Annotated in this window: 43 protein-coding genes and 1 pseudogene; 13 read left to right on the plus strand and 31 right to left on the minus strand. The window is 65.2% G+C overall.

Features of this window, described 5'->3' with window-relative positions:
* Positions 1-694 precede the first annotated feature (694 nt).
* Positions 695-1,690, minus strand: coding sequence for a helix-turn-helix domain-containing protein (locus AC1DIN_RS27700; protein WP_476812089.1), 996 nt, complete (start codon positions 1,688-1,690; stop codon positions 695-697).
* Between the two features lie 270 nt (positions 1,691-1,960).
* On the opposite strand from AC1DIN_RS27700, the gene AC1DIN_RS27705 reads away from it, so the two are divergent.
* Positions 1,961-2,338 (plus strand): MarR family winged helix-turn-helix transcriptional regulator, encoded by a 378-nt coding sequence (locus tag AC1DIN_RS27705; RefSeq protein ID WP_476812090.1) that lies wholly within the window; start codon positions 1,961-1,963, stop codon positions 2,336-2,338.
* A 401-nt stretch (positions 2,339-2,739) separates the two neighbouring features.
* Positions 2,740-3,930, plus strand: a complete 1,191-nt coding sequence (locus AC1DIN_RS27710; protein ID WP_441473778.1) for an MFS transporter — start codon at positions 2,740-2,742, stop codon at positions 3,928-3,930.
* A gap of 200 nt (positions 3,931-4,130) precedes the next feature.
* Here AC1DIN_RS27710 and AC1DIN_RS27715 read toward each other — a convergent pair whose 3' ends face one another.
* Positions 4,131-5,021, minus strand: coding sequence for a LysR family transcriptional regulator (locus AC1DIN_RS27715; RefSeq protein WP_476812091.1), 891 nt, complete (start codon positions 5,019-5,021; stop codon positions 4,131-4,133).
* Between the two features lie 258 nt (positions 5,022-5,279).
* On the opposite strand from AC1DIN_RS27715, the gene AC1DIN_RS27720 reads away from it, so the two are divergent.
* Positions 5,280-6,389, plus strand: a complete 1,110-nt coding sequence (locus AC1DIN_RS27720) for an alkene reductase (RefSeq protein WP_476812092.1) — start codon at positions 5,280-5,282, stop codon at positions 6,387-6,389.
* 135 nt (positions 6,390-6,524) lie between these two features.
* Here AC1DIN_RS27720 and AC1DIN_RS27725 read toward each other — a convergent pair whose 3' ends face one another.
* From AC1DIN_RS27725 to AC1DIN_RS27770, 10 genes are all read right to left on the minus strand, one after another.
* Entirely contained in the window at positions 6,525-7,496 is a 972-nt protein-coding gene (locus AC1DIN_RS27725; protein ID WP_441473781.1) for a tripartite tricarboxylate transporter substrate binding protein, read from the minus strand.
* Positions 7,497-7,520: 24 nt separating this feature from the next.
* Positions 7,521-9,029 carry an aldehyde dehydrogenase family protein gene (locus AC1DIN_RS27730; protein ID WP_476812093.1) on the minus strand — a complete coding sequence of 503 codons (1,509 nt, stop codon included), beginning with the start codon at positions 9,027-9,029 and terminating at the stop codon, positions 7,521-7,523.
* 187 nt (positions 9,030-9,216) lie between these two features.
* Positions 9,217-10,230 carry a LysR family transcriptional regulator gene (locus AC1DIN_RS27735; protein ID WP_441473783.1) on the minus strand — a complete coding sequence of 338 codons (1,014 nt, stop codon included), beginning with the start codon at positions 10,228-10,230 and terminating at the stop codon, positions 9,217-9,219.
* A 90-nt stretch (positions 10,231-10,320) separates the two neighbouring features.
* Entirely contained in the window at positions 10,321-11,280 is a 960-nt protein-coding gene (locus tag AC1DIN_RS27740; RefSeq protein WP_476812094.1) for a D-2-hydroxyacid dehydrogenase family protein, read from the minus strand.
* Between the two features lie 82 nt (positions 11,281-11,362).
* The gene (locus tag AC1DIN_RS27745) at positions 11,363-12,748 is read right to left on the minus strand and encodes a dicarboxylate/amino acid:cation symporter (protein WP_476767152.1); all 1,386 of its coding nucleotides are present in this window, start codon (positions 12,746-12,748) and stop codon (positions 11,363-11,365) included.
* A gap of 106 nt (positions 12,749-12,854) precedes the next feature.
* Positions 12,855-13,205 carry a cupin domain-containing protein gene (locus AC1DIN_RS27750; protein ID WP_441473786.1) on the minus strand — a complete coding sequence of 117 codons (351 nt, stop codon included), beginning with the start codon at positions 13,203-13,205 and terminating at the stop codon, positions 12,855-12,857.
* A 4-nt stretch (positions 13,206-13,209) separates the two neighbouring features.
* Positions 13,210-14,250, minus strand: a complete 1,041-nt coding sequence (locus AC1DIN_RS27755) for a quinone oxidoreductase family protein (RefSeq protein ID WP_476812095.1) — start codon at positions 14,248-14,250, stop codon at positions 13,210-13,212.
* Positions 14,251-14,275: 25 nt separating this feature from the next.
* On the minus strand, positions 14,276-15,190 hold the full coding sequence (locus AC1DIN_RS27760) for a beta-keto acid cleavage family enzyme (protein ID WP_441473788.1): 915 nt from the start codon (positions 15,188-15,190) through the stop codon (positions 14,276-14,278).
* Positions 15,191-15,200: 10 nt separating this feature from the next.
* Positions 15,201-16,007 (minus strand): SDR family NAD(P)-dependent oxidoreductase, encoded by an 807-nt coding sequence (locus AC1DIN_RS27765; RefSeq protein WP_476812096.1) that lies wholly within the window; start codon positions 16,005-16,007, stop codon positions 15,201-15,203.
* Between the two features lie 39 nt (positions 16,008-16,046).
* Entirely contained in the window at positions 16,047-16,985 is a 939-nt protein-coding gene (locus AC1DIN_RS27770; RefSeq protein WP_441473790.1) for a dioxygenase family protein, read from the minus strand.
* Positions 16,986-17,129: 144 nt separating this feature from the next.
* Here AC1DIN_RS27770 and AC1DIN_RS27775 point away from each other — a divergent pair, with 144 nt between their 5' ends.
* Entirely contained in the window at positions 17,130-18,170 is a 1,041-nt protein-coding gene (locus tag AC1DIN_RS27775) for a LacI family DNA-binding transcriptional regulator (RefSeq protein ID WP_476812097.1), read from the plus strand.
* Between the two features lie 279 nt (positions 18,171-18,449).
* On the opposite strand, the gene AC1DIN_RS27780 is transcribed toward AC1DIN_RS27775, so the two are convergent.
* Positions 18,450-19,412: an LLM class oxidoreductase gene (locus AC1DIN_RS27780; protein ID WP_476812098.1), complete on the minus strand. Its 963-nt coding sequence runs from the start codon at positions 19,410-19,412 to the stop codon at positions 18,450-18,452.
* Between the two features lie 39 nt (positions 19,413-19,451).
* Positions 19,452-20,120 (minus strand): DsbA family oxidoreductase, encoded by a 669-nt coding sequence (locus AC1DIN_RS27785; protein WP_441473793.1) that lies wholly within the window; start codon positions 20,118-20,120, stop codon positions 19,452-19,454.
* Between the two features lie 98 nt (positions 20,121-20,218).
* Here AC1DIN_RS27785 and AC1DIN_RS27790 point away from each other — a divergent pair, with 98 nt between their 5' ends.
* The 8 genes from AC1DIN_RS27790 (at position 20,219) to AC1DIN_RS27825 (ending at position 27,703) form a co-directional block, all read left to right on the plus strand.
* Positions 20,219-21,142 (plus strand): LysR family transcriptional regulator, encoded by a 924-nt coding sequence (locus AC1DIN_RS27790; RefSeq protein ID WP_476812099.1) that lies wholly within the window; start codon positions 20,219-20,221, stop codon positions 21,140-21,142.
* A gap of 98 nt (positions 21,143-21,240) precedes the next feature.
* Positions 21,241-22,422: an FAD binding domain-containing protein gene (locus tag AC1DIN_RS27795; protein WP_476812100.1), complete on the plus strand. Its 1,182-nt coding sequence runs from the start codon at positions 21,241-21,243 to the stop codon at positions 22,420-22,422.
* A 203-nt stretch (positions 22,423-22,625) separates the two neighbouring features.
* A complete protein-coding gene (locus tag AC1DIN_RS27800; protein ID WP_476812101.1) occupies positions 22,626-23,843 on the plus strand; it encodes an ABC transporter substrate-binding protein in 1,218 nt (405 codons plus the stop codon).
* A 34-nt stretch (positions 23,844-23,877) separates the two neighbouring features.
* Entirely contained in the window at positions 23,878-24,768 is an 891-nt protein-coding gene (locus AC1DIN_RS27805; protein WP_476812102.1) for a branched-chain amino acid ABC transporter permease, read from the plus strand.
* 17 nt (positions 24,769-24,785) lie between these two features.
* Positions 24,786-25,763 (plus strand): branched-chain amino acid ABC transporter permease, encoded by a 978-nt coding sequence (locus tag AC1DIN_RS27810; protein WP_476812103.1) that lies wholly within the window; start codon positions 24,786-24,788, stop codon positions 25,761-25,763.
* Positions 25,760-26,512 carry an ABC transporter ATP-binding protein gene (locus AC1DIN_RS27815; RefSeq protein ID WP_476812104.1) on the plus strand — a complete coding sequence of 251 codons (753 nt, stop codon included), beginning with the start codon at positions 25,760-25,762 and terminating at the stop codon, positions 26,510-26,512. The genes AC1DIN_RS27810 and AC1DIN_RS27815 overlap by 4 nt, the downstream gene beginning before the upstream one ends.
* Entirely contained in the window at positions 26,512-27,216 is a 705-nt protein-coding gene (locus AC1DIN_RS27820; protein ID WP_441473800.1) for an ABC transporter ATP-binding protein, read from the plus strand. Before AC1DIN_RS27815 ends, AC1DIN_RS27820 begins: the two co-directional genes overlap by 1 nt.
* Positions 27,217-27,457: 241 nt before the next feature.
* Positions 27,458-27,703: a DUF2188 domain-containing protein gene (locus AC1DIN_RS27825; protein WP_441473819.1), complete on the plus strand. Its 246-nt coding sequence runs from the start codon at positions 27,458-27,460 to the stop codon at positions 27,701-27,703.
* Positions 27,704-27,916: 213 nt separating this feature from the next.
* Here the strand turns inward: AC1DIN_RS27825 and AC1DIN_RS27830 are convergent, their stop codons facing one another.
* From AC1DIN_RS27830 to AC1DIN_RS27875, 10 genes are all read right to left on the minus strand, one after another.
* Entirely contained in the window at positions 27,917-29,005 is a 1,089-nt protein-coding gene (locus tag AC1DIN_RS27830) for an alkene reductase (protein WP_476812105.1), read from the minus strand.
* A gap of 28 nt (positions 29,006-29,033) precedes the next feature.
* A complete protein-coding gene (locus AC1DIN_RS27835) occupies positions 29,034-29,444 on the minus strand; it encodes a cupin domain-containing protein (RefSeq protein WP_476767159.1) in 411 nt (136 codons plus the stop codon).
* A 45-nt stretch (positions 29,445-29,489) separates the two neighbouring features.
* A complete protein-coding gene (locus AC1DIN_RS27840; protein WP_441473803.1) occupies positions 29,490-30,743 on the minus strand; it encodes an FAD binding domain-containing protein in 1,254 nt (417 codons plus the stop codon).
* Between the two features lie 77 nt (positions 30,744-30,820).
* Complete coding sequence (locus AC1DIN_RS27845) at positions 30,821-31,543, minus strand: ABC transporter ATP-binding protein (RefSeq protein ID WP_441473804.1); 723 nt, start codon at positions 31,541-31,543, stop codon at positions 30,821-30,823.
* Positions 31,533-32,270 carry an ABC transporter ATP-binding protein gene (locus AC1DIN_RS27850; protein ID WP_441473805.1) on the minus strand — a complete coding sequence of 246 codons (738 nt, stop codon included), beginning with the start codon at positions 32,268-32,270 and terminating at the stop codon, positions 31,533-31,535. Before AC1DIN_RS27850 ends, AC1DIN_RS27845 begins: the two co-directional genes overlap by 11 nt.
* The gene (locus AC1DIN_RS27855; protein WP_441473806.1) at positions 32,267-33,253 is read right to left on the minus strand and encodes a branched-chain amino acid ABC transporter permease; all 987 of its coding nucleotides are present in this window, start codon (positions 33,251-33,253) and stop codon (positions 32,267-32,269) included. The genes AC1DIN_RS27850 and AC1DIN_RS27855 overlap by 4 nt, the downstream gene beginning before the upstream one ends.
* The gene (locus AC1DIN_RS27860) at positions 33,250-34,101 is read right to left on the minus strand and encodes a branched-chain amino acid ABC transporter permease (RefSeq protein WP_441473807.1); all 852 of its coding nucleotides are present in this window, start codon (positions 34,099-34,101) and stop codon (positions 33,250-33,252) included. The genes AC1DIN_RS27855 and AC1DIN_RS27860 overlap by 4 nt, the downstream gene beginning before the upstream one ends.
* A 47-nt stretch (positions 34,102-34,148) precedes the next feature.
* Positions 34,149-35,690, minus strand: coding sequence for an aldehyde dehydrogenase (locus AC1DIN_RS27865; RefSeq protein ID WP_476812106.1), 1,542 nt, complete (start codon positions 35,688-35,690; stop codon positions 34,149-34,151).
* A 17-nt stretch (positions 35,691-35,707) separates the two neighbouring features.
* Positions 35,708-36,691, minus strand: a complete 984-nt coding sequence (locus tag AC1DIN_RS27870; RefSeq protein ID WP_476812107.1) for an amidohydrolase family protein — start codon at positions 36,689-36,691, stop codon at positions 35,708-35,710.
* Positions 36,692-36,727: 36 nt separating this feature from the next.
* Positions 36,728-37,954, minus strand: a complete 1,227-nt coding sequence (locus tag AC1DIN_RS27875; protein ID WP_476812108.1) for an ABC transporter substrate-binding protein — start codon at positions 37,952-37,954, stop codon at positions 36,728-36,730.
* A 167-nt stretch (positions 37,955-38,121) separates the two neighbouring features.
* Here AC1DIN_RS27875 and AC1DIN_RS27880 point away from each other — a divergent pair, with 167 nt between their 5' ends.
* Positions 38,122-38,820, plus strand: coding sequence for a TetR/AcrR family transcriptional regulator (locus AC1DIN_RS27880; protein WP_441473811.1), 699 nt, complete (start codon positions 38,122-38,124; stop codon positions 38,818-38,820).
* A gap of 153 nt (positions 38,821-38,973) precedes the next feature.
* Here the strand turns inward: AC1DIN_RS27880 and AC1DIN_RS27885 are convergent, their stop codons facing one another.
* The 7 genes and pseudogenes from AC1DIN_RS27885 to AC1DIN_RS27915 form a co-directional block, all read right to left on the minus strand.
* A complete protein-coding gene (locus AC1DIN_RS27885; RefSeq protein ID WP_476767163.1) occupies positions 38,974-39,273 on the minus strand; it encodes a helix-turn-helix domain-containing protein in 300 nt (99 codons plus the stop codon).
* 181 nt (positions 39,274-39,454) lie between these two features.
* Positions 39,455-40,639, minus strand: coding sequence for a trans-sulfuration enzyme family protein (locus AC1DIN_RS27890; protein ID WP_476812109.1), 1,185 nt, complete (start codon positions 40,637-40,639; stop codon positions 39,455-39,457).
* Positions 40,640-40,723: 84 nt separating this feature from the next.
* Positions 40,724-41,884 carry an amidohydrolase gene (locus tag AC1DIN_RS27895; RefSeq protein ID WP_476812110.1) on the minus strand — a complete coding sequence of 387 codons (1,161 nt, stop codon included), beginning with the start codon at positions 41,882-41,884 and terminating at the stop codon, positions 40,724-40,726.
* Positions 41,885-41,904: 20 nt separating this feature from the next.
* The gene (gene ehuD, locus AC1DIN_RS27900) at positions 41,905-42,564 is read right to left on the minus strand and encodes an ectoine/hydroxyectoine ABC transporter permease subunit EhuD (RefSeq protein WP_476812111.1); all 660 of its coding nucleotides are present in this window, start codon (positions 42,562-42,564) and stop codon (positions 41,905-41,907) included.
* A complete protein-coding gene (locus AC1DIN_RS27905) occupies positions 42,554-43,213 on the minus strand; it encodes an amino acid ABC transporter permease (RefSeq protein ID WP_441473816.1) in 660 nt (219 codons plus the stop codon). Before AC1DIN_RS27905 ends, ehuD begins: the two co-directional genes overlap by 11 nt.
* A 17-nt stretch (positions 43,214-43,230) precedes the next feature.
* A complete protein-coding gene (gene ehuB, locus AC1DIN_RS27910; RefSeq protein ID WP_441473817.1) occupies positions 43,231-44,112 on the minus strand; it encodes an ectoine/hydroxyectoine ABC transporter substrate-binding protein EhuB in 882 nt (293 codons plus the stop codon).
* Between the two features lie 32 nt (positions 44,113-44,144).
* Positions 44,145-44,345, minus strand: a pseudogene (locus AC1DIN_RS27915) (amino acid ABC transporter ATP-binding protein); the annotation flags it as partial.

The raw sequence follows: 44,345 nt of genomic DNA on the forward strand, positions 1-44,345 counted from the left end.
CAACGGATTGCCCCTGCGAGACCAACACATCGACCTGGCGTAGCTTCCCGACGATCTCTTCGGGCTTGTGGCGTTTCTTCGGCATCTCGGTCCTCCTGTCTGCCAAAACACATACTTCAGGGTGGACCAATTCAACGGGGGTGGATCAGAAGTCCGCTCCAAGTGTGATCGATGAGTTCGGTCTCTGGCTCTCGGTCAAGAGTCGCATATCATTGCGGTGTCGTTCACGGGATTCGGCATGATTGGACCTGGCACGCCGACATTGGACCAACTGAAAGTGTTCCTGACGATCGTCGACGGTAGCGTCGGCGGAATGAACAAAGCACTGAAATCATCACTCAGATTCTGGTTGGCCATTCATGCTGTCCGTAGGATAAGCCCGGTGCGCACGCCGACCTCCCGACCGATACGGAGGAGCCGTTCTGCTGCCTCGCGGTCGCTCGGCTCTACCGGCATCCGCGCCATGGCGAGCGCTGTAGTAGCCGGCGCCCCCTTCGATCTTGGCGAGATGAATAGTCGTTAAGTCGAGAAGGCCCTGATAGTAGCGATGGCGGGCAAACTATGATGAGATATGCATCGTCGATATAATCCTACCTAAACCAGAGCTGCTGTCGCGTTACTATGACTATCGACGATCAATTGGAATCAAACCGTTTGCGCGTTGACTTTATTGCGTCTTTTCTATGCGCCTGCCTCACGCGCTCTTCCCTCGAAACGCGGGCAATCCTTCGGCAATGGCCGTTGGCGCGGGGATGCATTCTTCGGCGAGTTGAGCGGTCCGCGTCCGCCGCCACGCGCCGGGGCTTTCCCCGGTCATCTGCCCGAAGACGCGTGTAAAGTGGCTCTGGTCGCCGAACCCGCAAACGAGAGCGATATCCGATAGCGGCAAATTTCCTTTCGTCAGGAGCTTTTTTGCCTCTTCGATACGGAGCTGCGTGAGATAGCGCTGCGGCGCGACGCCCATGCTGCGACGGAAAGCTCGGGCGAAATGGCTCGGGCTTAGCCTGCACTCGTCGGCGATCTGCGCGATTTTCAGGTTGGAAGCGAGACGGGCGGCCATCATTTCCGTAGCTCGCCGTCTCTGCCACGGAGCCAATCCAGTTGCATGTTCTTTTTCAGGAGGCTGCAGATTTCCGTAGCTCTCCATAAAATGCGTCAGGAGCGCGATGGCCAGCTGATCGATCAGGAGCTGATTTGAGTTCGGCGCTGCGGCGGCGTGGATGAGGGCGTTGGATAATCCCCAGAGAACGTTGTCAGTAATCCCAGTCTGCCAGCTCAACGAAGTGATCGCTCCTACGCTGCACTGTTTGGCGAATGATGCCAGGCCAGCGACGGAGACATAGAACTGGAGGGCGTGGAACTCGCCGCTGAACTGCCATTGCGGACGATCGCGTAGATCGACGATCTCCACCTCCCTGGCGTGGACAGGGCTAGAGATATCCAGGTGTCCGCGAAGCCAACGCGAGCGGCGTTGTAGATCGCTGAACTGATAGAGGATTGAAAAGGCCGCATCGGAGGCAATCGGCAGGGTTCGTTCCCTTGATTGCCGACAGCAACGCAGGTGGGTTGCGACGAGCGCCGGCTGTCCCTCGACCTTGAAGGAGGCGAGGGCGTTCCCTGTCATACCGAAATGGTCCACGGCACTCTGGCCGTAGAAGCCCCGATGAAGGGTCGACAGCGCTTCGCCCATGACCATCACACCATGACCGTTGCCCGCATCCTGACACGTAGAACCGCGCGATCCAGACGCGGCGGCCTGCCTCACAGAGCAATCCGGAACGTCGCCAGAAACATTTGACGTCGGCACGATTATTTATCCCGCGACATAATTCGGCCGTCAAGTTCCAATTTGATGGGAATGCGCTAGCCTAACGAGAATGAATCGAGTGCCGGCCGGCTGGGACGGAACATGCTATCGCTAGACCAACACATCTGCTTCGCGGTCTACTCGACCGCACACATGTTCAACCGCGTCTATCGTCCATTGCTCGACGAATTGGGGCTGACTTACCCGCAGTATCTGTGCCTTGTCGTGCTCACTGACGAAGGTGCGCAACCCGTTGGCGCGATCGGAGAGCGTCTTAAGCTTGAATCGAGCACGCTCACGCCGATGCTCAAGCGTTTGGAGAAGGCGGGGCTTATCTCTCGCGCTCGGGCCGTGGCTGACGAACGTGTCGTCACGGTGGATTTAACCGCCTCGGGTAGAAAACTTCTCGAAAAGGTCCCTCCGATCAACATTGCGATTGCGGACGCCATCGGCGAGACCGAAGAACAGCGTGAAAAAATTCGGCAAGCCATTCTCGCAATCCGGGATCGGCTGGAGGCGAAGGCCGGATAGGCGCTGCCGCGGTCCGGTAAGTCGAAACCTACCAGGACCGAAGATGCCAGACCCAATGGCAGCCCAGCAATTTGTCGCTGAGAATTTTAGGGACCTCCTGCGCCGCTGGCACGGCTTTGACGCGCATGTCGGTCATTGGTTTCGATCATGATGGCTAAGGAGCCGCGCCGCGAGGCTGACAAGGGTCGCCGCGTCGAACCGACGGCCCAACGCTAAAAAATGGGCTCAGCAACCTTGGGCAGCCGCCGCAAACGCTAGCGGCAGCACGGGCATTTCGCGTCCTTATTCCATCAAAGCTCGATGTATAGGACCATCAATCTGGGTCAGTAAATCGAAGCGTGCAGGGCAGTTAAGTTCCGAAACACAAGGCCAAGATGACATCGGAACGAAAGAGATCCCCCATGGCTAGCATCACTGTCGAGACCCCATCGAGAGGTCTCTCGCCCCTCACGACCTTCGCGATGGCCGGTGCCGCCGGCATCGCGGTCGCCAACATCTATTACAACCAACCCATGCTCGGGCTGATTGAAGCCGACATCCCTGGCTCGCTGACAGCGCTCGTCCCGACCGCGACCCAGTTGGGGTATGCAGCAGGCTTGTTTCTGCTGGTACCTCTCGGCGATGTCGTTGAACGCAGACGCCTGATCGTTCTTCAATTCGGACTGCTCGCGCTTTCCCTGATTTTGGCGGCTATGGCGCCGAACGCGGCGATGCTCGTGCTCTCTTCGGTCGCCGTGGGTCTGACGGCGACCGTCGCCCAACAGATCGTTCCATTTGCCGCGCATTTGGCGTCGCCGGAGCGACGGGGAGCGACGGTTGGAACCGTCCTCGCCGGAATTTTGACCGGTATTCTTCTCAGCCGAACTTTGGCTGGTATCGTCGCAACTCACGGCGGCTGGCGTGAGATGTTCTGGCTGGGCGCTCCCATGGCGCTCCTGGCTGCCGGTCTCGTGATATTGGCCCTGCCTCGCAGTGAGCCCGATTCTCAACTCAGCTACGGGCGGCTGCTCCGCTCGATCGCCGGTCTTTGGCGCGAGTTTCCGCAGCTGCGGCTGGCAGCCACGACGCAGGCCCTGATCTTCGCGGCCTTTACAGCCTTCTGGACCGTGTTGGCGTTCCGTCTTCAGGCGCCTCCCTTTGGCATGGGTGCTGATGTTGCAGGACTGTTTGGGGTTGTGGGCGCAGTCGGCATCTTCGCAGCTCCGCTGGCCGGGCGTTTCGCGGACTCGCATGGGGCGGCGCCGGTGGTTGCGCTGGGAGCCGTGCTCACCGTCATGTCCTGGCTGGTGTTCGGGCTGTGGACCTCCTTGCTGGGTCTGGTCGTCGGCGTGATCCTGCTCGACTTCGCCATGCAGTCGGCGCTCGTCGCGAACCAGCACATCGTCTTCGCCCTGCGGCCCGAGGCCCGTGCACGACTGAACACCATCTTGATGGGCGCGATGTTCCTGGGCGGGGCGGCCGGATCGGCCGCGGGCACTGCGGCCTGGCAGTTCGGAGGCTGGACCGGTGTCGTGGCGCTGGGACTCGTGCTCGGGCTTCTCGCGGCGCTGCTGCAGGTTGTTAGAACCCGTCCGCTTGCACGCAAGCACTGACCGTACGACGCGGCGCCTCGACGAACGCCGAGGCGCCGCCCAAATCTCCAATGCCTACCCGCCCGCAAGTCGAGAATAGCAGTGTTCCGGCCAGGAGGTGCGCTGTTCGGCCCTGCTGGAATGCTGCAATTTAGGGGCGCGAAAAACGCACGGTGAAAACAACTCGCCGCGTCCGACAAAAAGGCAACGAAGCGAGCTGCTCAGTCCAGTGGCCAGAGGTTGTCATCAAGCCTGGCTCGAAGCTGCTCGACGAATAGTCTGACCTTTGACGGCAGAAATTGGCGGCTCGGATAGACTGCGGAGACTGACAGGGTTTCGGCAATTGCATCATGCAACGGCAGGGGAACCAGCGAGCCGTCCTTTATCTCGCTGTGCACGTCCCATTCGGAGAGAAGCGCGATACCGAGGCCTTCGACGCATGCACGGTGCAGTATCTCGATCGAGTTCGCCGTAAACCGCCCGCCGGCAAGCTGTGTAACCTGCTTGCCTCCTTGACGAAACGACCAATGGGTTTGGCCGGCGAGCGACAGGCATTCATGGTTCGCGAGGTCGCTTAGCTGTCCCAGGGGGCCCGCGCGTTCCAGATAGCTGGGGGCGGCGACGAGTATCCGCGTACTGTCGAACAAGCGCCGGGCGATCAGGTCGCTGTTTCGAAGCTGAGCGATTCTGATCGCAAGATCGTAGCCCTCGCCAACGAGATCGACCAAGCGGTCTGTAACCAGAAGGTCGACCTTGATCTTCGGGTGCTGGTTCATGAACGTGGCGATGAAGGGCACGATGACCTTTCGCCCGAATGCGGCCGAGGCGGTCACGCGCAAAAGACCGCTCGCGTCCGTGTTGCCGGCGATGCTCGCAATGGCCGCCGCTTCCGCTTCCAGCATGGCTTGCGCGTGGGGAAGAAATGCCACGCCAGCTGCGGTCGGAGATAGGGACCGGGTGTTGCGCTGGAGGAGACGGACGCCAAGCCGTTGTTCCAGTGAAGCCAAGCTGCGCCCAGCGGCCAACGATCCGAGACCCAAGCGACGCGCCGCGCCGGCAACGCTCCCGGCGGAAACCGCTTCAACGAAAACGGCGAGAGAGACTGAGTCCATTCAGGTTTTCCGTAAAGCAGGGCGCCAAAACTGGCGCTGACGCGCTGTGACGATCGCCCGGCGCAATTGCCCCGTCATCGATCAAGACTTGTCGCCTCAAACGCCCTGACGATACCGGGAGGGAGTTGATGTTCCCGTGGGGCGACTGCCCGGAGCGTCTGCCTTTGCTCGCCACGCAAAAATGAACTCCGGCAACGTTGGATTATCATGCAGGCCCGACGGTTACATCTCTTGGCGACATCCGCCGAGAGATGAAGCATGACCCAGATCTTTGAACCTTTGACACTGCCTTCGCTGCAGCTGCCGCACCGGATTGCAATGGCTCCTCTGACGCGATCGCGCGCTGGCAAGGGGAACGTGCCGACCGCGATGATGGTCGAATATTATAAGCAGCGAGCGAGCGCGGCGCTTATCGTGACCGAAGCGACTCAAGTATCTCAGCAGGGCCAGGGCTATGCCTGGACGCCTGGCATTCATACGCCTGAGCAGGTTGCCGGGTGGAAGGCTGTCAGCGATGCCGTTCACGCCGCGGGCGGGCGGATATTCTTGCAGCTCTGGCATGTGGGGCGCGTGTCGCATCCGAGTTTTCAGCCAGGCGGAGCAGCTCCGGTTGCGCCGACCTCTATGGAAGTCCAGGGCAAGACCTTCATCGTCGATGAAAACGGGCAGGGGGCTTGGACCGATATTCCCGTCCCGCAGGAACTTGCCATCGAAGGTATCGAGGCGATCGTCGAAGACTATGTGTCTGCCGCGCGAAATGCGCTCGCTGCCGGAATGGACGGGGTCGAAATTCACGCCGGAAACGGTTACCTCCTCGATCAGTTCATCAATAGCGCCAGCAATCGCAGGACCGACCGGTATGGCGGGAGCTCGGAAAATCGGGCCCGGCTGCTCATCGAGGTGGTCGATCGGATCAGCCAGGTCGTGGATTCGCGGCGAGTTGGTGTTCGCTTGACGCCGATGGGCCGTTTCATGGGAATGGACGATGAGACGCCTGAGAAAACCTTCGGCTACATCGTGGACGAGCTCGACAAGCGCAACCTCGCCTATCTGCACCTCGTCGAGCCGGAAATCGTCGGGACCGAGAAGGACGCCGTTCTCGATCCGCGCTGGGATGCCATCATTCGCGATCTGCGCCGACGCTTTCATGGCGTCCTGATGCTGGCGGGAGGCTATGACGGTTCCAAGGCGGCAGAGGCGCTTGAGACGGGCAGGGCGGACATCATCGCCTTTGGCCGGCTCTTCATTGCCAATCCGGATTTGCCCGAGCGTCTGAAGCAGGTCGCGGAACTCAATGTGCCGGACAGCGCCACATTCTTCGGAGGCACGTCGCGTGGGTACACGGACTATCCGTTGCTCTCCGCTTAGAGCGCTTTCGCGCGAACTGGACACCGGTTCGCGTGAAAGACAATGCGATAAAACAAAGCCTTGGAGCATTTCCTTGATGCGCGGAAATGCTCCAGGGCACGATCGGATCGGCACAGGCGCGAGGCCGCGCTCCCCTCAGTCCAGCTTCAGCTTGCGCTGGGTGACGAGGCGCGTCCACTTGCCCTGCTCGGTCCGGAGCGTGCTGGCGAACTGGTTCGGCGTGCTTGCCACGCCGGTGAGGCCCTGCTCCTGGAGGCGCGCTGCCAGGGCGGGCTCCGTCACGATCTTGCGGATTTCGGCGTGGAGCCGGTCAATGATCGGCTGCGGCGTGCCGGCCGGAGCGAGCAGGCCGACCCATGAGTTGACGGTGAAATCGGGATAGCCGCTCTCCGCCACGGTCGGCGTATCCGGATAGGCGGGAACCCGTTCCGCTCCCGTCTGTGCCAGTGCGCGCAGGGCGCCCGCCTTGACATGCGGATGCGCGAGCGAAGCCGACAGGAACATCATCTGCACCTGCCCGCCGACCAGGTCCTGCTGGGCCGGGCCGCCGCCGCGATAGGGCACATGGGTGATGGTCGTGCCGGTGGCTTCTTGGAACAGCTCCGCCGTCAGGTGATTGCTGGAGCCCGCGCCGACCGACGCATAGTTGAACTTGTCCGGCTGCGCCTTGAGCAGGGCGACGAACGCCTTCAGGTCGTTAGCCTGGACACGCGGATTGACGACCAGGACCAGCGGATTGCTGGCGATCTGCGTCACAGGCTTCAGATCCTTCAACGAATCGAAGCTCAGCTTCGGAAAGACCAGCGGATAGGTCGCATAGCTGTCAAAGATCATAAGCAGCGTGTGCCCGTCCGGCTCCGAGCGGGCGACCTCGGCCGATCCGATCGTGCCGCCCGCGCCGCCGCGATTGTCGATCACGACAGGCTGCCCGAGCGCTTGTTGCAGGGAGGGCTGCAACTGGCGGGCGACGGTGTCGACGAGGCCTCCGGCGGGGAAGGCGACGATCAGGCGGATCGGCTTGCTCGGCCAGCTTTGCGCCTGCGCGAGTGCGGGCAGCATCAGCAGCAGGGCGCCTGCGGCAGCCAGCTTGAGAGCCTTGCGGATCATGGGGTGGTTTCCTCCCTGGTGTTTTCAGCGCTGGAAATGGGGTGGGATCTCGGCGTCCACGTTCACCCAAACGCTCTTGACCTGCGTATATTCGTGCATCGCGTCGAAGCCCATCTCGCGGCCGTAACCGCTCTTGCCGACGCCACCGAAGGGCGAGCCGGGGTTCACGCGCTTGTAGCTGTTGACCCAGACCATTCCGGCATTGAGATCGCGGGCGACGCGATGCGCGCGGCTCAGATTCTGTGTCCACAGGCCGCTGCCCAGGCCGTAATCGGTGCCGTTGGCGATCTGCAGCGCCTGCTCGTCGGTCGAGAAGGTCAGCACGGTGGCGAAGGGGCCAAACACCTCCTCTTGTGCGACCCGGTCGCGGAAGGACTTCGCCCTGACCACAGTCGGCTCGACATAGCAGCCCCCGGCAAGCGCGCCTGCGGGTGCCTTGCCGCCGGCCAGGATCTCGCCACCCTCCTGCATGGCGGTGTCGACATAGGACAGGACACGTTCGCGATGCTGCATGCTTGTCAGCGGACCCATCTCGGTGGCCTCGTCCAGCGGGTTGCCGAGCCGGATCGAGCGTGTCAGCGGCAGGAACTGGTCGAGGAAGGCGTCGGCGATCTTCTCGTGCAGCAGTAGGCGCGCTCCGGCGATGCAGGCCTGACCCTGATTGTGGAAGATCGCCCAGGCGCTGCCGTTCACGGCAGCTTGCAGCGGCGCATCCTCGAAGATGATGTTGGGGCCTTTGCCGCCGAGTTCGAGCTGGACCTTCTTCAGATTGCCGCTGCTGGCCTGGACGATGCGCCGGCCGGTGGCGGTGCTGCCGGTGAAGGCGATCTTGGCGATGTCGGGATGCTCGGCGATGTATTGTCCTGCGACGCTGCCGAGCCCCGGCAGCATGTTAACGACGCCGTCGGGTAGGCCGGCCTGCGCCATCAGTTCGGCGATCTTGAGCGAGGTCAGCGGCGTGATCTCGGCCGGCTTCAGGACGATGCAATTGCCGGCCGCAAGCGCCGGGGCCATCTTCCAACTCGTAAACATCAGCGGGAAGTTCCAGGGCACGATCTGCCCGACGACGCCGACCGGCTCGCGCAGGGTGTAGTTGAGGAAGCCCGGCTCGACGGGAATGGTCTCGCCCTGGAACTTGTCGGCCATGCCGCCGAAATAGCGGAAGCAGGCAGCGGTGCGGGGAACGTCGAGACGCCGCGAATCCCGCAGCGGATGACCGGTGTCGAGCGTTTCCAGCCGCGCGAGGTCTTCCGCATGCGCCTCGATCAGATCGGCCAGGCGCAGCAGGATGCGCCCGCGTTCGGCCGCCGCCATCCGGTTCCAGGCCGGGAAGGCGCGTTGGGCAGCGACGACGGCGGCGTCCACATCCTCCCGCCCCGCGACCGCGACCTGCGCGATCACGCTGTTGTCGTGCGGATTGAGCGTTGCGAGGGTTTCGCCGGAGATTGCGTCGGTGAAACGGCCGTCAATGAAGAGCTGATGCCGGATGGGCGTCGTCAACCCGAGTTTCGCTTCGAGATCGGCGAAGCTCATGGGGCGACGTCCGATTGCGGGATCGTTGCGCGATTGCCGTATCTCATGACCCCTCTCGCGACATGACAGTGCCTGTCACGGCCGCTCGGGGGCGGTCATGTCCGATCGGTGAAGGTGCCTTCGCCGGGCAGCTGTGTTGTGGTGACCGGCCGACCTTAGGGGAGGCGCGCAGTGTTCGATAGCTGCCTCACGCCGAGCGCATTGTTCGGTGATCCCGACTAATCGCCATGAGGTCCGCAGCGAGTGCGGCGCCGTTTTCATCGTGCGGCGTCGCCGGAAGTAGACCCGCTTCGATCAGGGCCTCGTCCCAGGGCGGCAATCCGCCGAAGGTTGCGCGGATATGGTCGATGAACAGCTTAAGCTTGAAGGTCTGGCGTGACGTCACTGCATAGACCGCGTTCAAGGGGAAGGACGACAGGGAGTATTGCGGCAGCACGAGCTCCAACCGGCCCCTCTGGATCTGTTCGCTGGCGAGCAGCGTCGGCAGGCAGACAATGCCGGCCTGTTCCTGCGCATATTCGCAGAGCAGATGAACGCTGTTGGTCAGCAGCGTCGGGGCAAGGTCGACGATCTCGGCCTGCCCGTCGCGGTGAAACGTCCAGCGGTCGCGCGTCGGATAGCCGGAATAGAGGCCGAGCCGATGATGATGCAGATCGCGCGGGTGCAGCGGCGTGCCATGAGCTGCAAGATATTTGGGCGCCGCGCAGAAGACGCGCCTGACGAAGAACAGAGTTCGGGAGATGAACTCGCCGGATGTCGGCTGGAACATCTGCAGCGCGCAGTCGACGCCTGCCTTGATCGGGTCGACGACGACGTCGCTGACCGTCAATTGCATCTGGAGCTCGGGGTGAGAACTCTGGAAATCCCGGAGCAGCGAGGCGAACCGCCCCAGAACCAGCCCCGTCAGCGCATGGACCTTCAGAGTGCCGGCCGTTCCAGCCGGATCGATGCGCATCTCGCCGAGCAGATCCTTCGCCTGCCGGACAAGCGCGGCGCATTGAGGCAGGAAGGACTGCCCCAGCTCGCTGAGCCGCACCGCACGGGTGCTGCGATGGAGCAGCGGGCCGCCGACGAACTCCTCAAGCTGCTTGATGCGGTCCGTCACGACGGAGCGGGAAACACGCAGCTGTCGCGCCGCCTCGACGAAGCTGCCTGTCTCCGCGACGCGGACGAAGGTTTCGATGCTCTCAAGCCGATCCATGATGCGCAACCCAGGAGAGCAAATTGCCGGAGAAGCGCGAACCGATCATGCGCGCACGGTTCAATTCGGCCACTGCGTCTCTCGCCGCCTTCAGGGCGATGCGCGATCGTCCAACCATTTCAGGATGTTCGCGACGGTATCGCCGTAGAAGCGCTCATACAGGTTCTGCGAGACGTAACCGATATGGGGGGTGGCGAGCAGGTTCGGCAGGTTGCGGAACGGATGGTCCGGGGGGAGAGGCTCCTGATCGAAGACATCGATGGCGGCGCCGGCGATCGTCTTCTTCTCCAGAGCGGCGATCAAATCGGCCTCGACGACGATCGGCCCGCGCGACGTGTTCACGAGCCGGGCGGTAGGCTTCATCAGCGCCAGCTCCGCCGCGCCGACGAGCCCGCGGCTGCGGCCGCTCAGGACCAGATGGACGCTGAGGAAGTCCGCCTGGCGGAACAGATCCTCCTTCGAGACCCAGGTCGCACCCGCTTCCTCGGCCCGTTCCACGGTCAGGTTCTGGCTCCAGGCAATCACGTTCATGCCGAAGGCCTGGCCGATCCGGGCGACGGCGGTGCCGATATTGCCGAGGCCGAGAAGGCCCAGGGTCCGTCCGCTGAGATCGCCGCCGATACGGCGCTGCCAGCCGCCGGCACGAAACGAGGCGTTCTCGTCGACCAGTCCACGTGCGCTTGCCAGGATCAGCGCCCATGTCATTTCGATGGTCGGCGCTGTGGAGTAGCCGGTAAAGGCGACCAGTATACCGCGCTCCTCAGCCGCCTTGGCATCGATCGAGGCGTTGCGCGCGCCGGTCGAGGCGATCAGGCGCAGCCTCGGGAGGCTTTCAATGATCGCGCGCGTCATCGGCGTGCGCTCACGCATGATGCAGACGACATCGAACGGCTGAAGGCGCGCGATGACTTCAACCGGATCGGCGAGATGGTCGTTGAACACGGTGATCCGCGCTCGCCCGTCGAGCGCGGACCAAGCCGCCATCGACAAGGCCACGTTCTGATAGTCGTCTAGCACGGCGACGTTCACGGGGGTGGAGGGGGCTGGCATGCGCTCGTCCTCATGATCTCGGGCAGTGCTTTGGCTCGCGGGACGCTAGCCGCCCCGCAAGCTTGCGACAATCGTTGACGCCTCAGGCTTGCCCCGTGGCGCCGCTCAGCGCCTCGCCCGTGCGGACGGCGAGGCCGTGCGTGCCGGGGGCAATCGCTGGATGCTCCTCTGTCGCCGTATCGGGCAAGGCTTCTCCCGACAGCGCTGCCTCGAGCTTCGCCTGATCGAGCTCGCCCTCCCAGCGGGCCATGACCAGCGTCGCGACCCCGTTGCCGATCATGTTCACCAGGGCGCGGGCCTCGCTCATGAAGCGGTCGATGCCGAGGATCAGCGCCATGCCGGCGACGGGGATCGCGGGCACCACCGAGAGCGTGCCGACCAGCGCGATGAAGGAGGCGCCGGTGACGCCGGAGGCGCCCTTCGAGGTCAGCATCGCCACGGCGAAGATCGCGAGCTGCTGGTGCAGGCTGAGGTCGGTATTGGTCGCCTGCGCCACGAAGAGCGCGGCGAGCGTCATGTAGATCGAGGTGCCGTCGGTGTTGAAGACATAACCCGTCGGCACGACCAGCCCGACGACCGGTTTCGAGCAGCCGGCGCGCTCCAGCTTCGCCATCAGGCTCGGCAGGGCCGAGTCGGAGGAGGAGGTGCCGAGGACGATCAGTATCTCTTCCTTGATGTAGGCTAGGAACTTCAGGATGCTGAAGCCGGCCCAGCGGGCGATGAGGCCGAGGACGCCAAGGACGAAGATCGCGCTGGTCAGGTAGAAGGTCGCAATCAGCAGGAAGAGCGGCCCGAGCGAGCCGACGCCGTAGCGGCCGATCGTGAAGGCCATGGCGCCGAAGGCGCCGATCGGGGCAAGCTTCATGATGACGTTGATCGCGCCGAAGACGAGCTTCGCGCCGGCATCGATGACATCGCGCACCGGCCGCGCCCGCTCGCCGAGATGGGAGAGTACATAGCCGAACAGGATCGAGATCAGCACCACCGGCAGGATGTCGCCCTTGGCGAAGGCGTCGACGACGGTGTTGGGGATGACGTTGAGCAGGAACTCGGTGATCGTCTGCTCGCCGGCCTTGCCAGCATAGGCGGCCACGGCTTTGGCATCGAGCGCCGAGGGGTGCGCGTTGAAGCCCGCGCCCGGCTTGACGACATTGGCGACGACGAGGCCGATGACCAGCGCCAGCGTCGAGACCACCTCGAAATAGATGAGCGCCTTGCCGCCGACGCGGCCGACCTTCTTCATGTCGCTCATGCCGGCGATGCCGGAGACGACGGTACAGAAGATCACCAGCGCGATCACCATCTTGATCAGCTTGATGAAGCCGTCGCCGAGCGGCTTCATCTCGACGCCGATCGACGGCCAGAAATGGCCGAGCACGATGGCGAAGGCGATGGCGATCAAGACCTGGATGTAGAGAATATTGTACCAGCGCTTGGCCGGGCGGGGTGAAGGATGATCTGCAGCCATTTTGGTCCTCCCTGGGCGCACGAGGGCGCCGCCGCGGACGGACGCGCCCGCGCTTGGTTGTGTTTCTTGGCTAGGCGTTTCGCAGTCTCTTCGTGGTCGCGCCGATTCAGGCCGGCGTCGGAGGCTGGAGCGACATGACGAGCAGGATCGAGGCGGGCGCGTTCGTTTCGTTGCTGAGCTGGCGCCCTTCGCCGGGGGCGATCCGGCAGGAATCCCAGCGGCTCAGGCTGACTCTGTCCTGTCCGTTCGAGACGGTGACGGTGCCGTCGAGCACGACATAGAGCTTCTCGACGGCGGAAGCGTCGAGCGTCGTGCCGCCGCCGGGCGCGATGGTCGAGACGCCAAGCCACGCCGTGTCGGCCGGGCCGGCCTCGCGGCCCTGCAGCCGAACCATCTTCATCAGCGCATGGCCGGGGGCGTCATAGGGCGGGGCCTCGCCGAAGCGCACGACATGCATGGCGTCAGGCTCCCGGCACCAGCACGACGCGTTCGCGTGAGGAGCCCATCACCGCCTGATAGGCGGCGTGGGCGTCCTTGAGCGCATAGACCGCGCTGTCCTTGATCGGGAAGGGCTTCAGGAAGTCGACAGCGAAGCCCGGAGCGAGATCGCGCAGGATCGCACCGGTTTCGACCGAGCTCAGCGCGATGGTGTCGATGCCGACATAGGTGTGACGGCCCTTGTAGAAGGCCAGGATATCGAAGGTGACGAAGCGGTCGATCACGGCGATGAAGATCGCCCGGCCGCCGACGGCCATGGATTTCTGCCCGATCTCGTAGAAGGGGTCGCCCACCGTGTTGAAGACGATGGCGGCGCCCTTGCCGCCGGTGAGCTCGCGCACCCGCGCCGGCACATCCGTGCCGCTGGCGGAAATGACCTCGACCGGGCCGCTGGCATGGCCGGCATAGGGTTCCTGCCGGCGGGTGATGCCGATGACCTTGGCGCCGCGCCAGCTCGCGATCTGCGCAGCGGCCTGGCCGACCTTGCCGTTGAGGCCGAGGATCAACACGGTCTCGCCAGCCTTGGGCAGGCCGGCGCGCCGCAGACCCTCCCAGGCGGTGACGAAGGGCACGCCGATGCCGGCGGCCTCGCGCATCGTGACACCCGCGGGGATCTCGACGACCGCATCGGCCTCGACGATCAGATGGCTCGCCTGGGCGCCGTCCTGGCGGATGCCGAGATCGCCGGAGGAGCCGAAGACCTGCTTGCCGAGGAGGCCGGCCAGCCCGGCGACGACCGTGCCGGCGAAATCGCGGCCCGGCGTGCGTGGGAACACGGCATAGGGCATCAGCCCCGTCGCAGCCTTGGCGTCGGACGGGTTGACGGCCGCGGCCTGGATTTCGACCAGAACCTCATGGGCGGCGAGCGGGCGTAATGGGCGTTCCTCGATCGGCAGCGCGATCTCTTCATAGCTCGCGGCCTTGGTATGGAGCCGCAGGCCGCGCACGGTCTGCGGGCGGGTGGCCTGGGCTTCGCGAATGAGGGCTTGGGTGGCAGGGGACATGATGGTTCGCTTCCGATGAGAGAGGTCAGGCCACCCGCTTCGCGCCGGCGGCGTGGTCGGGCAGGCCAATGAGGGCGCGGGCTTCCTGCGGGGTGGCGATCTGGCCGCCGAGGTCCTCAACGATACGGCGGGCCTTCTGAACCAGCGCCGCGTTCGAGGGAGCGAGGACGCCGTGGTCGATATAGACACCGTCCTCCAGTCCGACGCGGACATGGCCGCCGGCGAGATAGGAGAGCGCTACGCTCTGGAAGGCCGAGCGGCCGATGCCGATCGCGGTGAAGAGCGCGCCTTCAGGCAGAAGGCCGCGGGCATAGAGCACGGTCTCGGGCGAGGGCTGGAAGCCGTAGCGCACACCCATCACGAAGGAGGTCAGCGGCTTCGGCTGCAGCGTGCCGTCCTTGATCAGGTCGGTGAGCAAGGCGATGTCGCCGGAATCGAACAATTCGATCTCCGGGCGCACACCGGCCTCCGCGATTACCCTGGCCATGCGGCGGACGTTGCCGGGCGTGTTGATCACGACCTCGCCGCCGGAATTCATGGTGTTGAGGTCGAGCGTGCAGATATCGGGCTTCAGCGCCGCGACGTGGGCGACGCGCTCTTCAGGCACCATCAATGTCGTGCCGGGGCCAGCGACTTTCGGATCCTGTTCGGAGGGTACGAAGCGCCCGCCCGGACCGGTCGTGAGGTTGATAATGAGATCGGGATTGCCGGCGCGGATGCGCTCGACCACCTCGCGATAGAGCGCAAGCTCCATCGAGGGCCGGCCACTCTGCGGATCGCGGACATGGATATGGGCGATCGCCGCACCGGCTTCCGCCGCTTCGAGCGCGGAATTGGCGATCTGCTCCGGCGTGATCGGCAGATGCGGGCTCTGCTCGGGCCTGGTCAGGTTGCCGGTGATCGCACAGGTGATGAAGACTTTCGGGAGGGGCGCGCGCATCGGTTCGCCCTCAGAGCGCCCGGCCGCCATCGACCTGGACGGTATGTCCGGTCGAGTAGCCAAGCATGGTGGCGCAAGCGGTGATGGCGGCGGCGATGTCCTCGGCCGCGCCGATGCGCTTCAGCGGCGTCGAGGCGCTGACCTTGTCGTTGAAATCCGCGCCGCGGCCAGGGACGAACTCGGTGTCGACCACGCCCGGCGAGACAGCGAGCACGCGCACTTCGGGCGCTAGCACGCGGGCCAGCGCCTTGGTCATCACGTCGATGCCGGCTTTGGCGGCGCAATAGGCGATCGAGGAGCCGACGGCGGTGAAGGCGGCGATCGAGGAGATCGAGACCACGAGCCCGTCGCCCGAGGCCTTCAGCATCGGCGCGAAGGTGCGGATCGTCGCGAATTGCCCGCGCCAATTGACCTGCAGCATGCGGTCGATCAGCTCGTCGGTGAGCGCGTCGAGGTCGGCATGGGGCACCGGCTTGGTGTAGCCGGCCGCGTTGATCAGGATGTCGAGCTGGCCGAAGCGGGCCTGAATGGCGTCGCGCAGGGTGATGAGCGAGGCGGTGTTGGCGACGTCGGCGACATAGGCGGCGTGTCCGTCGCCGAGATCCGCGATGAGGGATTCGGCGGCCTGCGTATCGCGTTCGCTGTCGAGATGGGTGACGATGATGGTCGCGCCAGCGGCGGCGAGCATGCGGCTGGTGGCGGCGCCGATGGCGCCTGCGCCACCGACGACGAGTGCGACCTTGCCGTCGAGCGAGCGTGGATAGAGCTTCCGGATCGGTGCCGCGGCGAGGGCATCCGGTTGGGCGAGATGAGACATGGCTGTCCCTGCTCCTGACTGTGAGGGGGAATGCGCGGATCAGCGGATCGGGGGGACCGGCAGCTTGGCTTCGCCGGGTTCCATCACGAAGGTGTAGTCGAAGAGGTACCAGGGCCCATCGACATCGGCGGCGGGCGCGGGGCCGGTGCCGGGCCGAAAATCGCCGATGAGATGGCGGGTCACGCCGAAGACGACGTCCGTTTCCAGATGCTCGTCGTCATCGACGAAGACCTGCGTGATCAGCGTCTTGTAGCCCGGCTTGAAGCCGAGGAAATGCAGATGGGCCGGGCGGAACGGGTGGCGCTGCTGGGCCCGGAGCAACTCGCCGACCGGGCCGTCGGTCGGGACCGGATAGCCGGCGGGCTTCACCGAGCGGAAGGCGATGCAGCCATCGGCATCCGTGGTGAACTTGCCGCGCAGGTTCATCTCGGCTTGGCCGGGATCCTGGTTCTCGTAGAGCCCGACCGGCGAAGCCTGCCAGACATCGACCTCGACGCCGGCGAGCGGGCGGCCCTCGGGATCGGTGATCCGGCAATTTGCGAAGAGGGCGGGGCCGGGCGTCTCTGAGCGGATGATCGAGCCGCCGTTCGGTGTCGTCGGCGAATGCATCCGCCAGAACGGGCCGAGCAGCGCAGCGGCCGTTTCGGTTGCGCCATTCTGGCCGTTGTTCAGCAGGCAGACCAACGTCGAGAAGCCGATCGCGTCGGAGAACAGCACGGCTTCGTTATGGCTGTCATTGGTCGCCTGGCCGATGCGGTTGAGGACATCGAGGCCGAGTTCGAACTCGTCCTCGGTCAGCCGGACCTCCCGGGCGAAGGCATGCATATGTCGCACGAAGGAGGCCATGACCTCCCTGAGCCGGGCATTCGGGGCTCGCGACATCGCGTCGAGCACGACCGGCGTCACGGCATCCTGGGTCTCGATGATGTGGGAGCGGAGTGCGGTCTCGGCTCCCACGGGGGTTGCCCTCGCATTCATCGGTGTTTCCTCCGTCGCCTGTGCCGCGTCAGCGGTGCATTGTTGTGCGATCGATTGCATTAACAGTTATGCGATCGATTGCACGTTGTCAAGCGAGCCAAAAAATGCTCAGTTGCAGGCGACGATTCAGCCGGCGGAAAACTGATGAAATCCATGACCTTGGCGTCTGGCGGGCCACGTGGGGCGACACTCCAGTCGATCGCCGAGGCAGCCGGCGTGCACCGCTCCACGGCGGCGCGCGCGCTCGATCCCGCCCAGGCCCATCGGATCTCGCCGGAAGTGGTGGAGAAGGTGCGGACGGAGGCGCTGCGGCAGGGTTATCGCCGCGACGCCATCGCGGCCTCGCTGCGGACCGGCCGGTCGCGCCTGGTCGGCGTCGTGCTGCCGGACCTCGCCAATCCGGTCTTTGCGCCGATCCTCGATGGCATCGGCGCCGCCTTGGCCCAGGGTGGCTATTCGATGCTGGTGGCGGAAGGCGGGGCCGACGAGGGACGTCAGGTCGCGATCGTCGAGGAGTTGATTGCGCGTCGGGTCGACGGGCTGGTGCTCGCGACGGTGCGGCGCTCCGATCCGGTCCTGACCGTCTGCCTCGGCGCCGGCGTCCCGACCGTGCTGGTCAACCGGGCGGAGGATGATTTGCGCGCAGCGACCGTGGTTTCCGACGATATCGGCGGCATGCGGCTGGCGGTCGAACATCTGGTCGCGCTCGGCCATCGCCGGATCGGACACCTGGCCGGTTCCGAAGCGCTCTCCACCGGTGTTCTGCGTCGGCGGGGCTTCGAGGCGGCGATGGCGTCGGCGGGGCTCGATGCTTCGGCCGTTTCGGTGGCCCCCGCCTACAGCCGGCCCCTGGGGCAGGCGGCGACGGCGTTTCTCCTAGACACATGGCCCGGCCTGACCGCGGTCGCGGCGAGCAACGACTTGCTCGCGCTCGGCGCCTATCAAGAGCTGAAGCAGCGCGGGTTGTCCTGCCCCGACGATATATCGGTCGTCGGCTACAACGATATGCCGCTGGTCGACATGGTCGATCCGCCGCTGACCACCGTACGGATTGCTCATGCCGAGATGGGCAGGACCGCAGCGCAACAACTGTTGGAGCGTCTCTCGGACGCGGATGTTGCTACGCGCATGCAATTCATGCCCGTCGAACTTGTCGTGCGCGCTTCGACGCAGGAGCCGAAATAAGGTTCCTCGCGACGCGGTCGCGTCCATCCCACTCGCTGTCATTCAATCGGAACGCGGTCGAAGAACTGCCTTCGGGCATGGTCGAAGGCTCAGCTCGGCCGGACTAAACCACTGTATGATTTCGTTCGGCACGAGATCAGCGCACTTGTCTGCAGACCACATCCACCATCGGCTGGATCGAAATGCGGATAAGAGGATCGAGGCTTCGCGAAAGAGCGGCAACGAAGCGCCGGCCCTGGCTGACACCCCTCGTCGCTCTTGGCCTGAAGGCACCGGCAATCACCTGTCGGCGTGAGACGGAAACCCTGGCAGCACGAATTCCGCAAGCTCTTGCAGAACCTCCTTAGCCGGGCGCTGACTATGGCGCAGGTTGAAGGCGACGTGATGAACACCTTGCGTAGAAAAAGCAACGAGTCGCTCGATCAGGCGTTTCCGGCCGATTTGGTAGCCGAGAAAGATCGGTGACGGCTCGGTGTCGGGACCGTCTGTCAGGTCGATGAACATGGATTGTGCGAAGGGCCGAAAGGCGCCGCCGCCTTGGGTCTCGACCGCACGCTGCCAGAGATCGATGCGGGGCTTCTGCTCGGCGACGGGCCTGAAATAGGAGACCCAGCCATCGAGATGGCGCGCGATCCACTGGATGCTCTGCTGGGCGCTGCCCACTGCCAGGATTGGCAGGTGGCGCCCCGTTGCCTTCGGAAGCAGATCGAGGCCCTGCATCTCGCCGAAAGACCCGGMCAGGGCAGGGTAGTCCTCGGAGGTCGTCCGGCGGATGACCTCGACCGCCTCGCGAAAGATCGTGCCGCGCTCCTCATGGGAGCGGCCGAAGGCCGGATATTCCCCCGCGCGATCGCCCGAGGCGGCGCCGAGCAGGAACCGCCCCCCGCTGATCACATCCACCGACGCCGCCGCCTTGGCGGTATGCAGCGGGTGGCGCAGCGGCAGGACGATTCCGGCGGCGCTGAGCGCGATCCTCTGCGTCACCGTCGCGAGCTGACCGAGCCAGACCCAGGGGTCGTAGATCTGCCCGGCGTCGTTGAAATCGGGATCGAACAGCGGCACGTCGCGGATCCAGAGCGTGGCGAAGCCGGCCCGGTCGGCCGCGACGGCAAGGTCGAGTTGGCCGGTCATGTCGGGCACGCCGTTGGTCAGCGGCGCCATCGGCAGCATCAGACCAAGCGTCATGCCGCCCGGCCGGAACATGCGCGCAAACCCTTTGTGCTGGAACGGTGTATCGGGCACGCGCATGTCTCCTTGGCGAGGTGGCCGGGATCGGGATCGTCAGCCGATGCTGCAAGCGCCGTCGACAAAGGCGGCATCCTGTTCGGCGGCGCGTCGCAGCGCGGCCTCGAAGGTCGCGACCGATTGTGCCCCGGAGATGATGTCGCCGCCGATGATGAAGGTCGGCACGCTGCGCAAGCCGGCCGCGCCTTGCGCCTCTTCATGGGCACGCACATCGGTGGCGGCTTCGCCATCGCGCAGGAAGGCCTCGGCCTCGGCCCGGTCGAGCCCCTGTTCGGCAGCGATTTCGACCAGTGTATCGAGATCACCGATGTCGCGCCCTCGCTCGAAATAGCCCGACAGAAGTGCTTCTGCGAGCAGCGTCGCGACGCCGTGACGCTCGCCGAGGTGCATCAGCCTGTGGGCTGCGAAGGTGTTCGGCGTCTTCTCCATGGCGGCATAGTCGAAGGCGGCTTCACCGTCCTTGGCAGCCGCGACCGTTTGCGCGTCCAACATGCTGCTGCGCTCCCAACTGCCGAATTTGAGCGAACGATAGGTGCGCCGGTTCATGCCTTCGGCCGGCATGGTCGGATTCAGCTCGAAGGGCTTCCATTGGATGTCGACGGCGACATTCTCGGGCAGGGATTCGATCGCCCTGGCCAGCCGGCGCTCGCCGATGAGGCACCATGGGCAGATGAAATCGGAAACGATCGTGACGGGAATGGACATGGTGGGTCTCCTTCTGCGACCCAATGTCGGTGTTGCTCCCTTCAGTGATAATAGACTGGTTGGCGAGATCATTATTGCTCACAAGGCAAAGGTGGGACATGGACAGATTTGCCGCGGCAAGCGCCTTTGCAGCCGTCGTCGAGCATGGTGGCTTCGCCCCGGCGGCTCGCCGCCTCGGCGTGGCCCCATCCTCTCTGACCCGGCAGCTCAATGGCCTCGAGGAGGCGCTCGGCGCGCTGCTTCTCAACCGTTCCACGCGCAGCGTGACGCTCACGGATGCCGGGCGGCGCTATTATGAGGATGTCCGCCGCATCCTTGAGGATCTTGAGAATGCCGATCGGGCGGTAGGCGAGCGGGCCGGCCCGCCGAACGGGCTGTTACGGGTGACGATGCCGGTCGCCTTCGGCCGCCTCCATATCGCCCCTGCCTTGCCAGGCTTTCTGCGGCGCTGGCCGCAGGTTCGGGTTGATATCCAATTGACCGATGCAATGACCAATCTGGTGGAGGACCGGATCGACATCGCGATCCGCTTAGGGCCGCTGCAGACATCGAGCCTCGTCGCGCGCAAGCTTGCGCCGCATCGCCGCGTCATCTGCGCCAGCCCCGATTACCTGGGCGAACGTGGCGTGCCGCGCGAGCCCCTCGACCTCGCGCACCACAATTGCCTGCTGTTCGACTATCAGACACTCGACCACAGCTGGACGATGGCGCGCGACGGCAAGAGCGAGAAGGTAGAGGTCTCGGGCAATCTGCGTGCCAACGGCTCAGAGGTACTGCGCGAGGCCGCGATCGGCGGCGCCGGCCTGATCCTCATGCCGACCTGGCTCGTCGGCGGCGACATCGCGGCCGGCCGGCTCCAGCCGGTGCTGGAGGAATGGTCGCCATCTCCCGGCGCCGAGGAGGGCGCCATCTCGGCCGTCTATCTCCACAATCGGCGCGGCTCCAAGAAGATCGGGAGCTTCATCGAGTTCATGGCGGACCATTTCGGCGCGCCGCCCTATTGGGATCGTTACGCGCGCTAGCGATCTTTGCGCAGATCGCAACGAAGAAGCGCACCGAAGGCGAATTATCATAGCCGCGTGGGGTGATCATCTTGCTGTCGTCGAAAAGGAGACGACCCGTGCAGACATCACCTTCGTCGGCGCAATCGAAGCACCGCGCCCTGATCATCGGCGGCTCCCTCGCTGGCTTGTTCACCGGCAATATGCTGCGCAGCATCGGCTGGAACGTCGATATCTACGAACGCTCGCGCCATGACCTCGACAGCCGCGGCGGCGGCATCGTGCTGCAGCCCGACGTGGTCGAGGTGTTCCGCCGTAGTGGCGCTTCGCTCGGCGGAGGCGAACTCGGTGTCGCTTCGCGCTATCGCACGGTCCTGCGGCCGGATGGCACGGTCCAATCCAAGCAGTTTGCCCCGCAGGTCCAGACCTCCTGGTCACTGATCTATACGACGTTGAAGCAGGCATTCGGCGAGGTCCATTATCATCGCGGCAAGGTGCTGGCCCGAGTCGAGCAGAACGCCGGGGCCCGAACGGTCACCGCGTTCTTCGACGATGGCTCCAGCGAGACGGGCGATCTGCTCATCGGCGCCGATGGCGGCAACTCGACGGTCCGGGCGCAGATCTGGCCGCAGGAGCAGCCGAGCTATGCCGGCTATCTTGCCTGGCGCGGGCTCGTGCCCGAGGATGAGATGCCCCCAGTTGCGCGCGAGGCGCTGCGCGGGGATTTCGGTTTCGCCAATAATCGCGGCTCGCACATCCTCGGCTATCTGGTCCCCGGTCCAGACAACGACCTGCGCCCCGGCCACCGGCTCTACAACTGGGTCTGGTACCGCGTTGCGAGCGATGACGAGATTGCCGGCATCATGACCGACCGAGATGGCCGCCAGCGCGGATACGCGATCCCCGAAGGGCTCTTGGCGCGGAAGTGGATCGTCCATCTCGGCCGCGAGGCGAAGGCGCTGCTGCCCCCTGCGTTCCGCGAAATTGTCGAGGCGACAGCGGAGCCTTTCGCTCAGGCAATCCGCGATCTCGCTTCTGACCATATGGTGGCGGGGCGGGTGATCATCCTCGGCGATGCCGCCGCGATCCCGCGCCCCCATACCGCGGCGAGCACATCGAAGGCGGCGGCGAACGCGCTGGCGCTTGCCGAGGAGCTTGAGCGGTCGCCGGATGATATCGAGGCCGCGCTCGCGCGCTGGGAGCCGGCGCAGGTCCGCTACGGCGAATTCCTGAAGCGGCAGGGCGTCGAGACTGGGGAATATCTGCTGTTTCACAGGGTTCACGCCTTGTCGCAGGCATAGACCGCCTTCGACACCGAGCCTTGCCGGGCAGGCATGAAGGATCGCGGCGGCTGTCCAATCGCCCTCGCTCATTTCTAGAATTGATCGTTTGATAAATAGTTGTTGACAGGGGCGCGTCGCTGCGAAATTGTTTATCAAAAGATAAATGAAAGCGGCAGGCCTGCCGCCCGCAGAACAACTAGGGCCAACGAGCGAGGAACGCCATGAAGATCGACCGTCGCGGGCTGCTGGCCGGAGCTGCCGCCGTGACCCTTCCCGCCTATATCCCCTCCCTGCAGGCACAGCAGGCGACCATCAAGATCGGTTTTCCGACCTCGTTGACCGGCCCGTTCGGCGCCGAGGCGCAGGATCAGGTCCGGGGGGCGCAACTCGCCGTGCAGCAGTTCAACGAGGGTGGCGGGCTCGGCGGTCGCATGGCCGAACTGCTGGCGCGCGACGACAAGCTCAATCCCGGCGAGGCGGCGACCCGTACGCTGGAGCTGATCGAGAAGGATCAGGTGCAGTTCATGGCCGGTAGCCTTTCGGCGGCCGTCCAGCTCTCGATCAACAACATCACCAGGGAACGGAGGGTCATCTTCAATTCCTGCAGCCAGTCGGACGCCATCAACGAGGCGCGCGACTGGTCGCGCTACACCTTCCACGAGGCGCTCAACCCGCACATGACGACGGGGCCGGTCGCGCGTCACGCCTTCAAGACTTTCGGCAAGCGCGCCGCGCTCCTGACGGCGGATTACGCCTTCGGCCATGAATTGTCGCGGGCGGTGCGCCGCGTCGCGCAGGAGGTCGGCGCGGAGATCGTCACCGAGATCCGCCACCCGCTCGGCCAGGCCGATTACTCGACCTTCATGCCGCGCATCCAAGCGGCGCGCCCGGACGTGCTGTTCCTGCTGAATTTCGGCCGTGACCAGATGATCTCGGCGAAGCAGGTCGGTGATTTCGGCTTGAAGCGCAGCACGCGCGTCGTCGCCCCGGTGCTGGCCTTCTATGCTCGTGTCGCCGGCGGGCCGGACGCGTTCGACGGCGTAATCGGCGGCGCCCCCTATTTCTGGCGGCTGGAGGAGACCTCGCAGACGGCGCGCGCCTTCAACGCCGGCTTCCGGGCGGCCAATGCCAATCTCGACCCGTCCGACTACGCCGCCGTCTCTTATTCCGGCGTCAGGGCCCTTCTCGAAGCCGCAAAGGTCGCAGGCAGCACCGAGAGCGAGCGCGTGGCCGCGGCGCTGCGGGGGCTGCGCTACGATCATTACAAGGGGCCACAATATTACCGCGCGTGCGACCACCAGTCCGTGCAGAGCGTCCTGATACTGGAATCGAAGCGCGGCGGCAGCAGCGCCAACGACGTCTTCCGGATCATCGGCAGCGAGGGTCCGGATGAGGCCATGCTGCGGAGCTGCTCCGAGCTCGGCCACGCCGGCAACTGAACCGCCGCAAACGCACGCAAAACGGGAGGCGCCCATGCCGCTCTCCGAGATGACGCTCGACCTGTTCCTGCTGCAGCTTTTCACCGGGCTTGCATTGGGGGCGATCTACGCGCTGATGGCCATCGGCCTCTCGCTGATCTTCGGCATGCTGACCGTGGTGAATTTCGCCCATGGCGCGATGTTCATGGTTGGCGCCTACGCCGGGCTCGTGATCTTCAACGCGACAGGAAGCTTCTGGCTCGCCGTCCTCGGCGGCCCGCTCGCGGTCGCGGCGATCGGGCTCGTCGCCGAGCGCTTCCTGATCCGGCCGCTCTACGGCAAGGGCATCGATTATCCGCTGCTCGTCACGTTCGGCCTCTCCTATGTGATGGTCGACAGCATCCGCATGATCTTCGGCAAGGTCGGCATGCCCTTCGCCCAACCGGAATGGCTGCAGGGCGCGACCGATATCGGGATCGGCTTCTTCCCGACCTATCGGCTGTTCGTGCTGGCAGCCTCGGCCGCGATCCTCGCGGCGCTCTATCTCTTGGTCGAGAAGACGCGCTGGGGCTTGGTGATCCGCGCCGGCGCTCGCGACGCCACGATCATGAAGGTGCTCGGCGTCGATGTGGCGCGGGTTTGGCTCGTCGTCTTCGGCATCGGCGCGGGGCTTGCGGCGCTGGCCGGCGTGCTGGCGGCGCCGCTGCAGGGCGTCACGCCCGAAATGGGCAATGCCATGCTGATCGAGGCTTTCGTCGTCACCGTGATCGGCGGCATGGGCTCGCTCGCCGGCGCCGTGCTGGCCGGGCTCATTGTTGGCGTCGTGGTCAGCATGACCTCGCTGCTCATGCCCGAGATGGCGCAGGTCTCGATCTTCATCCTGATGGCTTTGGTGCTGATCGTGCGGCCGTTGGGCCTGCTCGGCCAGACCGGGCTGATGTCGTGACGCGCAGTGAGGTTCCGATGAGCACCCTCTCGACACCGGCCGTTGCCGCACGCTCGAATTGGCGCGACGCGGTCGCCCGGCACCAGTTCCTGATCGTTCTCGCCGTGCTCTGCGTGCTGCCTTTCGTACTGCCCTACAAGGCGCTCGCACTCAACGTCCTGATCTTCGGGCTGTTCGCCGTCGGCTTCAACCTGATGTTTGGCTATCTCGGCATGCTCTCCTTCGGCCATGCCGCCCTGTTCGGGGCCGGGGCCTATGGCGCGGGTATTGCCATCGTCCGCTTCGGCCTGCCCTGGCCGCTTGCCGTCGCACTCGGAACCCTGCTCGGCGGCCTGACGGCGCTTGCCATCGGCACGCTGGCAGCCCGCACGCGCGGTATCTATTTCGCCATGGTGACGCTCGCTCTGTCGCAATGCGTCTACTACATCGCGCATCAGGCGGTGGACTGGACCGGCGGCGAGAATGGGCTACGCGGGGTCAATGTTCCCGCGACCTCGGTCTTGGGCGTGGCGATCGACTTCCACAATCCGACGACCAAGTATTTCGTCGTGCTGGGTTTCGTCGCGGTCGCGCTCTATGTGCTGTCGCGCATCCTCGGCTCGCCCTTCGGGGCGGTGCTGGAGGCGATCCGCGAGCGTGAGGCCCGCGCCATCGCCTGCGGCTACGATGCCCGCATCACCAAGCTCGTCGCCTTCGTCATCTCGGGGCTGTTCTGCGGTCTGGCCGGTGCGCTCTATGCGATCCATCTCTCGGTCGTGCCGCTGGAGACGCTGCATTACGAGACCTCCGGCATGGTGGTGATGATGACGCTGCTCGGCGGGATGGGCACCTTCATCGGGCCGTTCATCGGCGCCTTCATCTATCTCGTGCTGAAGGATGTGGTGACGCTCTGGACCGAATACTGGCAGTTCGCCGTCGGCCTGGTCTTCATCGTCATCGTCCTGCGTTTCCCTGGCGGTGTCCTTGGCACGCTCCTGCAGAAGGTGAGACCATGACGGATGCGACCATGATCGAGGCCGTCGGGCTGACGCGCCGATTCGGCGGCTTCACCGCGGTAAAGGACGTCTCCGCCCGCTTCGAGCGCGGCAAGATCACCTCGGTGATCGGTCCCAACGGCGCCGGCAAGAGCACCTTCTTCAATATGCTGTCTGGCTCGCTTAAGCCGAGCAACGGGCGCATCCTCTTCGAGGGGCAGGATATCACCGGCCTGGCGCAACATCGCTTTGCTCCGCTCGGCATCGCCAAATCCTTCCAGATCACCAGCGTTTTCCCGCAGCTCTCGGTGCTGGAGAATGTGCGCCTCGCCTCTCAGGCGCTGGTCAGCCGCTACGACTTCTGGACGCCGCGTGCGCGATTGGAGGGGCTGCGCGAGATCGCGCTCGGGCTCCTGTCGGAGGTGGGGCTGGAAGCTCGCGCCGATGGTGTCGCTGGCACGCTCGCTCATGGCGAGCAGCGTGCGCTGGAAGTCGCGATGGCGCTGGCCTCGCGGCCGCGCCTGCTCCTGCTCGACGAGCCCACCGCTGGCATGAGCCCAGAGGAAACCGTGGCGATGATGGCGCTGATCCGCAAGCTCGCGAGCGAGCGCACGATCATCCTTGTCGAGCACAAGATGAAGCTCGTCATGGGCGTCTCGCATGCGATCGTCGTGCTCCACCATGGCGAATTGATCGCAGCCGGCACGCCGGACGAAATCCGCGGCAACGAGCAGGCGAAGCGCGTCTATCTGGGCGAAAGGCAGCACTGATGCTGGAGATTGCCGGACTCAATGCCTGGTACGGGCGCTCGCACGCCATCCAGGACGTATCGCTGAGCGTGCGCCGCGGCGAACTGGTCTGCCTCATCGGCCGCAACGGCGCGGGTAAGACCACGACGCTCAAATCAGTGATGGGGCTCGTCGCAAACTGCGCCGGCAGCATCGTCTTCGATGGGCAGGAGATGACCGGGCAGCCGGTCCATGCCCGCTATGCCGCGGGCCTCGCCTATGTGCCCGAGGAGCGCCGGATCGTGCCGGGGCTGACGGTGCGCGAGAATTTGATCCTCGGTGTGGTCGCCTCGCCCCGGCGGGCCGAGGCCGAGGACATGATCGAGCAGGCGACGGCGATGTTTCCGCGCCTGAAGGAGCGGCTCTCCCAGATCGCGGCGACGATGTCCGGCGGCGAGCAACAGATGCTGGCGATCGCGCGCGCCATGATCGCGGAGCCGAAGATGGTGCTGCTCGACGAGCCGAGCGAGGGCATCATGCCGCTGCTGGTCGACGAGATGTTCGAGCAGTTCGAGCTGATGAAGCAACGCGGCACCACCGTCCTGCTGGTCGAGCAGAATGTCGGGCTGGCGCTTGCGATCGCCGACCGCGCCTATGTGATGGAGAGCGGCGCGGTCGTCCACGCCGATACGGCGCAGGCGATGCTGGCGGATCAGTCCGTTCAGGAGCGCTATCTCGCCGTCTGACGTGCCGGTTGCCGGCCAGCTCGTTCAGGGCGCTGCAGATGCCAACGCTGTGAATAGACGACGGCAGGCTGCCAATGGCAACGACGATTGGACGTTGAAGCCGGATTGTCGAATCTGGCAGACCTTAACAGGAATGCTTGCCACGATGTCGAAAGGGGCCCTCGATCCGCAGGAGCGAGCGGCCAGATGTACTTTTGGCGACTGGTGGAAACCGCAGTCTTCGTCAAAGAAAGGATTTGGGATGGTCAAAGTTAAGTACGAGGTCGTCGAGCACGACGGAGGCTGGGCCTACAAGGTTGGTGACGTGGTCTCTGAGACATTTCCCAGCCATGAGGCAGCACATAAGGCAGCGTCGGATGCCGCCGCTCGGCAGACAGTCGCTGGTCAGACCGGTGGGATCGTCTATGAGGATCGCGATGGTCGCTGGCATGAGGAAGTTGCTGATGGACGTGATCGGCCGTCGACCGAGGTTGTCGATAAAGACTGAGATCCCTGGCTTCGACCATCTATTCCTCCCTGATCGCCATCTATCGGTCCGATCAGGATGAGAATGTCTTGGAGAGTGCTACCCGGATGGTTCACGGCCGGCACGTTGGATCAGGCAACATCGCAGGCATCGCGACGGCCTTGAATTCGATGAGGTTATGCAGAAATCGGAGTGGGCGTCGGGAACCCGACGCGCACTCTGGAAGCAGTGCTGTCAGGCGGCGGAGGAGGTCAGCGCGGGATAGTCGAGATAGCCTTCGACACCCTGCGAGTACCAGGTCTCCATGTCGTCCGGATTAAGGGCGGCGCCTTTTGCGAGGCGCTGGGGCAGGTCCGGATTGGCCAGGAAGGCGCGTCCGAAGGTGATCGCATCGGCCTCGCCTGCGGCCAGAGCCGCGCTGCCGCGCGCCAGATCGAAATCCGAGTTCAACACCAGCGGCCCGTCGAAAGCTTTGCGGATCACCGGCGCGATCGGCGGATGGTCGGGCCGGCCGCGCGTGCCGTTCGGCGGCGGCTCGCGGAGTTCGAGGAAGGCGATGCCGAGCGCCGACAGAGCCTGCGCCGCCGCGGTGAAGAGGCGCACCGGCTGCGGATCGTTGATGCCCTGGGATTCGCCGTTGGGCGAGAGCCGTACCGCGAGCCTCTCGGCGCCGACCACGCCGGCGACCGCCTCGCTGACCTCGCGCAGCAGCCGCGTCCGGTTATCGATCGAGCCGCCATAGGCGTCTGTGCGCAGATTGGCGCTGGAACGCAGGAACTGGTCGATCAGATAGCCGTTGGCGGCATGGAGCTGAACACCGTCGAAGCCGGCGCGCAGCGCGTTGTCCGCCGCCTTGCGATAATCCTCGACGATCCGCGGGATTTCCTCGATCGCCAGGGCGCGGGCCTGGACGTAGGGCTGCTTGCCGTCATAGGTGTGGGCGAGCCCCGGTGCGGTCGTCCCTGAGGACGAGACCGGCGCGGCGCCTTCGCGCAGGCTCGGATGCACGACGCGGCCCATATGCCAGAGCTGGCAGAAGATGCGCCCTCCGGCAGCATGGACCGCGTGGGTGACGCGGGTCCAGCCGACGACCTGCTCGTTCGACCAGATGCCGGTGGCGAAGGGCCAGCCGAGCCCTTCGCGACTGATGCCGGTCGCCTCGCTGATGATGAGGCCGGCACCGGCGCGCTGCGCGTAGTACTCGGCCATCATCGGGGTTGGCAGATGGTCGCGCGTCCCGCGGGCGCGTGTCAGCGGCGCCATGAAGATGCGGTTCGGCGCCTGCACCGCCCCGATGAGGATCGGATCGAACAAGGTCGGCATACAGTTTCCTTGAGGGTTGAGGACGGCGTCACGCGGAGGGCAGGGGGGCGTTAGCACCCTGCTTGAACTCGACCGTGGTGAAAACGAGTTCGGTGTCGCCTGTATTGGTCAGGTCGTGGATCATGAACTCACCCGCGCCATAGGCATGGTGCTGGGTGTCGCCCGGCTTGTACGAGACCTCGGCGACGCGGCCGTCGGCATATTGCGAGCGCGCGCTGCCACCCGTTACGGCGGTCCAGAAATAATCCAGGACATGGGTGTGGAAGCCGATGCGCTCGCCGGGCTGCAGGGCCAGTGCCCAGACCCGGACGCGGTCGGTCTCGGACACGAGCTGCGTACCGACGAGGCCACGGCCAAGATTGGCTTCGAACTCGGCGCGCTCATGGGCCGAGAGGTTCGCGGGAGGGTTGGGCCAGACGAAATCGCTGTTCTGGGTCATCGTTCTCATCCTTTCTGTCGCTGTTGCAAGGAAACGGTCGTCGCGTCAGGCGGCGATGCCGGTCGAAACTGCGGTTTCCGTCATCACGGCCTCGGGCTTGCGGTGGCGTTCGGCCAGCTCGCGCTCCGCCGGCGTAAGGAGCTGGGCCTGCATGTAGGCGCCGAGGTCGCGGGCGCGCTTGATCACCGCCCGCCCATAGGGCAGCCGCTCGGCCTCGAAGGCGGCCAGGCCGGCAGCGATGTCGTCGCCATGGGCCTCGAGGGCGCGGGCGAGCGACCAGGCGTCGGCCGCGGCCTTGGTTACGCCCATCCCGACATGCGGCCGGGCGACGAAGGCGGCATCGCCGATCAGGGCGACGCGGCCCTCGATCGCCATCCGCGGCGTCTCCAGATCCTGGATCGCCTGGATGAAGGGCTGCGAGGTCTTCTCGACGACCTCCGCGAACTGGGGCGACAACAGACGCCGCGCCGCCTGCCGCATCTCCTGCTGAACCGCCGGGCGGATCTTGTTGGGAGGGATGGAGAGCTCGTGCTGCACGCCGTCCACGTCGGTCAGCAGTTCGCGCAGCGCGCTTCCCTGCGCGGCCGGCCGGTACCAGACGAAGTTGAAGCGGCGCTGGCCGGGCTCCATCGACTCGCCGGCTCCCGCGACGGGATAGCCGAGCATCTGCTCGCCCGGCGGCAGCGAGAAGGCGAAGCTGTCGAACAGGGCCTCGCGCGTCTGGGGCGAGAGATCGGCTTCGTCTACCAACCCGCGCCAGGCGATGTAGCCGACATAGGAAGGCATGGCCTCGGGCAGCAATTGCCTGCGGACGGCCGAGAAGATGCCGTCCGCGCCGATGAGGAGGTCGGCGCGTGCCGTCTCACCATAGCCGAAGCGGGCGGTGACGCCCTCGGCATCGACGGCGAGCGCTTCCAGGTTCCTGCCCCGGTGATAATGCGCGGCCGGCAGCGCCTCGCGCAGCAGACTGTAGAGCCGTCCCCAGGAGGTCAGGACTTGCGGCAGGGCATGTTCGCCGAGCAGGCTGCCGTCGGGAGCGAAGACGCAGCGTCCGCGCACGGCGACGCCAATCCGGGCCGTCTCGCTGTCGATCCCGCAGAGCCGCAGGACCTCGAACAGTTCGTCATGGGTGACGATGCCGGCGCCACGCCCCGAAAGCTCGTCGGCGATGCGCTCGTAGATATCGACCTGCCAGCCCTGGCGCAGCAGCAAGAGTGCCGCGAACAGGCCCGCCATCGAGCCGCCGATGACGATTGCGCGGCGCGATGGCGGGCGCAGCTCATGCGTTCCTTCGGACATGGGGTCGTTCCCTTTTCATATTTAATTGATCAATCGATCAATTGATGGCGCTGATGATGCCTTTGCCGTGGTGGTGGTCAGTGCACGCCGAGATGCTCTTCGAGGCGGGCCGGCTCGGCCAGGAAGTCTGAGGCCGGACCCTGTTCGACGACGCGGCCGGTGCTGATCACCACGACCTCGTCCGCGAGTTGCAGGGCGAATGTCATGTGCTGCTCGACGAGGATCACCGAGAGCCCGGCCTCACGCAGGCGTCGGACGATCGAGCCGACCTCGGCGACGATCTGCGGGGCGAGGCCTTCGGTCGGCTCGTCCATCAGCAGGACGCGCGGCGCCGTCATCAGCGCCCGGCCGATCGCCAGCATCTGTTGCTCGCCGCCGGAGAGCAGGCCGGCCGGATGCCGATGCCGCTCCTTCAGCCGGGGAAAGAGGCCGTAGATGTCGTCATTGCTCCAGACGACCCGGCCAGCGGGCGCCGACGCCCGGCGCGCCACGGCGAGGTTCTCCTCGACGCTCAGGCTGCGGAATATCCGCCGTCCCTGCGGCACCAGCGCGATGCCGGCCCGGCAGATCGCCTCAGGCGAGAAGCCTGAGACGTCACGACCCTCCAGCGTGATGCGGCCGGAGCGCGAGCCCAGCAGGCCGGCGACGGCGTTCATGCAGGTCGTCTTGCCGGCGCCGTTGCGTCCGAGCAGGGCGAGGATGCCGTTGGCCGGAACCTTCAGCGACAGGTCGTGCAGGATGTGGCTGTCGCCGTAGAAGGCGTTCAACGCTGAAAGGGAGAGGATGGGTTCACTGCGCAAGATAGGCCTCCCTGGTACGGGGATCGGCGATGACCTCGTCGCGCGTGCCGTCGACCAGCAGGCGGCCGTGATGCAGCAGCGCGATCTTTTCCGCGAAGGCCAGCGCGACGTCCATGTCGTGCTCGATCATCAGAATGGTCAGGGCGCGGGGCAGTTCCTCCAGCAGCGTGCTCACCGTCTTGCGTTCCTGCTTCGAGAGGCCGGCGAGCGGCTCGTCGAGGAGCAGGATCTCTGGATCCTGCGCCAGCGCCATCGCGATTTCGAGACGGCGCTTCTCGCCATAGGAGGTTTCCTGCACCGGACGATCGGCGAGGCTCTCCAGCTTGACGCGGGCGAGCACCTGCATGGCCTCGCGGCGCAGCGTGGCGTCGGCCGCGACCGCGCCGTATGGCCGCCAGCGCTGGCGGCGATTGCCGAGGAGCGCCATGATGACGTTGCCGATCACGGTCTCCCGCCCGAACAGCGTCAGGATCTGGAAGGTGCGGCCGATGCCGCGTGCCGCCCGGCGGAAGGTCGGCAGGGTCGAGACGTCCTCACCTTGCAGGAGAATCTGCCCGGCGCTGGCGCGCAGATCGCCGGCGATCAGGTTGAACAGCGTGGTCTTGCCGGCTCCGTTCGGCCCAAGCAGCAGTCGCCGCTCGCCGGGCTCGACCGTGAAGGTCACGCTCTGGATGACGTTGAGGCCGCCGAAACTCTTGCGGAGATCGTTGACTTGGAGCGCGGTCACGGGCGGGCCTCCTCGATGCGCGCGGCGGCGTTCGTCAGCCGAGCCCCCATCTCCCGGCGCGCCACCAGCCGTGCCCGCAGCAAGCCGGTCAGCCGCCTGGCGCCGGGCAGGAGACCCTCGGGCACGACGATGATGATGAAGAGGAAGATCAGCCCGAGCAGTGTCGGCCAGCGATCGGTATAGGCGCTGGCGACGTTCTTGAGCAGGACGACGAGGGCAGCGCCGAGCACCGGCCCGAAGGTCGTGCCGAGACCGCCGGCAATCACCATCAACACCGCTTCCGACGATACGGTCAAAGATAGCGAGTGCGGGCTGATAAAGCGGAAGACCAGCACGTAGAGGATGCCGGCGACGCCAGCGAGGACGGCCGAGAGCACATAGGCAGCGAAGCGGATCGCCCAGACATCGTAGCCGAGCGTGCTCATCCGCCGCGACTGGTCGCGCACGCCCTGCATCGCGGTGCCGAGCGGCGAGCGCGCCAGGGTGGCGACAAGGAAGAGGCAGCCCGCGGTGACGGCGAGACAGAGATAGTAGAGGCCGGTGCCGTGGCCGAAATAGCCCTCGATCCGCGGCAGGCTGATGCCGTTCTCGCCATTGGTCAGTTCGACATAGCGGAAGGCGACGCCCCAGACGATCTGCCCGAGCGCGAGCGTGATCATCAGGAAGCTCAGCCCCGAGGTGCGCAGCGCAACGAGACCGAACAGCGCGCCGACGATTCCCGTGAGCAGCAGGGCGGCGAGGATGGCGGCCGGGACCGGCCAGCCGGAATTGACCGTCAGCAGCGCGAAGGCATAGCCGGCAATGCCGAGGAAGGCGGCGTGACCGAGCGAGACCATGCCGCAATAGCCGGCGATCAGGTTCACGCTGACGGCGAACAGGCCGTAGACCAAGATCTGCGTGGCGATGGCGAGATAGAACTCGCCGGGCAGCACGAACGGAACCGCCAGCGCGCCGAGGAGGAAGAGGAGGCCGAAGGTCTTCATGCCGGCTGCCTTCCGAAAAGGCCCTGGGGGCGCAGCGCGAGCACCGCGACCATGGGCAGGAACAGGATAACGTAGGCGAGGTCCGGCACGAGCATCTGGCCGAACGTGTAGATCACGCCGATCAGCATGCTGCCGACGAAGGCGCCGGATAGAGAGCCGATGCCGCCCAGGATGACGACGAGCAGCGCCAGAGGCAGCATCTCGGCATCCAGCCCAGGGTAGACCGACATGATCGGCGCGGCGAGCGCCCCGCCCATGCCCGCGAGCGCCACTCCGACGCAAAAGACCGTGGTGAACAGGCGCGAGACCGGGATGCCGGTGGCGCGCGCCATTTCGCGATCGTCAACGGCAGCCCGGATTCGGGCGCCGAGCGTGGTGCGCTCGACCAAAAGCCAGATCGCGACGAAGGCGACGATGGCGATGCCGATCAAGGCGAGGCGATAGGCCGGGAAGGCGATGCCGGCGATCTGTACGGCACTGCGCAAAGCCGTCGGGGCAGGCTGGGCGATCGGATCGCCGGACCAGATCAGCAGGCACTGGTCGGCGATGATGAAGGCGAGGCCGAGCGTGCCGAGCACCTGCGCCAGCTCGCGGCCGGCGAGGCGGCGCACCAGCGTCCGCTCAATGATGCCGCCGAACACGGCGCAGACGACGCCCGCCGCCAGCACCGCCGCGGTGAAGCCGAAGCCGATCATCGAGGTCGCGATATACCCGCCCAGCATGAAGAAGGCACCGTGGGCGAGGTTCGCCACCCGCATCAGGCCGAAGATCAGCGAGAAGCCGATCGCCAGCAGGAACAGGATCGCTCCGAAGGCCAAGCTGTTGAGCAGCCCGTTGATCCAGAACATGATAGATATCTCCCGGCGGCCGGCCGCCGGAGCGGCCGGAGTTCAGCTCAGTTCAGGCGGGGGGCGGCGGCGTCCATGTCGAACCAGTCGAAGGGCTGGTCGCCGACATTCACCATCACCGCCTTGACGTCGAAATAGGCGTCGAAGGATTCCTTGCCGAATTCGCGTCCGATGCCGGAGAGCTTGAACCCACCCCAGGGCGAGGCGGCATCGACGCGGTGATGGTCGTTGATCCAGACGATGCCGGCCTCGATCCGGTCGGCGACGCGATGGGCGCGGGCCACGTCGCGGGTGCGGATCGCGGCGGCGAGGCCATAGGGGCTGTCATTGGCGATGCGGACCGCATCCTCTTCCGTGTCGAAGGGAGTCACGACGGTGAAGGGGCCGAAGACCTCCTCCTGGAAGATCCGCATGGAGGGATCGACATCGGCGAAGACCGTCGGCTCGACATAGAAGCCCGGCTTGCCGTCGAAGGCAGGCGGAACGCGGCCGCCGGCGACGAGGCGCGCGCCTTCCTCGAGGCCGATGCGCGCGAAGTCGAGCACGCGCTGGCGCTGCCGCTCCGAGATCACCGGGCCCATCTGCGTGGCGGCGGCGAAGGGGTCGCCGACGGCGATCGCCTTGGCCTTAGCGGCCAGCTTCTCGACGAAGGTGTCGTAGATGCTGCGCTGGACGATGTGGCGGGCGGCGCAGACACAGGTCTGGCCGGCGCCGACGAAGGCGCCGAAGGCAGCGTAGTTCACCGCCTGGTCGAGATCGTAATCGTCGAACACGACGACGGGGGTCTTGCCGCCGAGTTCCAGCGTCTGGCGGGCGAAATTGCTCGCCGCCGCGGCGCCTGCCCGCCGGCCGGCATCGGTCCCGCCGGTCAGCACGAGCTTGCGGATGCGCGGGTGCTCCGAGAGCGCCCGGCCGGTGATAGCGCCCGTCCCGGTCACGACGTTGAAGACGCCGGGCGGCAGGCCGGCTTCCGAGAAAATCTCGGCGAGGCGCAGCGTGGTCAGCGGGGTGTATTCCGAGGGCTTCACCACGGTGGTGCAGCCCGAGGTTAGGGTCGGCGCGATGTTGCGGCTGGCGATCAGCAGCGGATGGTTGAACGGCGTGACATTGGCGACGACACCGACCGGGAGACGCCGCGCATAGGTCAGATACTCTCCCTCGACGGGGATGACATCGTCCCGCCGGGCGATGGCGAGGCCGGCATTGTAGCGGAAGAGGTCGGGCACGCGGGCAAGCTGCGCCCGGGTTTCGCGGACGGGCCGCCCGTTGTTCAGGGTTTCCAGCTCGAACAGCTCTTCGAGATGAGCTTCCATGACGTCGGCGAGCTTGTTGACGAGCCTCGCCCGCGTCCGCACCGACATGTCGCGCCACTCCTTCGAGCGGAAAGCGGCATCGGCGCTCAGCACCGCGCGATGGACATCGTCCGCGCTCGCCTCGATGACTTGGGCGATCGTCGCGCCGGTGCCGGGCGAAGTGATGTTCATCAGCTCGCGCGGGCCGGGATCGACCATGCGGCCGTCGATGAACAGGCCCCGGGGGGAGGCATGGGAAGTCGTCCCGGCCGAGGCCGGTTGCGTCTGCGTAGCCATGTTCGTCTCCGTTTCGATCAGGCGCCGGTCAGGCGCCAGGCGTTGCGGCCGGTAATGTTCGCACGGTCCTCCACCGAGAGGCCGGGAACCGCGTCGAGCGTGCGCAGCGGCGTCTCGTCGGCCATGTCGAAGGGGATGTCCGTCCCTAGCAGGACATGCGCGGCGCCGACCAGATCGATCAGATAGGCGAGAGCGCCGGCATCATGGGTGATGCTGTCGAAATAGAAGCGCTTCAGCAGCTCCTTCGGCGAGCTTTCGATCGACTGGGCCTCGCGCCGGACCTTCTGGCCATGGACGAGGCGGCCGATCTGGTAGGGGATGAAGCCGCCGCCATGCGAAAGGCAGACCTTGAGGTCGGGCAGTTCGTCCATGACGCCGCCGAAGATCAGATCGGCGGCCATGACCGCGGTATCGAGCGGGTTTCCGACGAGATTGGTCAGGTAGTATTTCTCAAGGCCGGGCTTGGTGCCGAAATAATAGGGATGCGTCAGGATCAGCACGCCGAGCTCGGCGGCGCGGCGCAGCACGGGCCGGAATTTCGGCTCGGACAGCGCGGCGCCGTCGATATGGCAGCCGATCATGATCGAGCGCATGCCGAGTTCGCCGGTGATGCGCTCCAACTCGGCCAGCGCATGATCTGGCGATTGCATCGGCAGCGTGCCCATCGGGCGCAGCCGGTTCGGGGCGCTCGCCGCGAAGGCGGCGATCTCGTCGTTCACCCGCCGCGCGAAGGCGGCCTCGACGGCAGGGTCGATGCGGTAGAAGAATAGCGTCGGCGAGGGCGAGATCAGCGCGGCATCCAGGCCCCGGCGGTCGAGCTGGGCGAGCTTCTCCGCCGGCGTCAGGAATTCCTCGAACAGCGGATAGGCGAAGCCTTCGCGATGGGCGAGGCGCGTGGCGGCGCCGGAGCGATCGACTCTGACGCCGAAAGGCTCCTCGTTCTCGGCGAGGTATCGGACGATGGCGGCCGGGATGACATGGTTGTGAGCGTCTACGATCATGGTGTCCGGAGTGTTGTCTTGTGGGGCAGGCAGGGATCAGAGCTTGGTCGGCTCGTTGCGCGAGTAGACCGGGGCTGCGAGGAAGCTCTCCGGCTTGTAGGTCCAGAACTGCGAGACGTTCTCGTAGGTCTTGACGACCGTGTTCACGAGTCGGCCGTCCCGGCGCTCCGTCTTCCGGATGTAGATGTTCTGGACTGGGTTGCCGTAGTTATCGAGGCGCCAAGGGCCGCGCGGATCATTGCCGACCTCGACCTTGCGCAGCGCCGCGATGAGAGCCTCCTTGTCCTCTGCCTTGCCGCCGATCGACGTCAGGGCGGCTTCCAGCGCGAGGCCAGCTGAATAGGCGCCGGCCGAGTAGAAGCCGGGATCGACACCAGTCTGCTTGCGCAATTCCGAGACGAAGCGCTGGTTGGCTTCGCCGGTCAGGGCGGCCGAATACCAGCCGGCCGAGACGATGCCGACAGCTTCGTCGCCCATGCTGTGCAGCACGCCCTCATCCACGGTGGTCATCGCGCCGACGACCGGAATCTTCTGCTTCAAGCCATATTCGGCATATTGGCGCAGGAAGCGCAGGCCGTTGGCGCCGGCGAAGGCTGCGAAGACCGCGTCGGTATCGCCGATCTGGGAGATGTAGGAGCCGTAATCGGCGACGTTCAGCGGCGCCCAGAGCTTGCGGATGACCGTGCCGCCGGCGGCTTCGAAGGTGCGCTGGAAGCCGGCAGTCTGCTCCTGGCCGAAGGCGAAATCGTCGGCGATCGTGATGACCTTTTTGTAGCCGAGGTCACGCGCCGTATACTCGCCGAGTGGATGACAAGGCTGGGCCGAGGTCGAGGACGTCCGGACGAACCAGGGATTGAGCCGGCGCTGGGTCAGGTCCTCGGCAGCGGCTGAGCAGCACAGGAACGGCACAGCCGCTTCCTGGAGATAGTCGTTGATCGCGAGCGCCTCGAAGGCGGCGGTCGGTCCGACCACGACATGGACATTGGAGCGCTGGACCAGTTCCTGGGCGCGGGTCTTGGCCAGCGCCGGCTGACCGCCGGTATCGGCGACCACGAACTCCACCGCTCGTCCGGCGATGCGCTCGCCGCGCTCCTTCAGGAACAGGCGGAAACCGTCCTCCATCTGCCGTCCGCCGGCGGCCAGCGCGCCGGATTTGACGGTGAGCATCCCGATCCGCAGCGGCTGCGATTGCGCCAGCGCCGGCAACGCCACGCAGGCGCCGAGGGCGGCGCTTCCACCAAGAAGGTGTCGTCTGGAAATCATGTCTTCCTCCCAGTCTCTTTTATTTATCGTTTGATCAGTAATTGCACGGGAGGAGTGACCCGTCAAGCCGCGGGAAGAAGGAGGTGATGTCAAATTATATAGTTGGGATAGGACGACAGGCGCGCGCCTGCGCTTTCCACTGAGCGGTTCACCTGATAAATATAGGTATGGCAAACGACGACGCTGACATCATCATCCGCGCTGAGAGCGCCTCTCGCGGCCGCTCTGCGGAGCGTTCCCGCTCTCCTCTGGAAGGGGCGCGCCGAATGAGTCCGAGCCAACGCGAGGAGGTCATCGTCAAGGAGGCGGTGAGCTTCTTCGCCGAATTCGGCTTCGAAGGTCAGACACGGGAACTGGCGCGGCGCCTCAACATCACGCAGCCATTGCTCTACCGCTATTTCGAGACCAAGGACGCGCTTGTCGAGCGCGTCTACCAGGAAGTGTTCCTGCGGCGCTGGAACCCGTTCTGGGACGAACTGATCGCGGATCGCAACAAGCCGCTCAGAGAGCGGCTGGTCGAGTTCTATCAGGATTATGCTCGCGTCATCCTGACCTACGAGTGGGTCAGGCTGTTCATGTTCGCAGGTCTAAAGGGTCTTGATTTCAATACTCGCTATCTTGAACTCCTCCGCCGCCGGGTCTTTACGGCGTTGGTCGCAGAGTTGCGGCACGAGTTCGATCGGCCGTCGATCGAGAGTCGCCCGGTGACGGAGATGGAGATTGAAGCGGTCTGGAGCCTTCATGCGGCAATCTTTTATCTTGGAGTCAGGAAGTTCATCTACGACATGCCGGTCGGACCCCTGGAGCCGATCATCGAAATGAAGGTACGCTCGTTCATTGATGGCGCGCGCGTCGTTGTAGACTGACGCGATAGGAGAGACCCCTTCTCATTTGCAAAGGGCAGCATCTGTTTGCGCGAAAATCGGCTTAGCGGCAGCTATTTCGGCTGGAAGAAACGCATTTGCCGAGGAGTATTATCAGCGGGATTTAACTGAATTCCCTTGAGAGGAGCGCTCCCGCTAGCCGTATTGTGACGGGTGTTTCCGGCGCCAAGCACCAGGACTTTCGCCAGTTATCTGCCTGAAAACACGAGCGAAGTGGCGCGGACTGCTGAAGCCGCAAATCGGGGCGACATCCGCGCGCGGCAGCTTCCCCCTTGTCAGGAGGTTCTTCGCTTCTTCGACCCGGAGCCGCGTGAGGTAAAGCTGCGGTGTGACCCCCATGGTCCGCCGGAAAGCTTTAGAGAAATGGCTCGCACTAAGCCGGCACTCGTCGGCGATCTGCGCAATCTTCAGTTTGGAAGCAAGTCGAGCGGCCATAATTTCTGTTGCCCGCCGCCGCTGCCACTGAGCAAGCGCTCCTGATGGCCCCGTTTCTGCCGGCTGTAGCTTCTGATGTGATCTGCGAAGACAGTTATGTCGTTGGCTTTCCACTGCGCGCACCCTCCACAGCGCGAAATTCGCGCCGTGCCCTTATCGTCGTGGTCTTCACGATGCCTCGTCAGGCAGCCTTGGTCGCGGTGGCCTGACCGAGCACGGACAACAGCCGGCTCAGATCGGCCCAGAGCTCCCCGGGTTCCTCGAGGCCGATGCTGACGCGCAAGAGCGGGCCTTTCGCGGTCCAGGCCATGGCGGTGCGGTCCTGCGCGATCGCCTGCGGCGCGACGAGACTGCGCGTGCCGCCCCAGGAGGCGCCGATCGCGAAGACACGCAAGGCGCTCAGCGCCGCGCTCATGGCGTCGTCGTCGACAGGCTTCAGCACGAGGCTGAACAGGCCGGACGAGCGGCCCATGTCACGCTTCCAGATCGCGTGGCCCGGGCACGACGGCAGCGCCGGATGCAGCACGCGTTCGACCGTGGGATGATCGACGAGCCGGCGGGCGAAATCCTCCGAGATCTTGCCCATATGGGCGACGCGCAGCCCCATGGTCTCGATGCCGCGCAAGGCGAGTTGGGCTTCATCCGGCGAGACGCCGACGCCGAAGCCGCGCAGGATCTCCTTCATCTTCTGGCGCAGTGCCATGTCCCTGACGGTGATGGAGCCGAGCAGCAGGTCGGAATGGCCACCGACATATTTGGTCAGCGCCTCGCAGGCGAAATCGGCGCCGTGCTCCAGCGGCTTGAAGATCAGCGGCGTCGCCCAGGTGTTGTCGCAGCCGACGAGCGCGCCCTTGGCCTTCGCCGCAGCGGCGATGGCCGGCACGTCCTGGACCTCCATCGTATTGGAGCCGGGCGACTCGACCCAGACCAGCTTGACGGTCTCGTCGATGAGATCGGCGATGCCGGCGCCGATCAGCGGGTCGTAAACGCCATAGGCGATGCCGCGCGGCGCCAGGTATTCAGCGCAGAAGCTGCGCACCGGCGGGTAGACGTGATCGGGGATCAGCACCTTGTCGCCGGGCATCAGCACCGACAGCATGACGATGGTGACCGCCGCCTGGCCTGAGGGGACGAGCACTGTGCGGATCCCGTCGTGCAGCTGGGTCAATTGCGCTTCCAGCGTGCGCGTCGTCGGGGTGCCGTGCAGCCCGTAAGTGTAGCCGTCGAAACCGCGATATTTGCGCGCCATGAAGCTCGCCCCGTCCGGATAGACGATGGTCGAGGCGCGGTGCGTCGGCACGGCGAGCGAGGCATAGCCCTCCTCATTGACGGCCGGGTGGTGAACACAGAGTGTCAGGTCGTGCATGGTCGGTTTCCCTCGTCGGGGTGATATTCAAAGCTTTGAAATCAGGGAGCAATCTGTCGTCTGGCATCGGATGATGCCGGGATGTTATGGATTCGGGCCGTCGTCCCGCAGGGCGCGCTTGGCGACCTCGCGCATCCAGTCGATTGCCACGGGCAGGATCGCGTCGTTGAAGTCGTAGCGGGCGTTGTGAAGCTCGCCCTCGGGGCCGGCCGGGCCGTTGCCGATCCAGATGTAGGCGCCGAGCTTGTCCTTGATCAGGAAGGAAAAGTCGTCGCCTGTGGTGCTGGGGCGCAGGTCGGTTCGCACCTTGGCGCCGATCGCCTCGCCGGCAGCCGCCGCGAGCTTTGCCTCTGCGGGGGTGTTGATGATGGGTCGTCCGGTCGAGAGGATCTCGACATCGGCGCGCATGCCATAGGCTTCGCATGTGCCGGCGATCAGGCTCTCCATCCGCTTGATGACGGCCTCGCGGACCTCCTGTCGATAGGTGCGTAGCGTACCGACCAGGGTGACGCTCTCCGGGATCTGATTGCTGACCACGCCGCCCTGGATCTGGCCGATCGAGAGCACGACGGCATCGCAAGGGTCGACATTGCGCGAGATGATGGTGTGGAGGCCCATGATCAGGTGGGCGGCCGCCAGGATCGGATCGCGCGTCTGGTGCGGGATCGCGGCATGGCCGGCAAGCCCGTGCAGAGTGACTTGCCAGCGACCGCCCGCCGCCATGACCGGCCCGTCGTGGACCGCCACGGTTCCGACTTCGAGACCAGGCCAATTATGGAAGGCAAAGATGCGCTCCATCGGGAAGCGCTCGAACAGCCCGTCGGCGATCATCGCCTTGGCGCCGGCCCCATTCTCCTCGGCCGGCTGGAAGATGAACTGGATGGTGCCTGTCCAGTCGGGATCGGCGGCGAGCATCGCGGCCGCGCCGAGCAGAGCGACCGAGTGGCCGTCATGGCCGCAGGCATGCATGACGCCGGCGGTCTGCGAGGCATAGGACACGTCATTGCGTTCTGCGATCGGCAGGGCGTCGATATCGCCACGCAGGCCGACCGAGCGGTTTGAGCCAGGCCGCGAGAGCGTCGCGACGATGCCGGCGCCGCCGATGCCAGCCTCGAAAGGAATGCCGAGTTCGCGCAACCGTTCCTGGAGGAAGGCCGAGGTCTTTGTCTCCTTCTCGGAGAGCTCGGGATGAGCGTGAAGATGGCGGCGCCATTCGGTTAGACGCGGGAGGAGCTTCGTATCCATGGTCAGTCCGTTCGTGGAATTCAGCGCTTTGCGGAGAGCAGCAGATGCTCTTCCAGCCGCCTGACGAGCCAGGCGAGCACAAGGGCGATGGCGAGGAAGATCACGCCGACAACAACCATCGGCTCGGTGTAGCGGAAGGTGTCGGACGAGATGTCGAGCGCCGCGCCGAAGGCTTCGTAGACGGCGATGGCGGCGAGATAGGGCGTCGATTTGAAGATGCCGATGAAGTAGTTGCCCATCGGCGCGGCGATATTGCGTAGCATCTGTGGCGCGATCACCAGAACGACGGTCTGCAAGCGCTTCAGGCCGAGCGCGCGCGCGGCTTCGAACTGGCCGGGCTTCACGCCGTCGATGCCAGCCTTGAAGACTTCGGCCAGATAGCCGCTGTAGTAGAGGCTGATCGCGATGACACCGATCGCGATGGCTGGCAGCTTGATGCCGTAGGACGGCAGCACGAAGTAGAAGAAATAGAGCTGGACCAGGAGCGGCGTCGAGCGGATGAAATCGATCAGGAAGCGCATCGCATAGCGCATCAAGCGGTTGCTGCGCCGCGCGATCTCCAGCGTGAAGCCGAGTAGCGAGGCGCCGGCGCAACTCAGCAGCGCGACCAGGATCGAGGTCCAGAGGGCGCCGACGATCTTCGGCACGATGGAAAGGGCGAAGCCCGCATCAAACAGCATGGTCGAGCTTCCGTCCCGCGCCGACCTTGCGCTCGACCCAGCGGCCGACGATCGTCGCGGGGTAGCAGAGGATGAAATAGGCGACGAGCAGCGCGAAATAGACCTTCGGCGGATCGTAGACGAGCTGGGAGATTTCCTTGGCCCGGAAGGTCATGTCCGTCAGCGTCACCAGCGAGACCAGCGCCGTGCCCTTCACGAGCTGGATGAACTGATTGATGAAGGTCGGGACCATCGCGAGCAGCGCCTGCGGCAATTCGATCAGCATCAGGATCTGCCAGCCGCGCAATCCGAGCGACCGCCCGGCCTCGCTCTGGCCCTTGTCAAGCGATTGCAAGGCGCCGCGCACCGCCTGGCTGCCATAGGCGCCGATATGCAGGCCGAGCACCATCGAGCCGACGGTGATGCCGGACAGTCGCAGGCCGAAGGACGGCAGGGTGTAATAGAAGCCGTAAAGCAGGATAACGACGGACGTGCTCCGCCAGAACTCGATCAGCGTGGTGATCGCGCCATAGGCGAGGCCACGCCAGCAATGCTGGGCGATACCGGCGGCGAAGGCGAAGGGCACGGCATAGAGCATGCCGAGCGCCGTCACCGCCAGCGTGACGTTCAGCCCCTGGAAAATGCCTGAGAGGACGTCGAGAAAGCTCATGATGTTCGCCGCGCCGCTCAGCCGTTGCCGGCGCAGATCTGCGCAGTGGTGATGGCACCAGCATCCTCATCGGTCGTGAAGTTGTACTTCTCCATGATCGGCTTGAGGCCGCCGCTGGCCCGCAGCTTGGCTAGCTCGGCATTGTAGGCGTCGCGCAGCTTGGCACTGCTCTTGGGGAAGACCGTGCCAGTGTAGAGCTTGGCTGGCTGGCCGTTCGCCTTGATCAGCCCCTTGAACGGCACGGCGCGCTCGATGCCTTCGACCTTCTGCTCGTCGATGACGCCAATGGCGCTGGGCACCGAGAGAGTCGTGACATCGGCCCGGTCGGCCAGGATGGCGCTGACGGCGGCCTCGTTGTTGGGGAAGAGCGCGATCTGCGATTCCGGCACGCCCGCAGCGATGGCGTTCTTGGTGTTCTCCGAGCCGCGGCCGCCGGCGAGGCGCACCTTCGGATTTTTCGCGATGTCCTCGTAGGAATGCAGGTTCAGCGGATTGCCGGTCTTGACGAGCAGGCTGTCGCCGACGGCCACGTCCGGCTCGCTGAACAGCACCTGCTCGCAGCGCGGCGGCGTGATCGCGACGCCGGACGCGATGATGTCGAAGCGTCCCGCCAGCAGGCCAGGGATCATCGCGCCGAAATCGGAGACGACGAACTCGAAATCCTTGACGCCAAGCGGCGCGAAGACGGCGCGGATTACATCGGGATGAATGCCGACGACCTTGTTGTCCTTGTCGCGATAGGCCCAAGGCGTACGATTATGGATCCCGACGACAAGCTTCTTGCCGGCCCATTCGGATTGAGCCTGCGCTTGTGACGACCCCGGGCCGCTGAAGGCCGCGAGCACCGCGACGGCGCCGGCGAGGAGGAGGGGAAGGCGGCGACGCGAGATGGCAGTCATAACGATCTCCGATCCGGAAAGGTTGGATCTGCTCAGTGCAGGATCTGGCTCAGGAAGAGCTTGGTGCGCTCGTGCTGCGGGTTCTTGAAGAACTCGTTGGGGGTGTTCATCTCGACGATCTGTCCGGCGTCCATGAAGATGACGCGGTCGGCGACCTGGCGGGCGAAGCCCATCTCGTGGGTGACGCAGAGCATGGTCATGCCCTCCTCCGCCAGCGAGACCATGGTGTCGAG

The sequence above is a fragment of the Allobosea sp. 05T438 genome, assembly GCF_056396025.1.

What these genes read in the sequence shown, in the direction of transcription:
- AC1DIN_RS27700 (WP_476812089.1), bottom strand. Translation starts at nt 1,690, where the DNA reads ATGGGCGAAGCGCTGTCGACCCTTCATCGGGGCTTCTACGGCCAGAGT.
- AC1DIN_RS27705 (WP_476812090.1), top strand. Translation starts at nt 1,961, where the DNA reads ATGTTCAACCGCGTCTATCGTCCATTGCTCGACGAATTGGGGCTGACT.
- AC1DIN_RS27710 (WP_441473778.1), top strand. Translation starts at nt 2,740, where the DNA reads ATGGCTAGCATCACTGTCGAGACCCCATCGAGAGGTCTCTCGCCCCTC.
- AC1DIN_RS27715 (WP_476812091.1), bottom strand. Translation starts at nt 5,021, where the DNA reads ATGGACTCAGTCTCTCTCGCCGTTTTCGTTGAAGCGGTTTCCGCCGGG.
- AC1DIN_RS27720 (WP_476812092.1), top strand. Translation starts at nt 5,280, where the DNA reads ATGACCCAGATCTTTGAACCTTTGACACTGCCTTCGCTGCAGCTGCCG.
- AC1DIN_RS27725 (WP_441473781.1), bottom strand. Translation starts at nt 7,496, where the DNA reads ATGATCCGCAAGGCTCTCAAGCTGGCTGCCGCAGGCGCCCTGCTGCTG.
- AC1DIN_RS27730 (WP_476812093.1), bottom strand. Translation starts at nt 9,029, where the DNA reads ATGAGCTTCGCCGATCTCGAAGCGAAACTCGGGTTGACGACGCCCATC.
- AC1DIN_RS27735 (WP_441473783.1), bottom strand. Translation starts at nt 10,230, where the DNA reads ATGGATCGGCTTGAGAGCATCGAAACCTTCGTCCGCGTCGCGGAGACA.
- AC1DIN_RS27740 (WP_476812094.1), bottom strand. Translation starts at nt 11,280, where the DNA reads ATGCCAGCCCCCTCCACCCCCGTGAACGTCGCCGTGCTAGACGACTAT.
- AC1DIN_RS27745 (WP_476767152.1), bottom strand. Translation starts at nt 12,748, where the DNA reads ATGGCTGCAGATCATCCTTCACCCCGCCCGGCCAAGCGCTGGTACAAT.
- AC1DIN_RS27750 (WP_441473786.1), bottom strand. Translation starts at nt 13,205, where the DNA reads ATGCATGTCGTGCGCTTCGGCGAGGCCCCGCCCTATGACGCCCCCGGC.
- AC1DIN_RS27755 (WP_476812095.1), bottom strand. Translation starts at nt 14,250, where the DNA reads ATGTCCCCTGCCACCCAAGCCCTCATTCGCGAAGCCCAGGCCACCCGC.
- AC1DIN_RS27760 (WP_441473788.1), bottom strand. Translation starts at nt 15,190, where the DNA reads ATGCGCGCGCCCCTCCCGAAAGTCTTCATCACCTGTGCGATCACCGGC.
- AC1DIN_RS27765 (WP_476812096.1), bottom strand. Translation starts at nt 16,007, where the DNA reads ATGTCTCATCTCGCCCAACCGGATGCCCTCGCCGCGGCACCGATCCGG.
- AC1DIN_RS27770 (WP_441473790.1), bottom strand. Translation starts at nt 16,985, where the DNA reads ATGAATGCGAGGGCAACCCCCGTGGGAGCCGAGACCGCACTCCGCTCC.
- AC1DIN_RS27775 (WP_476812097.1), top strand. Translation starts at nt 17,130, where the DNA reads ATGAAATCCATGACCTTGGCGTCTGGCGGGCCACGTGGGGCGACACTC.
- AC1DIN_RS27785 (WP_441473793.1), bottom strand. Translation starts at nt 20,120, where the DNA reads ATGTCCATTCCCGTCACGATCGTTTCCGATTTCATCTGCCCATGGTGC.
- AC1DIN_RS27790 (WP_476812099.1), top strand. Translation starts at nt 20,219, where the DNA reads ATGGACAGATTTGCCGCGGCAAGCGCCTTTGCAGCCGTCGTCGAGCAT.
- AC1DIN_RS27800 (WP_476812101.1), top strand. Translation starts at nt 22,626, where the DNA reads ATGAAGATCGACCGTCGCGGGCTGCTGGCCGGAGCTGCCGCCGTGACC.
- AC1DIN_RS27805 (WP_476812102.1), top strand. Translation starts at nt 23,878, where the DNA reads ATGCCGCTCTCCGAGATGACGCTCGACCTGTTCCTGCTGCAGCTTTTC.
- AC1DIN_RS27810 (WP_476812103.1), top strand. Translation starts at nt 24,786, where the DNA reads ATGAGCACCCTCTCGACACCGGCCGTTGCCGCACGCTCGAATTGGCGC.
- AC1DIN_RS27815 (WP_476812104.1), top strand. Translation starts at nt 25,760, where the DNA reads ATGACGGATGCGACCATGATCGAGGCCGTCGGGCTGACGCGCCGATTC.
- AC1DIN_RS27820 (WP_441473800.1), top strand. Translation starts at nt 26,512, where the DNA reads ATGCTGGAGATTGCCGGACTCAATGCCTGGTACGGGCGCTCGCACGCC.
- AC1DIN_RS27825 (WP_441473819.1), top strand. Translation starts at nt 27,458, where the DNA reads ATGGTCAAAGTTAAGTACGAGGTCGTCGAGCACGACGGAGGCTGGGCC.
- AC1DIN_RS27830 (WP_476812105.1), bottom strand. Translation starts at nt 29,005, where the DNA reads ATGCCGACCTTGTTCGATCCGATCCTCATCGGGGCGGTGCAGGCGCCG.
- AC1DIN_RS27835 (WP_476767159.1), bottom strand. Translation starts at nt 29,444, where the DNA reads ATGACCCAGAACAGCGATTTCGTCTGGCCCAACCCTCCCGCGAACCTC.
- AC1DIN_RS27840 (WP_441473803.1), bottom strand. Translation starts at nt 30,743, where the DNA reads ATGTCCGAAGGAACGCATGAGCTGCGCCCGCCATCGCGCCGCGCAATC.
- AC1DIN_RS27855 (WP_441473806.1), bottom strand. Translation starts at nt 33,253, where the DNA reads ATGAAGACCTTCGGCCTCCTCTTCCTCCTCGGCGCGCTGGCGGTTCCG.
- AC1DIN_RS27860 (WP_441473807.1), bottom strand. Translation starts at nt 34,101, where the DNA reads ATGTTCTGGATCAACGGGCTGCTCAACAGCTTGGCCTTCGGAGCGATC.
- AC1DIN_RS27865 (WP_476812106.1), bottom strand. Translation starts at nt 35,690, where the DNA reads ATGGCTACGCAGACGCAACCGGCCTCGGCCGGGACGACTTCCCATGCC.
- AC1DIN_RS27870 (WP_476812107.1), bottom strand. Translation starts at nt 36,691, where the DNA reads ATGATCGTAGACGCTCACAACCATGTCATCCCGGCCGCCATCGTCCGA.
- AC1DIN_RS27875 (WP_476812108.1), bottom strand. Translation starts at nt 37,954, where the DNA reads ATGATTTCCAGACGACACCTTCTTGGTGGAAGCGCCGCCCTCGGCGCC.
- AC1DIN_RS27880 (WP_441473811.1), top strand. Translation starts at nt 38,122, where the DNA reads ATGGCAAACGACGACGCTGACATCATCATCCGCGCTGAGAGCGCCTCT.
- AC1DIN_RS27885 (WP_476767163.1), bottom strand. Translation starts at nt 39,273, where the DNA reads ATGGCCGCTCGACTTGCTTCCAAACTGAAGATTGCGCAGATCGCCGAC.
- AC1DIN_RS27890 (WP_476812109.1), bottom strand. Translation starts at nt 40,639, where the DNA reads ATGCACGACCTGACACTCTGTGTTCACCACCCGGCCGTCAATGAGGAG.
- AC1DIN_RS27895 (WP_476812110.1), bottom strand. Translation starts at nt 41,884, where the DNA reads ATGGATACGAAGCTCCTCCCGCGTCTAACCGAATGGCGCCGCCATCTT.
- ehuD (WP_476812111.1), bottom strand. Translation starts at nt 42,564, where the DNA reads ATGCTGTTTGATGCGGGCTTCGCCCTTTCCATCGTGCCGAAGATCGTC.
- AC1DIN_RS27905 (WP_441473816.1), bottom strand. Translation starts at nt 43,213, where the DNA reads ATGAGCTTTCTCGACGTCCTCTCAGGCATTTTCCAGGGGCTGAACGTC.
- ehuB (WP_441473817.1), bottom strand. Translation starts at nt 44,112, where the DNA reads ATGACTGCCATCTCGCGTCGCCGCCTTCCCCTCCTCCTCGCCGGCGCC.